Raw genomic sequence first — 57,671 nt, 5'->3', positions numbered from 1 at the left:
AACAGGCGCTCTCAACGGCAATTTATACCGCCTATCAAAACGATCGCTCCGATGAACAGGCTCACCGTTTTCTCCAGCGAATACTTTATCGAATTAATCGGCTAAAGCTGTTTTGGTACGATGATTTGCGGCACTATACCAATGAGCGATCGCTTTACTTGTCCTCATGTCGTGACCAAATTGAAGCTGCTTGGCAACAATGGGAACTGGCACAAATCGATGTGGCTGCACTGCAACAATTAGATGTAAAACAAGCTTTAATTGAGCGTGCATCTGCCGATTTAGATCCGCTTTTATCGGAGAGTAGCCGTTACATTCGTGAGGAGATGAGTGAATCTGGCTATCGTCACCTGTTAGCGATCGGCTCCTTTGATGGCTTAGTTGAAGGTAGTCGCCTTTGCTACGTATTGGGTGGTGCTGCTAATGAAATGCAGTGTACGCTGGTGCGAGTATTATTAGAAGAATACGGCAATGGTCGTTTATCCCGCAAGCACTCTACATTTTTTGCTCAAATGCTGGCTGAGTTTGGGATGAACACTGAACCAGAAGGATACTTCGATTTAGTACCCTGGGAAGTTTTAGCTTGCGCTAATCATAACTTTCTGACCACCGATCGCAAACGCTATTTTCTACGTTATTGTGGTGCGTTGACATATTTTGAGGTGGCTGGCCCTGCGGCTTACAAAAACTATCTGACGGCGGCGCAACGATTGGGACTGTCAGAGGCGGCGATGGGTTATTGGGAACTGCACATCAGGGAAGATGAGCGTCACGGTCGTTGGATGTTGGATGATGTGGCTTTGCCTTTGGCAGAACGATATCCCAATGATGCCTGGGAACTGCTGCTTGGGTATGACCAAGAGAAACTAATGGGCGATCGCGCGGGTAGTGCTGTTGTGCAATCAATACGTGAAGCAGAACAAGCCGCTTTACTCATCTAAGAAATCTCAAAAATTTAGAAATTAAAAATGCAGATTGTTTCTGGCATTTCTAATTTCACATCTCTCAATCATTCTATTGCTAATCCACCTACAACCCAATTTCTTTAGTAAGAACTTCTTTACTAAAGGAACAGTTATTTATTGTCTTGATATCAAGGGAGTAAATAACTTCATATTGCATTGATTATACCTTATACATTGAAGTGCGTCAAATGAAAGACATCTTTTTTTGTCCTGAAGAATCTAATTTTTACTCCAACTGTTTAGATAGTTTTGTTCTCAGAAATTGCCAAAACTACGAATCTATTGTGGAGTTTGGCTCAGGGGATGGTAGCCCTGTAATTAATTCTTTATTGAAAAACAAGTTTAATGGGGTGATACATGGATTTGAATTAAATACCTCTGCATGGAAAGTCGCAAATTCAACTATCGATGAATATAATCTCACTAATAAATACATCATCCATAATTCATCTTTGTTTAATTCTTCTCAACCCGATGCTGAGTATCTTGTAGCGAATCCACCCTATCTACCTGCACCAGATAATGATATATATATGCCACTCTTATTTGGGGGCGTGGATGGAGCTACAGTTACCAACGAGCTTTTGTCTTTAGGTTATGAAAATGTGTTGGTTTTAATCTCTAGTTTTTCTAATCCTACAGCTACGCTGAACTTAGCAAAAGAAAATGGATATTGTGTTCAAAACTTCATGGTGTTACCTTTAAAGTTTGGCTACTATAGCTCTGATCCCAAGGTAAAAAACCACATAGAAGAACTCCGAAAAAACAACATGGCATTTTATTCTGGCGATTATTATTTTTTAGCCGGCGTATTATTTAAAAAATGCCAGGATTCTCTAGTTGATTTATCTAATCAATTGGCTCAGGTGATGACTAGTTTGTGACAATCGAGAACAACTTACCAGCACTGTCTCTAGGAACTAGTAAACTGTTACAAATGTCAAGCGCCTATGTGTATAGCGGTAGCCCTTTCAAGGTGGTGAAATTTGGAACCAAGATTGGTTATTTCAATCTTCAAAAAGCCCAAAATCTGAGCGGATAACTCATGATGATCACACTAAAACAACGTATCTTCGTTTGTCACCTTGAAAGGGCTAGTGTATAGCGGTTCCCATTCAGATGCGTTACAACATTACATCACGAGGTGTAGGGGCAATTCATGAATTGCCCCTACAGGGTCTAATTTTCCGTAAGTCATAATAATTCTAAATTAGTAAATACAGATTAACTCAATCGGTATTTTCAAGAAATCGCTTTGTTTACCTGAAGTTTTTGTTGTATGGCTGCACTGCGAGAGTGAGGTTTGCCCTTGAAGGCTGCAAATAAAATTACAACAGCACCGAACGACAAAATAGGAACGCCTGAAGTTGGTTCAGCTACAGAGGCAGATAAGATTGGTGTCAATAGAAAGGCGTGTAATTCACCATTAACGGCACCACGACCGACAATTTGTCCATTATTATTAATGGCAGATGCTGCTGTCAAAGTAAAACCAGGTTCTGAACCAGGAGCAATCAGGTTATTCAGATCGTACAGAGTGTTATCACTATAAAGAAAAGCCCGCAAACCATTGCCATCTGGTGCAAAATAGTTATTGTTAGTGCCAGAAAACCCGACTACTTGACCCAAATTATTGATCCCGAGAGCAAGACTAAAGACATCTGTAGGACGTAACTTACCGAGGTTTTGGAGTCCCGTGCTGGAGCTGTAGAGAAAAGCATTTGGTCCTGAATACCCAACTACTTGTCCTAAGTCATTAATATCGTTTGCTTGACTGAACACATCACCTGATAAAGTTCCCAAGTTAGTAGTTTGACCGTTTTGGTACAGAAAAGCTGTGTTTGTACTGAGAACGCCTACTACTTGTCCCAAGTTATTTAAACTGTAGGCAACATTACCAGGAGTTCCTATGCTGGTTGCTATACCATCGCTGTACAAAAAAGGCCCAAGTTTGATGGCTCCCCCTACTACTTGGGTGCGATCGTTAATGGCATAAGGAATAGCGTCTTGGAGCGGCAGGGGTTGGGTGATGCCATTGCTGTACAGAAAAGGGTTATTTGCAGTATATTGATTCCTATTGACCGAATTACCAACTACTTGCCCCAAATTATTGATACTAGTCACTGCAAGTTGATTATCCCCAGGCAAGGGATTAATTGTTTTCAGCGAACCGTTGCTGTAAAAAAAAGAACCATATTGAGAATTAATAGTTACCTCACCTAAGTCATTGATGCCTGAAGCGAGACTGTAGGGTTGTCCTGTAAGACTGCCTAAGTCTGTCAGTGAGTATAAAGATACCGCCAATGCCGACTTCCATGCAGTCACACTGATTGCGGTCAAGGTGATTGCTGTTATACAGGATTTCCACTTAAGTAAAACCATATTACTTTTTGGTGATTTTCTATTACTCTATAAAACTACCACTGAACAGTAGCGTGAGAACCTGCCGTATCTGGGTAATCGCTAAATAGGTTCTAATCCTAAATCTTCTAAAGGTATTAATCCCAATAACGGATCTGAACCTTCTGGTAATTCAATACAATTGAATGTCCCTTCTCTTCCCTCAACTGAAAGATTTAACATTTTAAAACCCGAGCTTTTTGTACTCCTGTAGCTATTTTTACATCTACTTCTCCTTGCAGAGGCAATCCCAAATTAAGAATAATATTTTTAGGCAAGCACAGCCTTGTTGCACCTGTGTCAACTAAAACATCATGTAAAGTAATTGAGCGTATTTGTTCTGTGGGAATAAATCCTCTTTCTGCGAGAGTTTGGTCAATTTGGTTAGTAATAGTGATTGTGGTAGTTACTTTGCCCATTTTTTCACTTTTGCTATATGACAAATAGCAGTTATCATTTACGTGAGTTACACCCGTAGGGGCACGGCAATGCCGTGCCCCTGCACCTCGTGATTTAACCTTGTACTGCATCTGAATGGGAACCGCTATATCATTTTCCTATTATTACCCCCTTAATCCCCCCGATATATTGGGGGAAAACAGGAAATCCAGTTCCCTCCCCAATCCATCGGGGAGGGTTAGGGTGGGGTAAAACCCAGATTTATCAAGCAGCAGCCTCTTGCTTAGGCTTTCGCACCGGACGCTTGCGATCGCTTCGACGAACGCCCCCTGCCATTTTGTACTCATCGCTATTCTTGCCATACTTTGCAGCTACACTGAGTAACATATGTTCAGTTAGTTCCATCAGCGACTTTTCGGCAAATTCTAAGGCTCCCTGAGTCAGATCCACGGTGGAGAGGCTTGAGTTATAAGCTTCCAACTTGTCTTGCGTTGTTTTGATGACGGTTGCAAAGGAGTCAATAGTTACCCCATTGCCTAAGTCTAAAGTGGGACTAATCGATTTTAAAGCCGCAATCCGACGCTGTGCTCTATCAAGTACTTTAGACCCGCGTTTTGGACGTGACATAAATCACTTTCCTATTATTAATTATGCGCCAGGATGAAAACTGACTTTTACCCTGAACTGTACAGCACTACGATAGACAGAATTAGGGTTACTTGACACCCGCATTATTCAGGATAAATTGATTTATTTATCATAAATATCGTGAATGGCTTTATGTAAATTCTTGGGGGTTGCCCGAATTCAATCAACAACTGCCCAAATTCAATTAACAACTGCCCAAATTCAGTAAACGACTGCCCAAATTCAATCAACGACTGCCCAAATTCAATCAACGACTGCCCGAATTCAATCAACAACTGCCCGAATTCAATCAACAACTGCCCGAATTCAATACACCTCTTGCACAAATGCAAAATTCGCCCTCATCTCACTTTAGGACTTACGCAAAATATCTCTCAAACGCTGATTTCTCAGTGCCCTCTGTGCCTCTGCGGTTCGTTATTCCGTAACTCATGCGTAAGTCCTATCACTTGTTGCAAGTTCTCGGCTATGCAACGTTGGTGATTGGAGTGTCCTACCTACTACCAACAGGTAATTTATAGCGGTTCCCATTCAGATGCGGTACAAAATTATATCGCAAGGTGTAGGGGCACGGCATGCCGTGCCCCTACGGGTGTACCTCACGTAAGCGAGAAACGCTATACCTGTACAATTTTTAACCATGATTGTGTGCCATTGGGAATTTTATAAGTTAAAAATTAAATATTAATTTAGGTGAGCGGATGACAAGTAATAACATTGAGGTTGTTTTTAGCTTCGATACAACTGGAAGTATGTATCCTTGCCTTACCCAGGTGCGGCGAAAAATCAAAAATACCGTTACCAGATTGATCAACGAAATTTCCTTGATTCGGATTGGGATTATTGCTCATGGTGACTACTGTGATGAAGGCTCAACTTATGTCACTAAAACATTTAACCTATCTGGTGATGTTGATGCTATTTGTGATTTTGTCCAAAATGTCGCACCTACTGGCGGTGGAGATGCACCGGAATGTTACGAATTAGTATTACATGAATCCCAATCTTTATCTTGGTCAAAGTCAGCAACAAAATCACTGGTTTTGATTGGCGATGATATTCCCCATCCTCCAGCACACAATCCGAAAAAACTGAATTGGCGCAAAGAGTTAGATAAATTAGCTGAGGCGGAAATTACAGTTTACGGGGTTCAAGCACTCAATCGCGCTCATGCGACTCCTTTTTATCAAGAACTTGCACAAAAGTCTGGCGGTTTTCATATCAATTTAGACCAGTTTTCCTATATTAGTGATTTGTTTTTGGCGGTTTGCTATCAACAATCTTCTAATGAACAGCTACAAGCTTATGAACAAGAAGTAATTGACCAAGGACGGATGAGCCGTGGGTTAAATAAAATATTTAACACCATGATGAACCGGGAAGCAACATCCTATTACGAATCGGCGGATTTACGTGCAGTTTCTCCAGGACGTTTCCAGATTTTAGAGGTTGAACAAGATATTTCAATTAAGGCGTTTGTATTAGAAAATGGTTTAAGTTTTAAAGTTGGGCGGGGTTTCTACGAATTTACCAAAACAGAAACTATCCAGGCTCAAAAAGAAATTATCTTGATGGATCGGGCAACTGGTGATTTATTTGAAGGAGGTGCTGCACGAGAAATGTTAAGTCTACCGATGGATGCAACGATTCGGATTAAACCGAGTAACCTAGAAAAGTATGTTGTGTTTGTCCAAAGTACCTCTGCTAATCGTAAACTGATTGGTAAAACTCGATTTTTATATGAAGTCGAAGACTGGGATCGCTAAGTTCGCGGCTACAAGAACAAAGCCTGTTTATACAGGCTTCATCGTCTGATTATTTTATAAGTCTAATGACCCAGATTAAGCCGGAAGTAAAACGTACAGAAGAATTACGCCAGTTATTGCAACAAGCTAGCTATGCTTATTACGTGCTAGATAATCCAATCATGGAGGATGCAGTTTATGATCAGCTATATCGAGAATTACAACAACTAGAAATTCAATATCCAGAGTTGACAGCACCCGATAGTCCGACTCAGCGCGTGGGTGAGAGGCCAGCAGCGCAGTTTAACTCGGTGCGGCATAATATCCCCTTGTACAGTCTGGAGAATGCATTCAATATTGATGAGTTGCAAGGATGGGATCAGCGTTGGCGGCGACAAGTACCGAAAATAGATTCAGTGGAATATGTCACTGAACTGAAAATTGATGGTTCTGCTTTGGCTCTTACCTACGAAGATGGCATTCTAGTTAGGGGGACAACTAGGGGTGATGGGGTGACGGGTGAAGATATCACCCAAAATGTGCGGACAATTCGCTCAATTCCCTTGCGTTTGAATTTTGAAGGGTTAGAAATTCTGGAAAGGGTGGAAGTACGCGGCGAGGCGTTTTTGCCGTTGGAAGTATTTAAACAAATTAACGAGGAAAGGCAAAAAGCAGGTGAGCAATTATTTGCCAATCCCCGCAATGCCGCAGCTGGTACACTCAGGCAACTAGACTCGCGCATTGTGGCTAAACGGCGGTTAGATTTCTTTGGCTACACTCTACACATTGCTGGTAGAGATGACACTAGTATTGCTAATACTCAATGGGAAGCGTTGGAGTTGTTAGAAAAGCTCGGTTTTCGAGTCAACCCCAACCACAAACTGTGTGCTTCGATCGCAGAAGTGGCAAAATATTATGAATACTGGGATACGGAACGCCTGAATTTACCCTACATGACTGATGGGGTGGTAGTAAAGCTGAGTTCTTTTAAACTTCAGGAACAACTTGGGTTTACGCAGAAATTCCCCCGTTGGGCAGTAGCTTTAAAGTACCCAGCCGAAGAAGCGCCTACCCGTGTGGAAAATATTGCTGTGAATGTGGGACGAACGGGGGCGTTAACACCATTAGCCGAGATGCGCCCGGTGCAACTGGCGGGAACAACAGTTTCTCGTGCTACTTTACATAATAGCGATCGCATTGCTCAATTAGATATTCGCATCGGCGATACTGTCATTGTCCGTAAAGCTGGGGAAATTATTCCAGAAGTGGTGAGGGTACTTAAAGAACTCCGTCCCGCCAACACCGAACCTTTCGTTATGCCCACCCATTGCCCAGTCTGCGATCAACCTGTGGTGCGAGAATCAGGTGAGGCGGTGATTAGGTGCGTCAATGCTTCCTGTGCAGCTATTCTCAAAGGTTCCATTGAACATTGGGTAAGTCGTGATGCCTTAGATATTAAAGGTATGGGCGAAAAACTGGTGTATCAACTTGTTGATAAAGGTTTGGTGCATTCCGTTGCCGATTTATATGAGTTGACAGCAGAGAAGTTATCTGCATTGGAAAGAATGGGGAAAAAGTTGGCAGAGAAATTAATCGATGCGATCGCTCAATCAAAAAATCAACCTTGGTCAAGGGTACTGTATGGTTTAGGTATCCGTCACGTTGGCAGTGTAAATGCCCAATTGTTGACTCAGAAGTATTTCACTGTAGACCAGTTAGCCACAGCAAAGCAATCAGATATTGAAGGGATTTACGGTATTGGTGCTGAAATTGCCCAATCTGTGTACCAGTGGTTTCGGATTGATGCCAACCAAAGGTTAATAGAACGCTTGCAAGCAGAAGGATTGCAATTAACTACCACAGAGGAAACAAAAACAGTTGGTGATGGTAATCAAAAGTTCGCAGGGAAAACCTTTGTTATTACGGGAACCTTGCCAACTTTAAAGCGAGATGAAGCAAAGGCTTTGATTCAAAAAGCTGGTGGAAAAGTGACTGATTCAGTGAGTAAAAAAACAGATTATTTAGTGTTAGGAGAAGATGCCGGTTCTAAGTTAGAAAAGGCGGTTTCCTTGGGAATTACGCAGTTAAGCGAGGCGCAATTGTTGGAGATGATTGAAGAAACAGAGTAGAGGCTTGACTTCTCACGTTATCTGGAAAAGAAGAGGCGAAACCTAACCCCCCAGCCCCCTTCCCTACAAGGGAAGGGGGAGAATTCTATTTCTCTCTCCTTAAAGGAAGAGAGAAATAGAAGTGAGGTTTTCCAGATCCAGTGAAAAGTCAGAGTAGGGCAAATTATTTGGATCAATATCCTGAGATTGCAAATAAGCAATTAGTCTTTCTTTTTGCTGGCGTTCTTGTTCAGCGCGTTGGCGTTCTTGTTCAATCTGTTCTACAGCCCAGGGTAACAAATTCCCAGCTTGATCCCACCAGCGTAACCAATAACCACTTCGCGCTTCTTTTGTTCCTTGCCAAGTTCCCAAAAATAAGCCCATTACCTCAATCCAATGACGGCCATTTTCATCGGGTAGCTTTAACTCATAGCGTTGATTTTCGAGTTGATAATATTCTAATAAACCGCCATTAGGTTCAAAAATTATGTAGATAGGAATCTGCAAAATCTGCTCGTAGAAAAACCATTTTCCTGGTGGATAAGTTCGTTTTACCGAATATTCTCCACCCTCAGTATCGGAGAGAAATTCCATAGCGATCGCTGGGATATTTCCTTCTAAATTGGGTGTATAACTTTTGCGATTACCCACAATTTCATTAACTGATGGCACATAAAGCCAGTCAGGTGCTTTGGTAACAAATTGCCCGTTGACTGTCGCACAAAGACCAAAGTTGGAAGCAATCAACATCTGGGGTTGAATGAATCCAATGATTTCTAGGCTTTCACGCAAAGCACCAGCCAAAAGCGGCATTTCTAGGCTTTCGTGCAAAGCAGCATGACCTATATTATTTACTGGTTCATCCTCTAGTTTAAAATCCTTGGGTAAGGCTTCCCAGGTGATTACCAGTTCTGTTGGTGATTTGGCTTGGCTGGGTTGGGTTGTCATAAACACAGCATAAATTTATTTTTGATCTTATCGCTTCCAGGACGGCTATGGAGGCGATGCCAGTATCTAAAAAAGGCATTGGAAACCCACCGCTTTATCATTAAGTTTTAAGCTTTGGAAACTTCTCGATAAAACCTTGGTTTTAATGCTCTAGCATAAGGGGAGCGGTAAAACCAGAGAGTTTTGTAATGCAGTTGAATCGAAGTAATTTCCTTAAGTTTCTGATCCAGTCAGAGCCAGGAAAACCAGCAATATCCAACGGCTTGCGAGCTGCTTTAGGATTAGGGGTTCCCATGCTAATTGGGCAACTGATCAACCAAAGAGAAAGCGGATTATTAGTTGGTTTAATGGCTTACTTTGTCAACTTAGCGAATGTTGGTGGCCCTTACCAAATCAAAGCTAAGGCGATGGCATCGGCTACTTTGGGAATAGCTGTTTCACTATTTGTGGCTACTTTGATCGCTAAAGTTCCAGTGCTAACTGTGGTGCTGACATTTCTCTGGGGACTTGCTTCCGGTTTTGCGTCGCTGTATGGTAATGCTGGGGCAAATGTCGGTCTGGTGGTAGGGATATCATTTATTACCACGATCGCCCAACCAGGAGACTTGGAAACTGCACTGGTGCGATCGCTGCTATGTCTAATTGCAGGTGGATGGGCAATGCTAGTTTCCTTGGTAATGTGGCCTTTTAGACCTTATGACCCACTACGGATAGCTTTGGCTGAGTGCTTCAGTCTAATTGCCAACTACATTCAAACATTTCTCGGTAAAGTAGCAACCAGTGAAAATATTCTCGAAATTAGAAAGGCGTTAGAAACAGCACGCACTACTTTAGGTACATTACGGATTGGGCAGTCGGCTCGGAGTTGGATGAATGAGCAGTTATTGGTACTAATTCAGGATGGCGATCGCTTGCTTGGCTCAGTAATTGCCTTAACAGAATTACTAGAAACTCACTTCCAACACCAGCAATATCACGCAGTCCAGCAATTAGTAGACGATGCCCTCGCAGAAATATCAGTTATTCTTCAAGCTATAGCGAAAGTCATATCTCGCAAGTCTGCTAGCATCAATCTCGGAAATCTCAACCGCATCTATGAGGCGCTGAAGGAACAAGAAAGTCTGCAAAGAAAAGCAATTGCTGGGAGTGAGACAGACTACACAACTCTTGTTGCTCTCAGCAACCTAGTGCTGATGATCGAAAAGCTGATGAAGCAGTTGCAATACACGGCTCAGACAGCTAAATCTCTGGCAGATCGTCGCAAAATCAGTCAACGTGATGTAGATAGACTTCTTTTAGTTGAAGATGAACAGCGATCGCTCTTAAATTTACTCAAAGAAAACCTCACCTTAGACTCAGCAATCTTTCGTCATGCTCTCCGCATTGGTGTAAGTCTAACTATAGGCGTAATATTTTACACTATTACGAATTTACCAATGGGGTATTGGGTAACGCTGACAATTATGCTAGTCCTCAAACCGAACTTGGGTGCAACTTTCCAGAGGTTTTTCCAGCGAGTTGGCGGGACTATTTTGGGAGCCGTGTTAGCAGCTGTCCTAATTGCAACCATCACGAGTAAGCCTGTATTAGACATAATCATTCTGCTGACAGTATTTTTTGGCATTTCACTGATCGGTTTCAACTATGGGTATTCAGTGGTTTTCTTATCAATATTTGTCTTACTAATTATTGATATTGGTAATCCCATCGGTTGGCAATTTGCCGGTTTTCGGGTATTAAATACATTAATTGGCGCGGGACTGGCTTTTGGTAGTCATTATTTTATCTGGCCAAACTGGGAACGCGATCGCTTACCCAGTCAACTCGCTACGGCGCTACGAGAATGTCACAAATACTTTAGCGATGTGATGGCTGTTTACCAGGGGACAAAGGAGCGTGACTCTACTATTATCAGTCAACGGCGGCAAACTGGACTAGCAATTGGTAATGCCCAAGCCTCCTTTCAAGGATTGCTACGCGAACCGAAAATGCACAAAGAATTAGTAGAACCAGTAATGACGTTGCTGATGTACATGGGACGTTTTACTAACGCCGTGACAGTTTTGGCAGTACATCTCGAACATTTTCAAGCAACGGTGCCACTCCCAGAATTAGAAACCTTTGTCTGCCAAATTTCGCTACTTTTAGAGCAGTTAGCTGATTCAGTACAGCAGGAAATTCCCCCACCGCCCTTACCTGACTTGGAAGAAACGCTGCAAAAAATCCAACCGCACCTGCAAGCACTGCGTACAGCCCGGATAGAAGAGTTAGCAGTCAATCAAGGACATACACCGATTCGTCAAGCAGTCATTGATTACAGCATATTAGATTTGGAGATTGATCAGATTGTTCGGCGCTTGACTGCGATGCACTCAGCAATGGTACGGTTGATATCAGGTAAATAAAGCACATTTAATAATATATATAGCAATCCTAAATGAGTTGTGAAAATGGGCGATGTCCAGATCCCCAACTTCTTCGATAAGTCGGGGATCTAATTTTTGACGACTGATTTAGGATTGCTATATCTGTCATTTATCCTATTCCTATGCCCTCTCCGAGAGCGTCAGGGTTTAGCCAAGTTTCCATAATGTGTATATTATGAATTATTTGGGAATAATAGCTTAGAAAATAACGCTAATATCATTTGCGATCGCCCACTGGATAAACTTCAAAGAAGTATCCGTTAAATATAGCTTTGTTGGCGATGCATTAAATTAGTGATTGATATAAATTTTCTACTTCCTCCAGTTATGAGTATATAATATGCCTAAAATTAGTGTTTGCATTCCTACTTTTAATCGTGTCCATCTCCTTCCTTATGCCATTGACAGTGTACTGGGCCAGTCTGAGCAAGACTTTGAGCTAATTATCTGTGATGACGGTTCTAGCGATCGCACACCTGAGTTAATGTCACAGTATACAGACCAACGGATTAAATATATCCGTCATCTGCAAAATATTGGTAAAAGTAATAATATGCGCTCTGGCTTTGATGCAGCCCGTGGTGAATATTTTATTAAATTTGATGATGATGATCGGCTCACACCTGATTTTCTCGAAAGTACCGCAGCTATTCTTGCTCAAGACTCTAGCATTGATTTTGTTGGTACAGACCATTGGATAATTGATATTAACAATGTGCGGGATGAGGCAAAAACTCAAGAAAATTCTCATCGCTGGGGTAGGAAAAATTTACCAGTAGGTGTTGTAGATAACTTGTTAGAAGTTGTATTTATTCAGCAAAGCTTTCAAGTTGGGGCAACATTATTTCGTCGTAAAACATTGCAAGAATTAGGATATATGCAGCCAAATCTGCAAAATTGTGAAGATAATGATTTATTTGTGCGTCTGGCTTTGGCTGGAAAAAAGGGCTATTACTTACCAGAATTATTGATGGAATATCGCTACCATGCAGAGCAGCAAGGTATCAATCGAGCGATTCCTTATTTATTTGATAAAATCCGGTATTTAGAAAATTATAAATTTGAGTCTGAAAAAATAGAGACAATCAGGAAAAATCGTCTAACTGAAACGCAATTATTATTAGGTTTGCGTTTAATTGAGAAGGGTGAAACACAGAAAGGCAGAGAGTTGGTTTTGGCAGGAAAGTCTTTTTCAACTCCTAAAGCTTGGACTGGTTTAGGGTTATCGCTGTTACCAGTTGGGTTGCGAGGTAAGGCGTTTAATGCACTGCGACAGGTGCGAGGTTAGACATTGACATTAACATATTGTGCAACTTACTTTTGACGTTATTTAGAAAAGCTGTGTAGGTTGGGTTGAGGAATGAAACCCAACATTAAGCGTTAATTTTTGGGTTTCACTTCGTTCAACCAAACCTACTAGCTAACTACTAACTTCTTAACCACTCATCAATAATAGTCAACATTGTTTTATCACCCAAGTTTTTAACAGATTTTACTACATCACGATAATCTTCAAACTCTTGCTTTGGCTTCTTATGTCGGGCATCTTCTATAGCTTTGGCAAGTTTTTCAGCCCCAGAAATTCTAGCGCGTTGTAACTTTTTAGATAACTCATCTTTATCCAAAGAGTTCAACAAACTAAGTGGATTACTCTGTTCACCCTTTTGAGGAATAAGGTTTTCAAGTTGCTTGAACTGACTATCTATTCTCTGTCTTTCTTGTATAAATTCTGACTTAAACTCATTAAATTGCTTCTCAAGACGTAATTCTAAATTTGCCAGACGTGGTTCTAATTTTGTTGTTTCAGGCTGTGATGTTACTTGTTTAGTAGAAGAATCAATTTTTTTGAGAGATGCAACTTGCTTTACTACTAAATTCTCTAATTTTGGGGCAATGACAAAGGCATTAACCATTTCACCTTGCCGAGGATTTTTTTCTCGTGCCCTGACAGCAGCATAATATTCAAAATGCCCATCAACTACTGTATAGCTCTCTACTCCTGTCATTTTCACAACTAATGGTCTGATAATTCCTCCAGTTTCTATAATTATGTCTGCGAGGTTTTCCAAATCAGCCTCTGAAAAATTCGATCGAAGTTCAGTAGAAGTAATACTTTTTACATCTACCAAAGAAAAATTCATCATTGATTTAAACCTATTCCTATTAATACTTCATCTGCTAAAATTTCAAATTCCATAGCAGATTTTTGAGCATCTGATTTTACTTCTTCTACATATTTAACAACAGATTTGGGATCAGGATATTCTAAATCTCCAACTGTTATAGTCTTATTCATGCAGTCGGATAGTACGGTTCTATCATAAATTACTGCTTCCATCAAAGGCAGATCGTAACGTTCTGAAATCACGCTCCTTTGTTTAGGAAAAGTATATTGTAAAAATTTAGAATTAGTAGAGATTTTTGAAGCCAGGATACCCATTAATATAATGTGTGGTTTTCCGATCATTTCTCTAAATTCATTAACTTCTATAATAAAGTTTTTGACACTTAACAATCCTTGGTTTGCAAATGGCTTTAAATCTGAAGGAATTATTAGGTAATCAGCAGCAACAAGTGCAACTTTAGCATATAAATCTCTGGATGGAGGTGTATCAATAATAACAACATCATATTCTTGCTCTACTTTTTTTAATTTCGTAACTAACCTAGTCTTACTAGCATCAATTTGATTAAGTTTATACTGTCCTTCTATTAAATTAATATGTGCAGGAATAACATCTAATTCAGGATTGTTGAAATAATGTGATTTTCGGGTAACATCGGGTATTAAGTAAAAGTCACCTGATTCTAACAAATGATAGATATTAGAATCTCGTAAATCATCATCTTCATCGAATTGAAATTTGATTAATCCTGTAGCAAAAGTAGTATTTGCCTGGGAATCTATATCAATTAACAGTACTCTTTTACCTTTTTTACTCAATGCTGCTGCAAGGTTGACTGCAACAGTAGTCTTACCAACGCCGCCTTTATTATGGTAGATTGCAATTGTCTTCATTGAATGTTGCCTCTTTGTTTCAAAATTTGAATTATTTTCAGTTATTGTAACTACTGGTTTATCTAGTAACTGTCCTTCTTTTAGACTATCTCTACCAATTAAACGTTTAATATTCTCTAATTTCGTTTCAACTTCTTTGCCGGAACATTGAAATAATAGCTTAATATCGCCTTGTACTTTTTCAAAAATTCTGATTTCTTTGCCATTAGTCAGCAATCCATATCTGACATTCAAGCTGGTTAAATAATGCCTGAGCCGGGGGACATGATTATTTAAGTTTTGCTTGGGATGCTTTGCCTCCATAACGACACTCAACGGCGAATTGGCATCTAAGACAAAGGGAATCACTTGTGCGGCAAATGCTAAGAAATCCAAGCGGATGCTACCAACAGCAACCTCTTGATGCCAGGTGTCAGGAGTATAACCTAGCTGCGGTAGCAAATATTGCACTATGAGTTTGCTTTCAACTTCACTTTCGTTACGGCACAGCTCAGGATTAAAAGGCAATATTTTCTACCTCTCAATAATTATTGGACTTAAGACAAAACCTCATGTTTGCTAGATTATGCCATAGCCTTAATTATTCTGAGTGATATAAATCACTTATAAAAATATAAAGAATCATCATAAGATTAGTACTTTTGCTGATATAGTCACCACTTCTGAGAGCTATTTTCCCATTACCCTTGTAAATGGCTAGAATCAAAGTGTTTACCTATTTGCGCTAAAGGTTTTGGCTACTGTATCTTGTCCCCACTGCCATCAACTCGTTGATAGTCAAGCTATTAATTGTCCTTATTGTCGGACAACACTCAAAGCTTACGGTCATCCCGGTATTCCATTGCACCGCGCTATTGGGGACGGGTATCTATGCGACACCTGCACATATCACGCTGATGATACTTGCAATTTTCCCCAGCGTCCCTACGCCAAAGACTGTACCCTCTACCAAAATATTGAAGAGGCAAAGTTAGAGTTGCAACAGCAGCGTTACACTAACAGTTTTGCAGTAAGTGTGAAAATTTGGGTAAAACGCAATCAGGCTTTGCTGTTAATTTTGGGTTTATTATTGGTCTGTTTGTTCTTCAGTCTGGTAACTTAGGAACGTGGAATAAATTGTATGTTATTTAATTCTTGTTCCTTAGTACAGAATTTCATAAGAGGTAGGTTGGGTGGAGCGGAGCGCAACCCAACATATATCAGGATGTTGGCTTTGGCAAAGCCTCCACCCAACCTACAATTTTTTTGCAACTCAGCGCTCCTCTGCTGCCTTTTTAAGGGGGATATTATCCGAACCCTATTGCGTAGCCGTAGCCCGTCGTAGACATCACATTCACAAAAGTTTAGTTAATTTTACTTAGATTATTTGAAAATTTCCGGTAGCAAATTAGGTTATAAATTCGTTAGAACAATTGTTGCAATCACTTAAACGTTTCTTATATATAGAGGAGTATTTGTTGCAAAGCATTAAACGTTTGTGGCAACTGGTTATATATTTGCAGGAAATACTTAAACCTTTCTTATAGATGGAGGAGTATTTGTTGCAAAGCATTAAGCGTTTGTGGCAACTGGTTATATATTTGCAGGAAATACTTAAACCTTTCTTATATATGGAGGAGTATTTGTTGCAAAGCATTAAACATTTGCTGCAACTGGTTATATATTTGCAAGAAATATTTAAGCGTTTCTGATGAATCAAGCAACGTTAGCTGCAAACGTTTAAATTTGAAATATAGATATAGAGTGGATTACGGCTTTAGCCTAACGCACCATGTTATCTAGTGATACGTTAGGCGCTCCTATCAAATTTGTCGTAACAAATCATCTCAAAATTAGATCGCAACGAGATATGCCCGATCGCTAACCTTCAAGTTGTGGTGATTTTGGATGCTTCTGCAATCGGTTCAACTTGTATCGGTGGCGCTTTTTCTTCAAAGGCAGCTAAATCGAACCAAAAAGTGGTGCCAATGCCAACTTCACTCACTAGATAAACTTTACTATGATGTCTGTCGATGATATTTCTGACAATCGATAAACCTAAACCCGTCCCTTCTAGGGTGTGAACTCGGTTTTCTACGCGGAAGAAGCGTTCAAAAATTGAGTGTTGATCTTCTGTGGCGATGCCAATTCCAGTATCGGAAATTTCAATCCGCACTGGAGAAGATTGGGTGTGACTAGGTTTAAAATCTAGTTGATAGGCGCGGATTGCAACTTTACCACCGGCTTTTGTGAATTTAAGGGCATTACCAATCAGGTTGCCAAAGACTTGTACTAACAGATCATAATTACCCAATACCAGGGGCAAATTAAGAGCAAGTTCTTGAACAAGTTCAACACCTTTATCTTTAGCATTGAGTTGGTAAGTACGCAGGGTTTGTTCGATCGCTTGGGCTAAATCTACCCCATCAAAGTTGTACTGGCGACCAGACTCAAGTTTTGACAAATCCAAAACATCATTAACTAGACGGGTTAGGCGATCGGTTTCATGGTTGACTGTTTGCAGAAACTCTTGCCGTTCTTGTAAAGCTAAGTCTTCGCCGTAGTCGTGCAGGGTTTCAATATAGGTTTTGATGTTGAATAGAGGCGTTCGCAGTTCGTGAGAAACGTTGCTGATAAATTGACTTTTTGCATCGTTTAATTCGACTTCACGGCTAATATCTTGGACAGTAATGGCAATACCTTTGATGCTTTCTCTTTGCACGTTGAGTACTGTAGTCAAGAGAATGCGGATCGTCCGTGGGATAGGTTGGTTAATAAAAATTCGGAATTCGGCGCTTTCACATTCGCCTGCTGCCATTTGGTACAAGGGACGGGTGATTTCCATTTGTACCGATGAGGGCAAGTGATGTAATACATTGCAGCCTACTACATCAGTAGTTTCCCAGCCAAAAATTCGCCGCGCTGTCGGGTTGACTAAAATCACCTGCATGTTGTTATCAATCAACACAGCCCCATCTGCGATGGTGGAAACTAAAGTTTCTAGCTTGGCTTTTTCTGCGGTCAATTCCTCAATATTCTGTTCTTCGTAGCGCTCTAATCGCTCTGCCATTTCATTAAAGCTTAAAATTAACTCCCCTAGTTCGCCCCCTAAAGGTAAATTAATGCGCTGCTTGAAATTCCCAGTAGCAATTTGCTTTACCCCCACCAGCAGTTCTTTAATGGGCTTAGTGATGGTCAAGGCGTTAATCACTCCTGCTAAAATCACCATTACCCAAATCGTGATGAAAACGGCAATGGTGACATCGCGGGTAAAATTGGTGGAAATGATCGCAGTCTGATTGGGGTTGATACCGATCGCTAATACACCTAAGTATTTCTTATTGACGATCAGGGGAATAAATACATCGGTGACTATGCCATCTGGGGTTAGATGTTGCCGCACCATCGGCTTTTCACCATCACCAGGATAATCTTCTGGTAGTTGTATCCGCCGTTTAATGGTGAGGGAATTTTCTACCTCGGCTTCCCAAAAAGGAATGCCAAAAAATATTTCCCCGGTTTCATCAGCATAGAGCATGTAACGCACACTAGAGGTGCTGTTATAGAAGCGTTGAGAAAATTGGGCAACCTCAGTCAGATTATTGTCAGCCACTAGGGGGGCAACGTTGGCAGCAAGCAGCAGCCCTAAATCACGCCCAAAGCGGGTGTCATTCATCCGCGCGTCCTGCTGAATTGTATTCACAGCCCAAAAGGTCAGACCACTCATCACCAATGAGACTACCATTGTAGCCACAGCCAGCAGTTTAGTCTGGAGTGTGAACTCCGACCACCAACTAGCGATCGCATCTCGAATTGTTTTTAACAGACTTAGCATCTTAATATAAAGTTGTTAGTAGTCTTTGTTATAAAGCCCAACAACTTAAAAATTAACAGTTAATTCGACAAATATGTTAGGGAATAGGGAATAGGGAATAGGGCATAACTCCAAACTCCAAACTCCTAACTCCTAACTCCTAACTCCAAACTCCTAACTCCTAACTCCTAACTCCTAACTCTATGACCGATATCTCTTCGGTAATATATCCCATCAAACTGAATATATTTGATACCTGCATAAGCTTGGGCGATCGCTTGCTCAAAATTTTCTCCGATTCCAGTCACATTTAATACTCGACCCCCATCTGTTACTACTTCTTGTTGCTGGTTTAATTTCGTACCTGCATGAAATACAGTTGCTCCTGTGGCCTCTGCCTCGCCAATACCAGTAATAATCTGGCCTTTCTTATATTCTCCGGGATAACCACCGGAAGCTGCAACCACAGTGGCAGATGCTCCCTCTTTCCAAGCAATGGGCGGCAATTCACTTAAGCGCTGTTGTACACAGGCTAAAAGCAACTCTTCTAGGGGTGTTTCTAACAGTGGTAAAATAACCTGGGTTTCGGGATCGCCAAAGCGACAGTTAAATTCTAAAACCTTAAAGTCGCCATTGGGTGCAATCATTAACCCAGCATACAGTACGCCTCGGTAATCAATGCCTTTAGCTCGTAAGGTGGCGATCGCTCTTTCTAACACTTCTGTTTGAATGCGTGCCATTAACTGCGGCGTAGCGATGGGTGCTGGGCTGTATGCTCCCATCCCGCCAGTATTTTCCCCCGTATCGCCGTCACCAATCCGCTTGTGGTCTTGAGCTGGCAGCAAGGGTCTAATTGTTAACCCATCCGTCAATGCTAAAACTGACACCTCCTGCCCAATCAAACATTCTTCAATGACGACAAATTCACCAGCACTGCCAAATTGTCCCTGAAAAATCGCATCAACGGCACTTTCTGCCTGTTCAAGTGTTTCAGCCACCGTTACACCCTTACCAGCCGCCAAGCCATCAGCTTTAATGACTATTGGCGCTCCCTGAGATTTGACGTAAGATTTTGCTGCTACTGCCTCCGTAAATACCGCAGCCCGTGCCGTCGGAATCCCGGCTTCTTGCATTAGGGCTTTTGCCCAAGCTTTACTCGCTTCAATTTGCGCTCCGGCTCTAACTGGGCCAAATACCATCAATCCTTTATCTTGGAGGTAGTCTGTAATTCCCTTCGCCAAGGGGACTTCTGGCCCAACTATTACTAGAGTTATGCCATTTAAGAGAGCATATCGGCTCATACCCTCAAAATCATCTACTGCTAGGGGCAAATTCTGGCAACGTTCCATAGTTGCTGTGCCCCCATTGCCTGGTACACAGATAACTTGCTCAACTTGCTTAGATTGCAACAGTTTCCATGCTAGAGCGTGTTCCCGCCCGCCATTACCTACAACTAAAACTTTCACTGATTTCCTTGTGCGTCCCTTGCGAAACGAGAATTCCCTATTTGGCTCTCGCGGATCAATTTTTTCATCAATTCTCACACTTATGCAAGCCCCCTCATCACTGAAAAGGCCGATACCAATTCTCTGTGAAGCTGCACGTTATTGAATTTTTACTGTATTTATTCTTAAAATCTAATTTGGTGAATTACTACAATTATTAATAGCAATATTCAATATATATACTGAGATGCTGGCAATACAATCACAATGTTTAAGTATTTATAATGATTTTCTGAACCATTGAAATAATTGAGCAATAAAATCATCTTCAGGTAATGACGATCATTGATTACAAGTATTAACCTGTGAATATGGGGATTAATGAAAATATCAAACAATAGGCAACATGGCTAAAATTATTGTTACTGGAGCCGCCGGCTTTATTGGCTCTCATCTTGTAGAAACATTGCTGCAACAAGGCAAAGAAGTCATCGGGATTGATGAATTCAATGATTACTACGATCCGATGTTAAAGTTTAAGAATATTGCACACTTACATCAGTCACCTGGTTTTACCTTAATTGAAGGAGATATGCAGTTTTTAGATTGGCAGCAACTCCTAAAAGATGTTGATGTAGTTTACCATCAAGCTGCCCAAGCAGGTGTTAGAGCAAGTTGGGGTAAAGCTTTTCGAGGTTATACAGAACGAAATATTAACGCTACACAAGTTTTACTAGAAGCAGCTAAGGATGCTAAAGACCTGAAAAGGTTAGTGTTTGCCTCTTCATCAAGTATATATGGTGATGCGGAAACATTACCTACTCACGAGGGAATTTGTCCTCAACCAGTTTCTCCTTACGGCATTACGAAGCTAGCAGCAGAGTTTTTGTGTGAACTGTATCACAAAAACTTTGGCGTACCCTCTGTGACATTGCGCTATTTCACAGTTTATGGCCCTAAACAGCGCCCAGATATGGCATTTAATAAGTTCTTTAGATCCATTTTACAGGATGAGGCGATTCCTATTTACGGCGATGGTCAGCAAACGCGGGAGTTTACCTTTGTTAGTGATATCGTCGCCGCTAATTTAGCCGCCGCCAACGCACCCCAAGCAGTGGGAGAAATCTTTAATATCGGTGGCGGTAGCAGGGTAGTTTTAGCAGAAGTCTTGGATACAATTGAAGAAATTGTCGGGAAATCAATCAAAAGAAACCACATAGAAAAGGCAATGGGAGACGCCCGTCACACGGCGGCTGATGTATCTAAAGCGCAGAAAATTCTGGGATATCAACCGCAAGTTTCCCTGAGAGAGGGTTTGACGCAGGAATGGGAGTGGATTAAGTCTTTGTATTCACTCTAGACAAGTAGGGAGTGGGAAGTGGGTTTTGTTTAACAAGAGTGACATTTCACCGAAACAATCCCCTTTCTTCAAATGTAGTTTACGTATACTACTAATTGAAGCGCGGAAGGGGGATTTTTTGATTTATGCAAGAAGTATATTCTGGTGATAATTCATCAGCTTGAGAAGTTAGGCTGAATATAAAAGCTTGAGGTAAAAATTAGATGTATTTATCTGGTAACTGTTAAAGGAGGTCTAATTTGCAACAAATACCCTATTGTATTATAGATAGAATAAGAGTCTTATCCCAATATCTTTTCCAAATCACACTAAACCTTCTATCTAATTTTGGCATCCTACTTAAGGATCAATTTATAAACTGTCCTAAGAAACATTTAAAAATAAAAACTAGTAATTAGAATAGATATAACAATCTATTTAATGTAGGTTATGTTGCTATTGGATATCTAAGCCGGGAAAACTTAGGTATCCTTATATAAAATTTCGGTAAAGTAGGGTTAATTGCTCAGTTTTCTGCACTGGAGAAAACTCATCCTGCTTTACTTTGCTAATTATACAAATAGGTCGAAAGCGCTACAGTCCAGTTAAAGGATGTTTGAAAAGTCTAGGCTTGTATCCAGATCCCCCGGAGCAAGCCTTAAAAACTGACTTTTCACGTGTTATCTGGAAAAGGTTTTTAAGCCTTGATTTAATGATAAAGTTTTGGATACCTCAGCCATCACTTTTCAAACATCCTCTTAGAGGGTGTTTGAAAAGTAGTTAGCTGTGATTTTAGGCACTTGTTGATCCCCCTAACCCCCCTTCAAAAGGGGGAAGAATCAAAGTCCCCCTTTTGAAGGGGGATTTAGGGGGATCTCCAAGGGTTAGGCGTATACAAAAAAACTTTTCAAACAACCTCTTAGGGGCTGAAAAACACTTACGCTGATTTTTACCGATAGGTATTGCGATCGCAGATTGATAATTGTGGTGATTTCACTACTCGAATCGGAATTGCAATTACAAACTCTGCACCCTGTCCCAGTGATGAAATGCATTGCAAAGATCCACCATGCTTTTCAGTAATTATCTGGTAACTGATCGATAATCCCATACCAGTGCCCTTACCAACTGGTTTCGTTGTGAAAAAAGGGTCAAATAAACGCGACTGGATTTCTTCTGGAATTCCTGCTCCATTATCAGCAATCCGAATGATGGCATTGTCATTTACCTGTTCAGAAGAAATGCGAATCAAGGGATTTGGACAAAGTTCTTTTTCAAAAGCATCTTCTAAAGCATCAATTGCATTTGCCAAGAGGTTCATAAATACCTGATTTAGTTGCCCTGCAAAACACTGTATTTGAGGTATTTCACCATATTCTTTGATCACTTTAATCTCAGGGCGATTATTTTGTACCTTAATTCGGTGTTGCAAAATTAACAGGGTACTGTCGATTCCTTCATGGAGATCAGCCGTTTTAAACTCAGCTTCATCCAACCGAGAGAAGATTCGGAGACTGAGAACAATTTCACGGATGCGTTTAGCCCCCATCTTCATTGAGGTTAACATCTTAGGCAAATCTTCTATTAGGTATTCAATATCCGCTTCTTCGTTAGCATTTTTAATTTCTGGCTCTGGATTAGGATAATGATTTTGATAAAGCTTAATTAACAGCAGCAGTTGTTGAGTGTAATCATCAGTGTGTTGGAGGTTGCCGTAGATAAAATTAACCGGATTGTTAATTTCATGGGCAACTCCCGCCACTAGTTGACCCAGACTCGACATTTTTTCCGATTGAATTAATTGGATTTGGGCTTTTTTCAGGTCTTTCAGAGCTTCCTGAAGTTCTGCTTCTGCCAGTTGGCGCTCGGCAATTTCGTCTCGTAATTGTTCGTTAATAGTGACTAAGCCATTTCGGGAATATTGCAGATCGTCCGCCATTTTGTTGAAGGAGGTAGCTAACTCGCCAATCTCATCCTGGGAGCGAATACTAACTCTGGTTTCCAGCTTACCTTCAGCTAGATTTACCACAGCTTGCTGGAGTTTTTTAATCGGTTTGGAGATGCTTAGGGAGAGCAGATAACCTGCTGTTAATACAAATATCCCACATCCTAAACTAATAACCGACGTGACAAAAATATTTTTATGGGCTTTTGCTAGCGCTGCTTTATAAAGTGGTGTATATTCCAAAATTACCGCACCAATTGTTTCACCTTTGCTAGTCTTAAAAGCAACAGCAATCAATTGAATCCCATTTGGGTACTCAAGACTGGACTCAATATATGTTCTTGGTATACCATCGTGAATAGTTTTACCAACTTCATTATTGCGATCGTGATCTAATCGCGTACCGATATCTTCGGGAACTACATCTGCCAGAATGATTTTATCGCGGTCTACAATCTCTAGATCACGCTGACGTTGTTTGTGTAGCGATTCAACATGCTCTTGCAAATGCGATCGCATTTGGTGGTTTTCAAGCTCATGACTGACGAAATATCCCAGTAGTCCAGCAACTTCTTCAGCCTCTTTTTGAGCAAGATACTTAGCTATATTCAACTGTTGATGGGCACTAATCGCACCAATACTTGCTGAGAGAGTAGCCATTCCGAGAATACCCGAAATTAATTTTTGACTAATTTTCATTCCTTGCTCGAAACCTCAAGTGGTGGCTATTATGCTGAATAGACCTGTCCAGAAATTAAATATGCGTTACCCAGAACCCTTGTTTTGACGTAGCAGTGCTACGTCTCTACAATTCTTTTTCACTCCTATGTCTATTCGGTTTTGGGGAGTTTGCCCTTTTCCTAAAATTCCCACTTGTCAGCCTGAAAACTACAAAATCAACAGCCATTAGCAAAATCTTTAATCTAGGTTTATTTTGGCGATGTGCGTCACTGATAGCGAGTCTTCTCATTTTGGGAGATAGCCAGCAAAGATAAAGATATTATCAGCAAAGCTCTCCTCTATCCTGAGAGGATGTTTGAAAGTAGCAAAACTTTAAATCCCCCTAAATCCACGCAACGCGATCGCAAAACTACATAATTCGGTAAAATTGTGTAAAGCAATTTTTGCGCTTGTTAAACAAAGGCATCAGCAAACCCATGCAACTGAAACTCAGTGCATCTCAACTTCCCTTCGCCCCTATGCTGTTAATTGCCCCCTTTTTCCTATGGGGGACAGCAATGGTAGCTATGAAAGGAGTGATACCCCATACCACACCGCTATTCATGGCGGGTGTGCGTTTGATACCAGCAGGGGTGTTAATTCTGATTGCAGCAGCATTCATGGGTAAACCTCAGCCCAAGGGTTGGGCTGCATGGCTGTGGATTGCCTTATTTGCTCTAATAGATGGAACGCTGTTTCAAGGCTTTTTGGCAGAGGGATTAGTCAAAACCAGTGCGGGGTTAGGGTCTGTGATGATTGACTCACAACCCTTGGCTGTGGCCTTGCTGTCGTTGTGGCTATTCCAAGAACACATTGGTTTTTGGGGATGGCTGGGGCTAGGCTTGGGTGTCACAGGTATTAGTTTAATTGGCTTACCTGATGAGTGGATTTTTCAAATTCTTGATTCAGGCGCAAATATCACAATTGGCAACTGGCAAGATTTGTTTGCTAGTGGAGAATGGTTGATGCTGTTAGCCGCGCTATCAATGGCAGTGGGAACAGTGTTGATTCGGTTTGTGTGCCGACATGCTGACCCAGTAACAGCTACAGGATGGCACATGATTTTGGGCGGATTGCCACTATGGGGAATTTCGTCAGTTGTCGAATCCCAGCAGTGGGAGAATCTGGGAGGATCTGATTTAGTGGCTTTGGGTTATGCTACCGTATTTGGCAGTGCGATCGCCTACGGATTATTTTTCTACTTTGCCTCTAGTGGCAGTCTCACGAGTCTTAGTTCCCTCACCTTCCTCACACCCGTATTTGCCCTACTATTCGGCAATCTCTTCCTCTCAGAAGTCCTTAATCCGTTGCAGTGGGTAGGAGTATTTCTGACTTTAATCAGCATTTATCTCATTAACCAACGTGATACTTTAGCAGGAGAAAACGACACAATTACTGTCGGCGAAATAGCTAATATACAGCAACCAGTTTTAGAAGTATCTGCTAAAAAATTCAACTCCATCAGCATAGCGGTCAGAGAATCTGAACCAGAAATTTTACCCTAATTTAGTTAAACGGGAGAAATCAATTCAAAATTGATTGAAGAAGAATTTAGAAGTCAGAATCAATCATCCGCTTTTTTGGCCAGAATTCATTCTGAATTCTGGCTCACTTCGACTACGCCCTTCGGCTACGCTCAGGCTAAACTCAGTGACCACCTGACTCCTGAATTCTGTTCGATAAAAAGACTGGGGAGATGAGAGAGAACACCCAATGCCCAATACTTCGGCTTCTCTACGAGACGCTACGCGTAGCTTGCTTCCCCGTTCGCGTAGCGTCCCGTAGGGAAGGGGTACGCTCAGTACAAGTGCCCAATTGAAAAATGACAGTTAACATTTGGTAGTCTAGAAGTTATTGTGGTATTGAAGACTTTAAAAGAACGTTCAGGCTGAAAGTTGCAATATGAGGCTATGCCGTTCCTCAATTCTGATATTTACCTGTTTTTATTGCGTGGGTTTTTACCCAAATCGCTCAAGCGTAGCCACACCTAAGCTAGCACCTGAAATTTTAGAACTTGCACAAGCTAGTTCGAGAGTTAATACTAGTCCGGCTGTTTTGAGATATGGTAGTCGAAAATCAGATGTGCAAAAGCTACAAACCCAATTAAAGCAGTTGGGATACTACAGTGGCGTGATAGATGGACAGTACAACGTCAGTACGGAAGTTGCTGTAGCTAAATTCCAGAAAGCAAAAGGTTTAAAAGTAGATGGCCTTGCAGGTCTGACCACTAGGCAGAGACTGCAAGCAGCTGTGGCTGCCAAAAATAAAAATCAGATTGTCACCTCTCCAATAGTCACCTCTCCAATAGTCAGACATCCGGCTCCGACTTCTAAACCAACTGCAAAACCCAAGCCAACCGAGAAAAGTTTTGTCTGGTGGTTAATATTTACCATTGGAGTTCTAGGAAGTATTGGCGCACTTTTGTACCTGTTGAGGTGGTTTCGTCAGGTCAAACAAGTTAAAAAGTCCGAAATATTAGATAATGAAACTTTGATTGAAGCTAACAAAGAGCCGATTAGACTAGCCTTGCCAGAGGCAGCAACTAATCCACAAACAGCTACGCCACCACTCGCCACACAATTGCTGCTACCAGAAAAAACTTCCCGTCTTGCTAAACTCAATATCGTTGAAGAACTAATTCAAGACTTACACAGTTCTGACCCCATAAAGCGGCGCAAGGCTATTTGGGATTTGGGTCAGCAGGGAGATTCGCGGGCAATTCAGCATCTGGTTGAGCTGATGATTGATGCTGATTCTCAAGAAAGCAGTTTAATTTTGGCAGCTTTGGCAGAAATTGGCACCCGCACACTCAAACCGATGCACCGTGCTTTAGCAATTTCAATCCAAGATGAAAGTCCACAAGTGCGGCAAAATGCAATCCGCGACCTGACGCGTGTTTATGATATGATGGGTCAAATGAGTCAAATGTTACTCCACGCACTAGAAGACCCAGATGCCGAAGTTCAAGCAACAGCACGATATGCTTTAACTCAGATGAATCGAATGCGTGGGTTGCCGGAACAACAAACTCTACCAGAAGATCCACACGACGATTCGCAAATAGAGCAGAATTGATTCCATTTGGGATTTTAGATTTTTGATTCAATCTAAAATCCCAAATCTAAAATTGTCAGAGTTATGAGTAAAGTCACATTTATATCTGGCTTTGATGTCTAGTTGTGTATTTCACCAAGTTTGAGTCTGCTGTCAGCCTAAAAATATTTCAACTGGATTTGGATATCCGTGTCTGGGCCTGCGACCAAAAAAGCTGCTTCGCCAAATTTGGGCGCTCTGGTGCGGACTTCTGGGTTTCTGGAAAATCCAAAGCCTTCCTTTGGGATACCCAAAATATTGGTATTGAGAATGCGGTCATTATTTCGATCGTGGAACACAGCAACGGCGTAACTACCTGCTTTCAAGTTCTCAAAGGTGATGGTTAAGGGAATGTCAGTAATCTTGGTACACTGCTTTTGTAAGACGCGATCGCGATCGCCAGGAAATCCTTCACTGCTACCAAATATACTGGCACACACTTGTCCTTGTTTATTCTTCAAGCCATCAATTTCCACGGTGAGTTTGCCGTTAAAATTTGCCTTGGCACTAAATGACCAGGCCAGATTTCCTAGAACTGCCAATAGCAGGATACTAACTCTCAAGCCTTTAACCATAAAATTTTCACACGATAAGAGAAGTTTTGCTGAAACTAAGTTTTTATTCAGATCACGCGGACTCATCGTGACATTATTCGGTCAATACTCGCAAGCATTCTGCCGATTTATCACATCCAAAAACCAGCGTTCATGAAGAACACTAAAAAGGCTGCGATGGCGTACCCGCTCGCCGGAGGCGATCGCCACCACCTAACAGATAAATTTGACTGATTTTCTATTTACTCAAGCTAAAAAAGTGTATTAATGAACACATTTTGTTGAATTCTCCTATGAAGCATAGATATTACAGCTATTTTCAGGTAAATAGACCACGGGGTAGGGGCACAGCATGCTGTGCCCCTACGACATCTGTGGTTCAAATACATGAAAACTGCTGTAATGCAATATATCAAACAACTATATTCCTTATAGCTAAGTATTTTCCGATATCAGGATCGGGCAATTATGAATATTATTAAATTTTTATACGAAAAGTTAATTGCTTGTTACTTTAAAGGTGCGTTAATTCATCTCTGCTAGAAAAAATTAGATCAAAAGCAACGCAGATTTCCAAGAGCTATCCGAAGATAGAGCATTACTCGACTTATTTATAGATGAGTTATCACGCAGGTAAGTGTATACTCAGAGGCGATCGCTATCTTAAAGGCTAAGAAAGCTAATTTCCTTAAATAAACTGGGTTTAGAGTACCTGTAATATGGGAGACTTGGTAATATTCCTTATAAATCAGATTTAAGATGAATAACACAATTTTGGATATTGCAGTCAAAACTATCAACGGTGAAGATAAGCAATTAAACGACTATATCGGGAAGGTACTTTTAATTGTGAATGTGGCTTCCTACTGCGGTTATACTTCTCAATATGAGGGGTTAGAAAAGTTGAACCAGAAGTATGGGGAAGCAGGATTACGTATTTTGGGGTTTCCTTGTAACGATTTTGGAGCGCAGGAACCAGGAAGCAATGAAGAAATTGTCCAATTCTGCACGAGTAAATATAGTGTTACCTTTGAACTATTCGATAAAGTTCATGCCAAAGGCTCACAACAACACCCACTTTATGAGCGACTTACCAAAGCCGTTGAGCCAACGGGAACTGTTGCTTGGAACTTTGAAAAATTTTTAGTTAATAAACAAGGTGAAGTGGTAGCTAGATTCAATAGTAGTGTCCAGCCAAATTCACCAGAGATAATTGACACAATTGAGAAAGAATTGGCAAAATAGTTATTGGTCATTAGTCATTAGGTAAAATTTTCTGTACTATTAACTATTGGCTGTTAGCTTGCTTGGGGCTGTTAAATTTATTTACCTCCAGTTTCTTAATTGAGAACATTGTCTCAATGAGTAGTTTAATTTATTTGTATCTAATTTGTCATGAACGTTGCAATTATTGGTTGTGGTTATGTTGGTTATAAAGTCGCTCAATATTGGCACCAAAAGATGAATTTTGCTGTCAGTGTAACCACAACTTCCCCTGAGCGTGTCCCTGCACTCGAATCAGTATCCCAACGAGTTTTAGTTACCTGCGGTAATGACCTAGATAGTCTAAAATCAGTTTTACACAATCAAGATGTTGTACTTTTGAGTGTTGGTGCAAAAGGTGGAGAAGTTTATGAAGAAACTTATCTACAAACTGCCCAAGCTTTAGTTTCATCGTTGCAGCAGATTAAGAGTGTAAAACAATTAATATACACAGGTAGTTATGCCGTGTATGGTGATAGAAATGGTGTATGGGTAGATGAAGAAACACCCCTTGCACCCGCTAATTTAAATGCACAAATTCTCCGAAAAACAGAGGATGTGTTGCTATCAGCATCTAACGAAAATCTCCGCGTTTGTATCTTCCGCTTAGGAGGGATTTATGGAACTGGCAGGGAACTGGTGAAAATATTTAGTAGATATTCTGGTGAAACCCGTCCGGGGAATGGTGAGGATATCACAAATTGGATTCATCTAGATGATATTGTTGCGGCGATAGAATTTGCCCGTCACCATCGTTTGCAAGGGATTTACAATCTAGTAGATGATGCACATCTCACCAGCCGAGACTTGCTAGATAGCTTATTTGAAAAACATAATTTACCCAAAGTAAAATGGGATACTTCTATCAAGAATACTCGCCCATATAATGCTTGGGTATCCAATGAAAAGCTCAAAGAGGCTGGATACAAGTTGATTCATCCACAGATGATTTTTTAGCACGGATTAAAAACTAGGAATTATGCAACCATCTGCTGTAGCTAACACGAACAATTTGACAGCATCTCCTAGCCAGTTTTACAGTTGGCAGAATTATCGTTGTGCTTACGAAGTTCATCAACCAATTAATGCAACATCTGAGGGCGTTCCCTTACTTTTAATTCACCCCATTGGCGTGGGATTGTCGCGGCAATTTTGGCAACGATTTTGTCGTGAATGGTATAATCAAGGTCAGCGTAACTCCATTTACAACCCTGATTTATTAGGATGTGGCGAGAGTGATATGCCTCATCTGGCTTATACTCCTAATGATTGGGCAGAACAGTTACAGTACTTTTTACAAACAGTAGTACAAAAGCCTGTGATTGTAGTTGTACAAGGTGCTTTATTACCAGTTGCGCTCGCATTAGTTCAAAAGGAATCAAACTTAATTTCTAGACTTGTACTCTCAGGGCCTCCAACGTGGGCTTTGATGACAAAGAAATCACCAGAATGGCAAGAAAAATTCCTTTGGAATGTATTAGATTCGCCTTTTGGCAGTGCTTTTTATCGCTATGCACGCACCCCAAAATTTTTACGTTCTTTCTCGATTCGTCAACTCTTTGCTTCTGAGAATGCTGTGGATGTAGAGTGGTTGAATACATTAGTTGCAGGTGCAGAAAACCCTGCTAGTCGCCATGCGGTGTTTTCTTTTTTAGCAGGGTTTTGGCGAGATGATTATACTAGTTTTATTGCCTCCATTCAGCAACCAACATTAGCGGTTATGGGGGAAACTGCATCAAGTATTAGCCAAGACAATAAAAAAGAAAACCCCGATGAACGTTTGGCTCACTACTTAGCCTGTTTGCCTCAAGGTCGAGGTATAAAAATAAATGGGCGTAATGTTTTACCTTATGAATCAACTGCCAAATTTGTCGCAGCGATCGCGACCTTTATTAATGAAGTTTTTTAGCTGATTGATAGTTACATTGTACCAGTTCTTCCATGATAGGTTATGACTGGAATTGATTACTTCAGGAAGCAAAATTATGTTGCCCAATCGCCAAGGACAAAGAGTTCCCAACGTCACTTTTCATACTCGTAATAACAACGAGTGGGCGGATGTGACAACCGATGAGCTATTTGCTAATAAGACAGTGGTTGTCTTCTCTTTGCCAGGTGCTTATACTCCCACTTGTTCATCAACCCATCTTCCTGGATACAACGAGTTGGCTCCGGTTTTCAAAGAAAATGGTGTCGATGACATTATCTGTATTTCTGTCAATGATACCTTTGTGATGAACGAGTGGGCAAAGGATCAAGAAGCAGAAAATGTTACACTAATTCCCGATGGTAATGGTGAATTTACTGAAGGCATGGGTCTGCTGGTAGATAAATCAGACTTGGGGTTTGGCAAGCGATCGTGGCGCTATTCTATGCTGGTGAAAGATGGTGTAATTAACCAGATGTTTATTGAGCCAGAGGAGCCAGGAGATCCCTTTAAGGTGTCCGATGCTGAGACAATGCTCAGATACATCAACCCCCAAGCAGTGAAGCCCGAACTAGTTTCCCTGTTTGCAAAAGTTGGTTGTCCCTTCTGTGCGCGTGCTAAGGCGATGCTCAAGGAGCATGGCATTAACTACGAAGAAATTACCTTGGGTAAGGATATCACCACACGCTCTTTACGAGCGGTTACAGGTGCGACAACAGTTCCCCAAGTGTTTATCGATGGTAAATTAATTGGTGGTTCTGAGGCACTAGAAGCCTACTTCGCGGCTAAATAGATTTTCAGTAGGGGCGCACAGCTAGCTATGCGCCCTTTGCCACTCTTTTCATAACCCCCAACCCCTTCCCTTGTAGGGGCTACGGTGTACACACATCTTTGTGCTAAGTGCAAAATCTGGCTTGATCCCCCTAAATCCCTCGATAAATTGGGGGACTTTGATTCTTTTCCCCACCTTTTTTAAGGGGGGTTAGGGGGGATCAAAACTTTGTGGGGCTAGGTTATAAGACTTGTGTGTACACCATAGCTTCAAAAAGGGGGGGCAAAAACTTCTCAAAGTCCCCCAATTTATCGGGATCTTCAATGGTTTTGGTTTTCCCTCGTTCCCAGGCGGAGCTTGGGATGGTGAAATTCAGAAATTGAGCCAGCAATAAATTGCTAAAAATTTGGTTGTTTAGGTATCAAGTAAACTTTTAACTTAAAATATGGAAAAAGTGAAAATAGCCAATCAAGAAAGTCAGTCACCTCTTTCTTTTCTGAAAAACCTGTTGATTGCTCGTTGGCGATCGCTATTACTCCTCTTGATCGGAGTATATTTACCTTTGCAGGTCTTTGAAATCCTGACAGTGAAGATATGGGAGAATCAAGCAGGCTTACCGTGGGATGTGCCGATTCTGTTAGCAGTTCATTCTACAGCCAACCCACAGTTAGATGTTTTAGCAGTGACGCTGGCTATAATTGGGTTGCCTTGGACGGCGATACCGATTTTGGGTGCGATCGCACTTATCTTACTACTTCAAAAACGCTGGCGATCGCTAGCTTATTTACTCACCGCCTCAGTGGGAAGCATTATCATCAACCGCGCCGCTAAGGAATTAATGCATCGAGTGCGTCCACAATTGTGGCAGTCTATTGCACCTGAGTCTAGTTTTGCATTTCCCAGCGCTCATGCCATGACCAGTATAACTCTAGTAGCAATTTTGTTATTCTTAACTTGGGCTAGCTCCTGGCGCTGGTTGGTTCTCATATTCGGCAGCTTATATGTAATAGCTATTGCGTGGTGTCGTCTTTATTTGGGGGTTCACTTTCCCAGTGATATTCTCGCGGGTTGGATGGTTGCATTCGGTTGGACAACTGGTGTCAGTCTCATTATCAAACCGTATACAACTAAAACCCAATCTGTAGATGGCGATCGCCCTGAAGATGAAACTACCTTACTTCCTGAAGAAAGAAAGTTGATAACTGAAGATTAACATTATGTATGTAGTACTTTGTCAAGTTAGTTTTAAAGGTTTGTAGTCAGGACTTTAGTCTTTATTTTCTAAGCACTCAAGTCCTGACTACAAAATTGCTTATCCATCAATTTAAACTTAACAGACTAGTACCACAAGGCGGAATTAAAAATGAATACAGTGTCAGCGTTTCATTGATTTTCAATGAGTTTAATTCCTATATATCTCTTCTACGCTTTATTAGTAGGTGCATTGGTAACTTGTGCATCTACAATTTCTTGCGATACGTTTGGGATAAACCAATTCACTTCGCCGGTTTTCAAGATTTTAGTACCAGCTTGATTGAATTCAATCACCCCTGTATCTGGATTTGTCTTTAAAACTAAGTTAGTTCCATTGGGAACCTTAATCACAAAACCACCTGGCGATTCTTGCCCTTGTTCGTCTATTCCCAAAGTAAGGGCTTTAGCGTCATTTGGTAGATAAACTCCCTTGCAATTCCATCTATCTTTAGTTGTCTGACCATTCCCTAGAAAATACAGTGCAGCCCCCTCGGAATATTCGTCATCCTCAATATTTGGTTCTGGACCGTAGATAGCTAGAGTCTTTCCTGTTTGATTACTGCACTGACCCCAGTCGATTCCTGACTCAAAAGCATATTGTTGTAACTCTAATTCGTTGATTTTCCGGTCGATTTGCTCTGGTGTATAACCTTCTAATTGAGTTTGAGTTTTTTCCGCAGTTTTTAAATTATTCAATTCTTGAATCAGCGTTATGTAATCAGGATTTTTGCTATATTGTGGGCGATCGGCTAACGAAGGTTCAGCAAATACTAAACTTGCGAATAATACAACCACCATCAAAATGTATCTCAAACTTTTCATCTTTTTTCCCCATCTGTTAAAAATTGCAGCATCTAGCTCTTTAAACCCTATTATCAACATAATAACTAATGTTAAATATTGATTTTTTAAAAATATGTCTGCGGGAATACTTCCATTTTTTTGATTATTAACTTTAATTCTTACCCTACCATCTCAACGGCATTTTGCAAATATTACCTTTAGCCGATTTAATTTAATACATTAGACCTCTTGCAAAAGTCCCTAATACCCCTCCCCTTATCAAGGCTACGGTGTACACACAAATCCTAAAAACCTAAGTTGATAAGGCTTTACTCGTTCCTGGGCTGCTGCCTGGGAATGCATTCATTGAGTCTCTGGCTCAATGTCTTGACTGGAGGCGGAGCCTCTAGTCAGCCATTCCCATGCAGAGCATGGGAACGAGAGAACAATGGGAAATCGAACTTTTTTCGACTTGTGTGTACACCCTAGCCCCTTATCAAGGGGAGGGGAGAGTTTGCTTTACTCAAATGCGGGGTGGGATTCTTTATTTTTGATTTATGGAAGAGGTCTATTTATCTTTTAAGGAAGAACGTCAAATCCAATTGTCTATATATAGGAATACTATTTGATTTTTGAACAAGACTCGGTGGGATCTATCCCTTGTTTCCTGTTCCCTATTCCCTAGCCACGCAAGTAAATTCAGGAATCAAACCGGATTCTTATATCAGATATATAAGTGAAAATGACGTAGACACAATTTAGAAATTCTTCCTACCAAGGATTTCGGGCAACACATAATTAATTTATCAATAAAACTATTTGCATTCAGATAATTAGTCTGTATTAATTATAGCCAGCTAATACGCACTTACAATGATACCAATTTATAAAAATTGATTTGAAGTAGGCCGATATATTTAATTGATTAATGCAATTTAATCTTTGTGAACAAAAAGAATGATCGTATTTTTGCTAATACTTGATTCTGAGAAATGCATCGGTTAGTATTAAATATACCTTGAGAAATACAATCAAAGATATATTTATTAAGTTAGACATATATCTATATCTCTAAGTAGAAGTTAGAAGCTTTGAGTCTTACTCCCCAACGCTAGTAGGGGAATGGGTTGGGGGTTAGGTCTGTATTGGATTCAACTGCAAACCGCTATATCAAAGTATTTATGCTTCAAAAGCATATAGCCTTTCCATATCTGTAGTCAGTAGCTAACTTGACAATTCAGTTTTCAATAATACAAAAAAATCTTGGCATCTTGATATACGTGTAAAAAAAGAGGAATTAAATTTGACTATTTTAGAATTTTCATTACTAATTTGGATTGGTTCATTTAGTGCTGGTTTGTTAGGGGCGCTAACTGGGTTAGGCGGTGGAGTAGTAATTGTTCCCTTATTAACTTCGGTATTTGGCGTTGATATTCGATATGCCGTTGGTGCTTCACTGGTATCTGTAATCGCTACTTCTTTGGGTGCAGCATCTACCTATATTAAAAAAGGCTATACTAATTTACGATTGGGAATGTTTTTAGAAGTAGCCACAACCATTGGTGCGATCGCAGGCGCAACGATCGCGACTTTTGTCTCCGTGAAAGCTTTAACTATCGTGCTAGCGATCGTCCTGATTTATTCAGCATACATTTCACAAAGACCCAGAATCGAACACTCTGAAGATGAAGTAGCAGATCCCATCGCAAATTATCTCAAACTGAATAGCAGTTATCCAACTCCTGATGGAGTGATGTCTTACCAAGTTCATTCAGTACCAATGGGATTTGGTGTGATGTTAATAGCTGGAGTGCTTTCGGGATTGCTTGGTATTGGTTCCGGGGGATTCAAGGTATTAGCGATGGATCAAGCCATGCGTCTACCCTTCAAAGTTTCTACCACCACTAGCAATTTTATGATCGGCGTGACAGCAGCAGCATCAACTGGAGTTTACCTCGCACGAGGCTACATTGATCCGGGACTATCCATGCCGGTGATGTTGGGGGTATTACCTGGTGCTTTCTTGGGCGCACGAATCCTTACAGGCGCTAAGACAGAGATTTTGAGAATTATCTTCAGTGTTGTGCTGGTGGTAATGGCTTTGAAAATAGTCTACAACAGTTTAATAGGGGGGCTGTAAAATGTATAAATTTAATCCTAGTTTTCGCTGGCCATTACTAGCACAGCCAGATAGGGAAGTGGTGACACTAACCTTACCACAGGAAGATTCAGACTCTAATATCGAACAATTAAAAGAGCAGCCCACTAGCACAGTAGCGCAATTGCCTAATAGCTGTGAGATTGATGTTAACAATAATGTGACCAAAACATCAAGTGAGCAGCAATTGGAATATTTGCTCAGTAACCTGATGAAATATGGCGTTTTGATAGCTAGTGCTGTTGTTTTAGTGGGGGGTATACTCTACTTGATTCATCACGGTGCTGAACCTGCGGGATATCACTTTTTTCAGGCAGTGCCATTAGAACTTCGCTCACCAGTAGGTGTAGTTAATGCAGTTTTATCAGGTAGCGATGCCTACGGCGGGCTACGCCTACGCGCCATTATTCAACTCGGACTTTTCCTACTAATTGCTACTCCAGTTGTGCGCGTTTTTATTTCCTTATTGGCTTTTTTACTACAGCGAGAATTTATCTATGTGATTGTTACCTTATTAGTACTGTCGAGTCTGATTTACAGTCTTGTAGGAGCGTATTATTAATAACATCTTCAAATTTCAAGGGAAAATTAAACTTTTCCCTTTACAGCAGATTGCGAGTTGGTGAGGTACAAAAATACCCTACCTTAACCCTCCCCGATATATCTGACTTTTCACTCTTATCTGGAAAACCTCACTTCCATTCCTCTCTCCTGCAAGGAGAGAGGCTTTGAATTCTCCCCATTCCCTGGTAGGGAAGGGGGCTGGGGGGTTAGGTTTCGCGTTTGTTTTTCCACATAGCGTGAAAAGTCAGCCCGATATACCCGATATATTGGGGAGGGAACTAGATTTGCTGTTTCCCCCCAATATATCGGGGGGATTAAGGGGGGTAATTCACCGTAGCCCCAACCAAGGGAAGGGTGTACTTCATTTACTTGCTGCTGTAAAACACAAGTATTGAGATGCTCCCAGAAATAATTTTTTCGACCTATTATTAACCTTGCAAAAGCTTATTTATTGAACTTATACCCTGTTTAATTTGTTCCGTCAGAGAAGTTATTAATAAGTCCAGGCTTTGGGTTGAAAGATTAAGTAATCCCAAAGCATATAATAGGCTCGAAATACCAATAAATAGAGCCAATAATCTCCCAAAACAACCGGGATTAATTTCAATAAAACCTAATTTAGATTGCCCGATCACAGCAATCGTTATAAAAACAATTCCTGCTATTAAAAATGTGCTATTTGGAGTTAAATCTGTCATTTTCCGATTTTATCACTTCTGATAGTAGACTTTGCCTTAGTTTATATACTAAACTACACTAAGCCGATATGAATAGTGGGTTTCTATGGAAAGCTTCCAAAACGTCAGTCAAGAGTTGAATGTCACAGGAGATACAGCCCTGGAGCAATTACAACAGTCTACTCCAGAAGAGTTCAAAAAAGACATTTTCAAAAAACTCCGAGGTGGATTTTTTCTGGTACTGGGATATTTATTGTCACCATTATGTTGGTGGAATGACCTACTATTTAATCTGCCAATAGCTTATGGTTTTGGGTATGCTTGTAGTTTACTTTCGCCAAAATTACTTCTACCTTGTTCAATTATAGGGTACTGGCTCTCTAATATTGTGGGAATTCTCTTGATGCAATTCGGTTCTAAGGACATTTTTCAAAAAGAACCTCAAGAGCATAACCTCAAAAAAGAATTACTTACGGGTCTAATTTCTTCAACAGTTTATACCCTGTTGATTATGCTATTGATCCAGTTGAAGATTCTTGATTCTCCCATTTTATTTCCCAAGGGTTAATTTAGTTTATCACCTTTCTACAGAACAAAAAAATCCCCGACTTCTTGAAAAAGTCGGGGATTTTAGCCTCTCCGTGGAGAGCAAATCAGTGAAAAATAAGATCAATTTTCATCAAATTTTAAAAATTCACTTAAATTCAACAATTTTGGAGCCTCCTTACTTACAATTAATGGCAGCTTCCCATTCCATTTTTCGATTGCTTGCCTTTGCAAGATTTCTGGAGTTAAACCATCACGTAATAATCTATGCGCCTCAGCCTCTCCTTTGGCTAAATTAACTTTTGCCTCAGCCTGTTTTGTTGCTTTCAGCGCGATAAACTCTGCTCGTTTTGCTTCTTGTTCAGCAATCTGCTTCGCCTCCACCGCCTCCCCAAATCGTTCGGAAAAATGGACATGAACTAGAGAAATATCATCAACTGCAACGTGATAGCTACTCAGTCGTGTGGACAATGCATCATCTACTCCACCTTTAACTTCTTCTCGCTTCGTAATAATTTCTTCAGCAGTATACTTTGCCATGACTGCTTTTAGTATTTCTTCAACGGCTGGGTTAATAATCCGAATGATTACATTTTGTTCATCTCCAATTTCTTGAAAAATAACATTTGCTTCTTGGGGAATAATATGCCAATTAAGAGCGACATCGGCGAAAACATTTTGTAAATCTTTGGAAGAAGCCTCAGCTGAAATTTCCTGTTTTTGGACTCGAATACTCAACTTTTTCACAGTATTGACTACAGGAATAATTAAGTGAAGTCCTTCTCCTAATATTTGGTTTTGCACTTCGCCAAATTTCATCAATACGCCGCGTTCACCTGCATTTACAATCACACAAGGCGTCAGGAGGAGAGTTATCAGAAATAAAAGAGCAGTCAGTTTACCGGCACTGTTAAAAGTTGTAATGTTTTTCATCTGGATGAAACATATATGCGTCTGGCATAGAGACACATATTTAAGAGTTGTGGGCTTCTTCCTGTCATGCTCTTATAACTTTGGCTCGAAGTCAATTTCTATGTCACTCTAGCCAAGGTAACAAATAGCGCTTCCAGTATTACTCGGTTAAGAATATTCGTAAGTTGGGTTGAGCAACGAAACTCAACAAACACATTTTTATTTTTTAGCCAAAACCTACGCAGTATTGATAACGCTTCTTGTTTGAATGAGAAGCGCTAAATAGGTAGACGTAATTAAATCTAAAATAAGGGTATTAAGGGACTGACAAATAAAAAAATATACAACTATTTATTGTGGGGTGGGCGACACGAGAACCCATAGTCAAAGGCGGGCAAGATGCTCACCCCACAAGATTGAATAATTTATTTCTTGGAAGTCCCTAAACTAAAAACGGACGCGCTAGAAAAAAGCTAGAAACTGATTTAGCATCTACCGGTTCTCCCTCCAGAATAGCTTTCTCTAATTCTTCGGGAGTCAAAAACACAGTTTCAATATCCTCGTCTCCATCTTGTGGCGGTGGTGTCTCCAGCTTTTCTAAATCTCGCGCCAGAAAAGCATAGATGATTTCATCAGAATAGCCGGGAGCTAGGAAAAATTCGCCTAACTTGTCCCATTTTTGCGCGCTATAGCCAGTTTCTTCTTGGATTTCACGCTGTATTGTTTCTAAAGGCTGCTCATTTGCTTCCACAGTTCCCGCCGGAAACTCTAATATCCGTCCCTGAATTGCAAAACGATACTGGCGCACGAGTACAAGTTTACCTTCTGGTGTCACCGGCACAGCTAGGGCACCCCCAGGATGACGAATACATTCCCATTCTCCTTCGGATTTATTCGGCAAACGCAAGCGATTGACTTCAAAATCAAACTTGCGTCCTTTATAAAACAAGCGTTGTCTTAGCAGTTGTGGTAATTCTCTACCTAATGGCATAATAAAATTCTGATTATCTGTGAATGCAGAGGCCAAATCAGCGTTCTTCTGCGTTTAAGGATGGTAATTTTAATTGCCCATCAAATAAATGCACATCTGAACAGTCTACCTCTTTCAGCAGTTCTTTAATAACACACCCAGAAACGGGTTCTACCCAATCTGGGGCAATTTCTGTCAATGGTACTAACACAAAAGCTCGATCCCGCATTTGGGGATGGGGAATCTGGAGATTTGGTGTATCCACAATCAAGTCATCATATAATAACAAATCCAAATCCAGGATTCGTGGCCCCCAACGTTCCTGACGCACACGCCCAAATTGTTGTTCAATTCCTAACAAAATTTCTAATAACTGCTGGGGTAGCATTTCTACCTGCAATGTGACGCAGCCATTGAGGTAATCTGGCTGTGGTGGACCCACAGCTTTGGTTTGATACCAATTGGATCTTGCTTCTAAGAGAATACCTGGCGTTTGGGCTAAAGTCCCTATAGCTGCTTCTAAAACTGCCTGGGAATCGCCGATATTACTACCAAGAGCAACGGCGCTTCGTTTGGGCATCGTACTCTCCTTGAGTATGCCGTTTTCGGGCTGTATTTGCGGATACTTAGCTGCACCTGTTCCAGAAAATGCCAAGAGTTTTTATATTCCCAATATTTATCAAAATTGCAGCATTTTTACAAAAGTAAATTCACTAAATGTAAAAAACATTATTTTCCGGTGAATTTAGTTAATTATTTATGGGATATTATACTAACACAAAGGTAGTGCTATAACCCCAAAGCTGATTGATGGTGGTTATATAGTTACTACTTTGAGCGAGGAACTGACGTGGGGAAGCTTACCTCCTGGTTCAAGCGAAAACCAACCAATTAGAGTGACTCTGGACAAGGAGGAACACATGAGAGCTTACCACCACCATATCTGGCGCAGAAGAGGCAGTTACTGAGCAAAATGAAAATTTTACCATCTAGGATGAAGGCCAATCAGTCCACTGGCCGTAAACCACTCTATCGTCGCTTATGGTTTTGGGCCGGCTTGGGTGTTGTCGGTGGCGGGATAGCTGGCTTGATCTACGGCGTTAATTTAATAGATCGGACTTTGCCAGATCAGGCGGAGTTGAATGCCGTGCTGAGAGAGCAAACACTGACTATTAAAGCTGCTGATGGCACCATATTACAACAACAAGGTGAAGCGACTAGAGAACAGCTAAAGCTGGAACAAATACCAGATAATTTAAAAAAAGCTTTCATCGCCTCAGAAGATAGAAGATTTAAGGAACACAACGGAGTTGATGCTCAAGGGATTGTGAGAGCAAGTTTGAATAATTTGCGATCGCAAGGTGTGGTAGAAGGTGGTAGCACTATCACCCAACAGCTAGCCCGGATTCTCTTTTTGAAACAAGAACAGACAATCTGGCGCAAGCTCAAGGAAGTCCGTTTAGCACAAAAAATGGAGCATGAATTAACCAAAGATCAGATTTTAGAGCGTTACTTGAATCTGGTTTATTTGGGATCTGGAGCTTATGGGGTGGCAGATGCCGCCTGGGTATACTTTAGTAAGTCGCCAGACCAACTTTCTTTAGCGGAAATGGCAACGATCGCGGGATTAGCACCTGCTCCTAGCTTATACGCTCCAGACAAAAATCCCACGGCTGCAATCCGGCGGCGAGACTTAGTATTGCTACGGATGCAAGAAGATAAAGTTATTACACCAGAGCAAAGGCAAGCAGCCCTTCAGGAGCCATTAACCCTCAAAAGCAGTTTACCGAAACGAGTGCAGGTAGAATCACCCTATTTTACCAGCTACATCCAAAAAGAATTGCCGAAGTACGTTTCTGCTGACGTGCTAAAAAGTGGCGGTCTAGTAGTGGAAACTACGCTGAATCCAACTTGGCAGAAAGTGGGAGAAGAGGCGGTTGCCAAAACACTACGAAATCAAGGACGCTGGGAAAACTTTAAGCAAGCAGCAATGGTAGCCATTGACCCGCGTAACGGTGAAATTAAGGCAATGGTTGGGGGAAAAGACTTTGGTAAAAATCAGTTTAATCGCGTTACCCAGGCACAACGGCAACCAGGATCGACATTTAAAGGGTTTGTATATGCCACTGCGATCGCTAGCGGTAAAAGCCCCTACGATAGCTACGAGGATGCACCCTTTGTCGTAGATGGCTATGAACCGAAAAACTACAGTGAAAACTTTCACGGTTCAATGAACATGAGAGATGCCCTTACCCGCTCTGTGAATATTATTGCGGTAAAGGTGTTGATTGATGTGGGATTTACGCCAACGATTAAACTTGCCCATGATATGGGCATAAAATCGGAACTCAAGCCCACCTACTCTTTAGCTCTTGGTTCAAATGAAGTGAATCTGCTGGAATTGACCAGCGCTTATGGCAGTTTTGCTACTCTTGGATTGCATACAGAACCTCATGGTATTACTCGCATCCTCAACCGCCAAGGCAAAGTAATCTGGTCAGCTAATTTCAAGCCTAAACGGGCACTTGACGCTGACAGTGCCGCCATCATGACTTGGATGCTACGCAACGTCGTCGAAGAGGGAACTGGTGCTGCTGCCCAATTAGATAATAGGCCAGTTGCTGGCAAAACCGGCACCTCCGACGCCGCCCGCGATTTATGGTTTATTGGCTACATTCCCCAGATGGTCACAGGGGTCTGGCTAGGTAACGATGATAACCGCCCCACAGATGGCAGCAGTGGTAGTGCCGCTTACACCTGGCACGAATTTATGGAAAAAGCGGCAGAGGGGATGTCTGTAGAAAAGTTTCCCAAACGACCCAAGTTAGAAGGTCGCAAAGGCACCATTAAACCCCAGTCCATCAAGCCCAAACAAGTGCTGAATCGTTCTATTGACTCTAATGATGACTCTGAAGGGGAAGGTTCTAAAAATTCTAATTCTGAGGAGAGTGGTTCATCTACCAGACGTAGAAGCAGGAGGAGCTATTCTCAAGAAGAACAGCAATCAAGCGATTCTACCCCAAGACGGAGAAGGCGCGATCGCACTGAAGAATCAAGTTCCAGTAAATCTTCTGAAGAATCATCTACTTCACGGCGGCGCTCTAGAACAGTAGAATCTGATTCTTCTTCTCCCACGCCTGGCAGAAATCGGCGAGAGTCTTCTCCCGCAAACAGTTCAGGTTCTTCAGGTTCTTCATCACCACAACCTAGCTGGCGGGATAGACTTAGACCTCATCAGTAATGGGCATTGGGCATGGGGCATGGGGGAGAATCAATAATTACCGAAAAATTGGGTTTAGAGCTACGTCGTTCTACGACGGCTTTTCTTGTAACTAAGAAGTAATAAGTAAGAAGTAATGAGTAAGAAGTTTTACTTCTTACTCATTACTTATTTACCTCATCTCCCTCATCTCCCCCTACGCCCCTACCCTTTGCCATACAATATCAAGTTACTCAAAACTCAACTACGGGAGGATGTTAAGTGATACGCTCATCTTATAGTGTGTTAATTAATGTTATCTAACCGTGGAGAATATACTCATGCATCTATTTTTTATGCAAACAGCAGCACCAGCTGTTGATGCTGCTCCTCATTTTCCCTTGGCTTTTACCTTGGTGTATGTCGTTGGTTTTATTGCTGCTGTCACCATAGGTTCAATAGCTTGGTACAACTCGAAACGCCCCGCAGGTTGGGAAAGCAAAGACCGTCCTGATTTTGTTCCTAAGGTTGAGAAAGAAGAAACTCCGGGTCTGGGTGATCCGAAGTCATAATTTAGTCATTAGTCATTAGTCATTAGTTATTAGACTATAGACTTTTGACTATGATTAGTTTTGCACTTCAACCCAACGGCGGTAAAGTTTTTGAATTTGTTTGAGAAGGGCAGTATGAGCTGGTTGAGTGGAATCATTCTGCTTAGCTATGTCCTGCAATTCTGTCAGGAGTCTAGCTTCTTCGACGGCAACTTCACCATCGCTATAAATTAAGCCACTGATGGCTTCAATCAGATTTTCACAATCTTCAAGGCTGGGGCGATCGCCTAAATACTCCCGCACCCAGTCATAGCATTCATTTGGCTGTACAGGAACTAATTCGTACAACCAAGGCTTAATTTCTGGATCGTTAGCCAAACCTTTGGCTTGAGCTATTTCACGGAGATATTGCCGTTCTTCAGGCTGGATTCTGCCATCGATCCAGGCTGCTCCAATCAGGATTTTTACTAAGTTTTTCACATTGGAAGGGCTAACCATTGCTGCCACCTCTGGTAGATTAAGACCTCCACCAAATAGTACAATCCCAAACAGTATTCACTCGGAATTATTGGTTTTTCTTAAGCGCACCATAAAAAAGCCATCCATGTCCTGTCGGTGAGGCCAGACTTTAAACCAACCTTGAGCCGTACTATAAGCAGAATCAGGGAACTCAAAGCCTCTCGGAGACTCAATTTGCCAATCAAGTGACTTAGCTAAAAATGCCGCGATCGCTTCTTCATTTTCTGCTGGATGCAATGTACAGGTGGCATAAACTAATACACCACCAGGCTTGACAAAAGTAGACGTATGTGTTATTAATTCTTGTTGCAGCAGCGAAAGTTCCCGGACAGATTCTGGTGTTTGTCGCCAACGCGCATCAGCATGACGGTGCATGGTTCCTAAACCAGAACATGGAGCATCAAGTAATACGCGGTCTGCGGTGTTTTGAAATTGGGTAAAGTGGCGGCTGTCACCAGTGTGAATTTGAATAGATTGTAAATTTAGCCGTTGAGAATTTTCTTGCAGTTTGCGAAGACGAGAGGGAGTGCGATCGCAAGCCCAAATTTTCCCTTTATCGCCCATTAATTCCGCAATGTGGGTTGTTTTACCCCCTGGTGCAGCACAGGCATCAATTACTACCTCACCGGGTTTGGGGTCAAGCAAATGACCTACCAATTGGGCACTACTATCTTGTACAGTCCACCAACCTTCTTTGAAACCCGGTAGTTTTTGAATTGATCCAGCACTACCAATCAATCGTAAGGCTTGGGGTAAATAAGGAATGCGTCTTACCAAAACACCAGCAGATTGCAAAGCCGCCTCAACTTCCTCAATGGAAGTGCAAAGTGGATTGATACGTAAGTCAATTGTTGGTGATTGGTTCATCCATTCACACAGTTTTTCTGTCTCAACCAAACCCAATTGTTCTAACCAAACTTGAATCATCCAGTCAGGAAAGCTGTGTAAAATACCCAAGCGTTCCACCTGACTTTTCACATCATTTGGAAAAGTTAGCGCGAAACCTAACCCCCCAGCCCCCTTCCCTACTAGGGAAGGGGGAGAATTCAAAGCCTCTCCCCTAAAAGGGGAGAGGTTTGGAGAGAGGTTTTCCAGATCGGGTGAAAAGTCAGAGGGTTCCACTGGGTTTTCTGGAAGTTGTAACGGATCGCCCTTTATCTTCTCTACAAGGCGGATGTATTGTCGTAATAGACCGTTAACAAAACCCGTTAGTCCAGAAAAACCGTTTTCTTTAGCGAGTTGGACGGTGGTATTAACAGCAGCTGAGGCGGGAATACGTTCTTGATACCGCAGTTGGTAAAAGCCTAGATGTAAGATGGTGCGGAGGTCTTGTGGTTGTTGGTGAGATTTCTTTTTGGCGAATTGATCAATGAGAGTATCGAGGGTACGTTGCCTTCTGACGCTCCCATAAACCAATTCTGTCATCAAGCGGCGATCGCAATCAGGCAAATTAACTTTTTGCAGCACTCTATCTAGGGCAACATCAGCATAAGCCCCCTTATGAACATCTCGTAAGGCGATAAAAGCTAGTTGACGGGGGTTTGTCATGGAAACACGATTCAGGAGTCAGGAGGCTTTTGTATTCTAACTCCCAACTCCCAACTCCTAACTCCTAACTCCTAACTTCCCTATCGAGTCAGATACGGGTCTACACTGGCAATTTCAAACTCACACGCTCTAGAAACCTGTTCTGCGGGTAATTTTCCAAAGCTGATTAATGGTAAATAAGTGGGGTTTGCCATCAGTTCTTTTGCTAATAAGAACCCAGTAATTGTCCAAGTTTGATATTTCCTTGCTTGTTTCCCAATCAGTCGCCCTTTCTTACCATCGTAATATTCTGGCCATTCATCTGTACTGAGGCGTCCTTGGGCAGTTTCAATCGCCTTTTGTGCAAGACTTGTTCTATTAGTTTTCACCGCCGCCGCCGCCAACATCCACATTAAAACTGGCCAACTACCAGCATTATGATACGACCAGGGTATATTTTTGGGGTCACATCCAGTTACAATTCTGTATTCTTCATGTTCCAAAGCTGGGAAACATATTTTCATTGGCATATCTCCCACCAAGTCGTCCCATCGTTCCTCAATGAGAGTCATAATCGCTTGTGACTGTTCTTCGGTGGCTAAATCGGAAATGATTGCCATTAAGTTTCCGAGTGAAAAGAAGCGAGTATCTAACTGTGACGGGCCAACATTACCTGCTAGATAACCACCCTTTTTTGGTAGCCACTTATCTAACTCATAATAGGGAATAGAATCTACATATATGTTGAACAGATTAACGGCAGCCTTGCCATATTCTTCGCTTTTGAAGCGATAAATTGCATTCAGACGATTAATATCTATCCAATAATGCTGGCGAATATGAGCGCATAAAAGAGGCAACCGGTTATCAATAGCTGCAACGATATCAGAATTTCCTTGGCAAATTAGTAGTTCACGAGATGCACGCAATGCCGTGTAGAAAAGAACTTGTAGTTCTAGAGGATGGCCATAAATGCCCATACGACGGTCAATCATACAAGCGCCATCTGGAACCAACAGCGTTGGGTACATATCAAAACGATTAGCCAAGCAGATTTCCATGATTAACCTGATGCCATTTTGGAATTCAGGTTGATAGGCTAGAGAAAAATCCTCTGTGGCGATTACATAAGCACGCAACAAAATAATCCACCATAGGCAAGAATCTACAGGTGTAACTCTAGCGATCGCGTGTTCACCAAAGTCTGCTTCTAAATATTCTTGCCCATTGTCTGATACTACTTTAAAGCTAGCTGGTATTAATCCTCGTCCCGGCTTATAGGCATCTAATGCCTTTTCTTTAGGCTGTAACTTTAAGGTTTCTTCTAAAAAATTACGAACAATATCTGTTCTACCTTTGATCAGAAAAATTAGAGCGGAAGAGACAAAATCTCGGACAAAGCACTGATCGTAATTGAGCGCTTCTACAGATGCATCATAAGCGGCTATCGTCCCAACGGGGCGGCCTTGATAGTAGAGAATTGATTTTTCTAGCGCTTGCCAAGCTTCTTCCAGTTCTTTTAAATTTTCAGTAGTTTCCAATTCGTTTAGTTGCATCGCCAGAATAACTCCATTTCAGTTGTGAATTTGTGGTAGATGCGTCTTCATTTATTATTTTTGCCATTCTCAGCATAACAAAACCGATTCTGGGAATAGCAAATATAATTGAGAGAAAAATTAACTAACTAACAAAGAATAAATCTGCTGACATTTATACAGATTTATTGCTAGTTCATTTGCTTATAATCGATTGCTCTTTTGGTGAATTATACTTGTTTTTATCCACCGCAAGTAGTAACATCACTCCTAAAAACAGTCACACAAGATATATTTTTAGATAATTTATTGTTCTGTTGTATACCTGGAATGTTTGCTTTACCAAACAAAAATATATCTTCAGTACTGTTTAGGGTTTATGTGAAGTTAAAGCTGGTTGCAGTATATTTACTTGAGCAGGATTAGTTTTTTACACTAATAACTGAGACTATTCCCCCATAATCTAACAATCTATAACGTTTTTTCAAAATATGCAATATGAATGCTCGAAAATTTAATATGTCAATATTTCTCAAGGGTTAAATACATTACTCTGCTGACAGATGACATGGAGCGTTTATGGGAGTGATACCTATAGGCAGAGCCTCGCTTATGGGTATTATCACGGGAACGAGATCATGTCACCTTGACACAGCTACTGTTCTCCCAAAGCAGCCTTAAACACTTGTTAGCAGTCAGACTTAGCTCTCTTAAGGTTGGCGATTGAATTCGGTCATTACCACGAAACTGAGTGACTTGGTACTCACCTTCCACTAATCTGTAAACTGATATTGTCGGTTGTTTAGGATTGCCGATAAACCGTTTTCCACCAAGAGCAGCATAGTCAACAATCCAATATTCGGAAATTCCCATTTCCTCATATTCACCGAATTTGAGAAAGTAATCATCTCGCCAATTTGTACTCACAACTTCTACTACCAATGGAATTGATGCTGCTTGAGTAACTGTTGATGATTTTTTCCAAAGTGGTTCATTAATTAAGTTAGGGATATTCAATACCAGCACATCTGGAATATAACCAGATTTTTTATCAACAGATTTGACTAATGCTTGAGCAGGAATCGAATAAGCTAGATTAAACCTGCGAATCTCAAAATTTAGTTCTCTAATCAGAAATGCTCTGACTAACTCATGTTCTCCTGTCGGCTGCATTTCAACTATTACTCCTTTATGTAATTCATATCTGCCGTTCTCCGGTTTCCATTCGACAAATTCTTCAAAATTTATCGTTTCTACTAAATGTTGAAACATAACACTATTTCCTCAAATATTATTCATATTTTGACTCTGACTTTTCACGATATCTGGAAAACCTCTCTCTAAGTCTCTCTCCTAGAAGGAGAGAGACTTTGAATTTCCCCCCTTAGCGACGCGGGAAGGGGGTTAGGCGGTTAGGATTTTCGTGGGCTTTTCCAGATGACGTAAAAAGTCATATTTTGACTAGCATCGATAAACTGCTAACTTCATATTACCTACTGCTGGAATTCTTTATAAGCTCGATTAATTGCTTACATTGAGGCTTTTGCGATGTCTACGACGGGCTACGCCTACGCAGAACTATTGACAAGAACATAGACTTGATAAATTTTTGTGATTTACTGACTTTATGAAATCTTGATAGGATATGTGAGTTTTTAATAAAAATAAACCGCACTCGTCGTAGAGGAAGAGAGATTTTTAAATAGTGAAAGCCCTTCGGTAAGTTCACCGAAGAGCTAAAAATAATATTTGTCCCAGAGGTGCTGTGCAAAGTTTAAATTTAATCTTGCACAACTCTTGTAATCAACTAAATTCAAGGGTTTGGCTCAGTGTGGTTAATAACTGTCCATGCGCTGTATCCAACATAGCCAACTGCTGCTGTTGCGGCTACTGGAAGTAATATCGGAGCTACTACAGCCGATCCAACCGCAGTTAAAGTTCCAATCGCTGCCCCTGCTACTGCTGAACCAACCGCAGCCCCTGCGCCTAGTACTGCTGAACCAACCACAGCCCCAGCCCCTGCTAGAACTGCCGTCTGGCCCGTAGCAATCAGCGTTACCACGCTGCCCGAAGCCACCCCAGCGCCAAATGCCGCAAGATTTCCACAGTTACTGCCTGACTCACAGTTGAAAATTATCACATTTCCTGTTGCTGCCTGAGCCGGAGCAGGTGAAATCGTCAGAGCGCTAGTCACTATCAGCAGTGTAAGTAAGCAAATTGAAATTAGTCTTTTGGCATTCTGAAATATACATTGCATGGCAGTTGTGTCTTAACTTTAATGTTGATAGCTTACTTAAGCTAACTTCCTCATTTTAAGTAATAAAAATTACAGCAACCTCAGTAAAATCCGCCAATGTCTAAAACTATTATTAGGTTAGTTGAGAAAATATACCTAAAAATCCAATAATTATTTCTATCGTGCTTGAGTGATCTGCTGCTGTTGCTGCCACCGAATCAGGAATTGGTAAAATTGTCGAGGCGATGGTAAATATCTGACTTTTCAAGGGATCTGGAAAACCTCGCTTCTATTTCTCTCTCCTACAAGGAGGAGCCACTGCGTTGGGCGGCGAGCCACTCTTGTTGCACGTGACGTTATGATACTTTGAATTTTCCCCCTTCCAGTGTCGGGAAGGGCGCTAGGGGGTTAGGTCTTTCATGGGCTTTTCCACATGATCTGAATTGTCAGCGTGCAATTATATCATAGTCATGGGAACACAATCTGCTGAAATCAGCTTCTAATCTACCTTTCAAGCACCATTTGTACTTTTACTGAAAATATTGAATGAACTTTTCGTAAAGTAGAAAAAGCCAAAATACTCAAATTAACCAAGCTTATTTAGATAAAATTCAAACTGTGATCACAAATCTTCAGGTGTTAAACCTGTCACTTTGGCAATTCTTGCTAACATCCGAAGCCCAATCTCTTGACCATCGTGAAAGGCAAACACAAAATCAGCCCAATCAGGGCGTGTCAGAATTTTATGCGAACCTGATTGGCGTTTAATCTCCCAACCAATACTCAGCAAAGCAGCTAGGACACGCTTTGCCTTTGTGCTAGACCACTCACTCATGCTGCGGCAAATGAAACGCTGACTAGCTTTGGAGTTACTTCCCCATGTTCCAGCTTATCTGCCAACACACGCAGAGCTAATGCTTGAACTCTAGCAACTGCTTCTTCTCGTGTCTGCCCGTAAGTCAGTACACCAGGAAAATCAATCACTTCAGCTAGAAAGCGTCCATCCTCTTCTTGTTCAATCTCTATGGTGAAGTTCATAGCCAAAAAATTTATAAGGCTTCTGTTGATTCTAGCAAGCACAAAAAAAGCCAGAGCTATCAAACCTACCAACCGTCGCCCTGGAAAAGAACTCTGTAGCGATCGCACACTATGCAATCTAACTTTTCACGTTATGTGGAAAAGCTAACGATTAACCTAACCCCCTAACCCCCTTCCCGATGCGGGAAGGGGGAAAAATCAAAGTCTCTCTCCTTTTAGGAGAGAGATTTAGAGAGAGGTTTTTCAGGTACGGTGAAAAGTCCGACTAGACAATACACACTACATACACCATGTCAAGTAAACCTGCGCTTTTATTAATCAGTAAATAGCCTAACTTGAATAAAAAACCCACACCCAATGGCGAAATATTCCACAACCCTGATGAAATCTACCGAAAAGATCGAATAACATTTGTGTGTGCTTCAACAAATTGTGTACAAGAGTTGAAAATGACGATATGGCAACATCTGATATCCTCAAAGAACCACTGCTTTTGCGTCTGAGTCGCTTGTTTGGTGGACTGCGTGGCGATTTGACGGGAGGACTAACAGCAGCAGTGGTAGCATTGCCTTTGGCTTTAGCTTTTGCCGTGGCTAGTGGTGTGGAACCAAAAGCGGGACTTTACACCGCGATTGTGGCGGGAATTGTCGCCGCAATTTTTGGTGGTTCCTCAGTACAGATTACAGGGCCAACAGGTGCAATGGCTGTGGTTTTGGTGGGAATTGTCGCCAAATACGGCCTTGAGAAAGTTTGGATTGCTGGGGTGATGGCTGGGATTATCCAAATTGCCTTGGGGGTTGCCAAACTTGGACAGTTAGTAAAGTTTATTCCCTACCCGGTAACGGCAGGTTTTACTAATGGTATCGCCGTGATTATTTTTTGTGGTCAGTTAAATAATTTCTTTGGTTTAAAATTACCACGTAGTGAACATTTTTTGCCGGGACTGTGGCAAAGTCTAACTCATGTAGAAGCTCTAAATTGGGCAGCAGTTGGTTTAGCTGTAGTGGTGATTGCAACTAATGTTTTGTGGCCGAGGATTAATACGACAATACCAGGTTCTTTAGTGGGGCTGGTGTTAGCAACTGCGATCGCATCTTCTTTTCATCTGAATGTACCAACAATTGGCACCATTCCTCAATCTTTACCGATGCCTCAAGGTATTCCCCACTGGAATGATTTTAGTGTGATTCGAGAACTAATTAACCCGGCTTTGGCTTTAGCTGCACTGGGAAGTATTGAATCGTTGCTATCGGCGGTGGTGGCTGATGGCATGACTGTCAGCGAGAAACATAATAGCGATCGCGAGTTAATTGGTCAAGGTTTGGCTAATATGATTGTGCCATTTTTTGGTGGCATCCCCGCCACAGGTGCGATCGCTCGGACTGCTGTAAATGTCCGTTCTGGCGGCAAAACCCGATTATCTGGGGTAATTCACGGTGTTGCTTTAGCCATCATCGTCTTAACTTTAGCACCCCTAGCAGCACAGATACCTTTAGCTGCACTTGCTGGGATTCTGATGGTGGTTAGTTTGCGGATGATTGAGTGGGAAGCCATTGGTTTATTGATGCGTGCTACCTACTCCGACTTTGCGGTGATGATTCTCACCTGGCTAGTGACAATCTTGTTTGACTTAGTTCTCGCTGTGGAAGTGGGATTGATTGCAGCCGGAGCCTTATTCATCAAACGGATGAGCGATTTAAGCTTAGTTAAAATACCTGAAACTGAAGTATTTCCCCCTGGTACACCTCTGGAATTAGGTAAAGAAATTGCCGTTTATCGGGTAGATGGCCCCGTATTTTTTGGTGCTGCTGAACGGTTTGCTACCTTCCTCCGCGATGAACCGGAAGTAAAGTATTTAATTCTGCGGTTGCGGTTTGTCCCAAATATGGACACAACTGGGTTAGTAGCTTTAGAGGATATTTATCATGACTTGGAACGGCACAATTGCCGCTTAATTCTCACAGGTTTACAACCCGAAGTCAAACAACTACTAGAGCGTACAGGATTGTTAAATACAATTGGGTTATCAAATTGTTTTGAAACAACCACAGATGCGATTTGCTCTATCTCTCCTCAGATTGCGTGTTCTCAACCTGTAGCAGCTAATTTGAAAACAAAAGAATTAATGGAACTAATTGACTGATAATATTTTGCCAATTCAATCCCTCAAGCAAGCCTTTCGTCTAAGAGGATGTTTTAAAAGTGGTTGGTTGTAATTTTAGGCACTTGAAGATCCTCCCTAACCCCCCTTAAAAAAGGGCGAAGAATCAAAGTCCCCCTTTTTAAGGGGGATCTTCAACCAATTAGTGGTTGGCTGTAATTTTAGGTACTTGGAGATCCCCCCTAACCCCCCTTAAAAAAGGGCGAAGAATCAAAGTCCCCCTTTTTAAGGGGGATTTAGGGGGATCTTCAACCAATTAGTTAAAGCCTGTATTCATTGCTGAATCAGGCTTTTGATGTTTGTGATTAAATTTATCCGGTTAACTTCAGTTTAATTACCGAATAGCGAATCCTTCTGGTCTGATTGCATCTTCCAAATCAACGCCCATCAGGTTCGCTCCTTGGATGTTTGCATTTGTGAGATTTGTATTTTCAAAGTCTGCGTCCTGGAGGTTAGCTGTTTGCAGGTTTGCTCCCACCAGGTTGGCTTTCTCTAAGTCTGCATCAAAGAGGTTTGCTCCCACCAGGTTCGCTCCCAAAAGGTTTACCTTGCCTAAATCTGCACCTTGAAAGTTAGCGCCTTGTAAGTTTGTTTGTTGTAAGTTAGCTCTTTCTAAGTCTGCATTTTGTAAGTTAGCACCCTCTAAGTTTGCCGCTTGCAGGTTTGCGTCCTTTAACATTGCTCCAGTCAAGTTACAGCCGACACATTCATTGGTTTGCAATAAATGTCTAACATTTGCTGCTACAGATACTATTGGCGATACAACCGGGGATATTACTGGTGCTGTTACAGACTCCATTGGCGATTCAATTGGAGATATTGATGGTGCTGTTACAGACTCCATTGGTGATTCAATTGGAGATACTACCGGAGCTAGTTCAGATTCCGTGGGTATGGATGGTGTTAGTGTTTGCGCTCTAGCGCTGGGCTGGACAAGCAGAGTAAATCCCGCTACAACTACCAGAAATACGGCAGTTACGAGCCACTGAGTTAATTTTTTAGAATTTGATTGATTCATTAGTTCCTTCATAACCTGATTCTTATTGGTGGGCTTGTTTTTATAAGAGCCATCGATAATGTGCTTTATTCTCACTTTAGATAACTTGATTCATAAGAGCAAATATTATTTTGATTCATATTGATAAATTCAAGTGATTAATAAATCTTTTCGGATGGGAAACGATCGCAGATTTTTAATTACATCAGAAACATCGCATCCCAAACAAGTTTTCAGATCAGGTGCTGATCTACGCCTGTGGTAGACACCACCTCATACCTAATTGCCAAGCATTGCCATACTAGGTAAAAGTCGATATGTTTCACTTTTAATCAAGATAGAGAGTCCCAAGTAAATTAAGACAAAGGGGAAGATTTTCCGACCGTAGCGAGTTAAAACGGGAGTCATGAGAGGATTACGAGTCAGGTTGTAAGAGAGGAAACACCACACGCCAACAGTGAAATAGCAAACGCACAGAATTACACCCAAACTTGGAAGATTACTACTGGCAAACAATGGTACATAAATTCCAATGTTGTTTCCCCCATTGGCAATGGTGACAGTGGAAACGCGGTAGGTTTGAGGATCGCGGATGGTTTCTAATAGTGATTTCTTCTGGCGTCCAGATTTGACGGGAGAAGTTAATTCAACTGATACTGCTTGTACTGTCTCTCCCTCTTCTTCTCGACTGATGAGATTACTGATACCAATGGCGACGGGAAGCAAACCTAGCAAACCAATCCAGGTGGTTGGAATAATCAGACCACCGAAAAAACCAGGGAGACTAGCAAAGACTAAGGCAGTGAATCCGAGAAATTCACCGAGAATAATATGCTTAGGACGAAAGCTGCGATTGACTTTTCCAAAAAAAGCTGTCAAGTATAAATTGTCATCAAAGGTGGTTGCAAAAGCGGCAGAAATTCCAATAATCAATGTACTAATTAGCCAAGTCATAATTGTTGCTCACGATAATTCAATGCTGTTTGCCTTAGTCCTTCTCTGCTTCTGGTAATGAGGGCAGTTCAGGAAATTTTGTGACTGTTTTACCTAACGACAACCGAGCAAGGTTCGTTATTCATCAGCCAGTTTCCCAATTTGTAGAATTTCTGGTGGCGATGTCTACGGCAGTAAACTACGCCTCCAATCAAATTGGTGATTTTTTTCTCAGCAAGGTACCTTGGGAGCTCATGGAGTCAATATTAGGGCTTTCAACGAAATAAGAGCAAATACTCTTGTTTTTCAAAAGGATAAGTAAAAGTGATTGATAACTTGACTATTATGTTGTTTTCGTTTGCATACTCCATATCGGAACGAGAGAATACCTAATATTGAGCTATTGTTTGAGTTATATTCGGTGCGTAGTTTACCAACCTAGGCATCGCTCCGATTTAGGACTTACGCAAAACTACATGCTGTAGGGGCAATTCATGAATTGCCCCTACCTAAAAATCATTCTTTTCAGCTATTGTTTGCGTAAGTCGTGCTATTAAACAGAACTCTTGTCAGATGGTAAAACCTGAGATATCCTTGGCTACTAGCGTTCAACATCGGTTAATATGACTAATTGCGCTCTGGCTTCGGTTTGAAAATTTACAGTAATGTTTGATGTTTAACTTGTAATTATGCTAACCAGTGTTGACCGTTTATTATTTGTCCGGCGAGTCCCGATTTTTAAGGAATTGCGGGATGATTTTATTGTGCGGCTCACTTCAGTAATGAACGAATTGTCATTCCCAGCTAATTACACCATCTTTCGACAAGGAGAAGAAGGGCGATCGCTCTATATTGTGGTGTCAGGTAGAGTTAAAGTTCACATTGGCAATAAACAGTTGGCAGAGGTAGAACAGGGAAAATACTTTGGTGAGATGGCAGTATTTGATACTCAACCTCGTTCCGCCAGCGCCACGACTCTGGAACCTTGTGAATTTTTAGAACTGACCCAAGAGCAACTTTATGATGCCATCGAAGAAACTCCCGAAATTGCCGTAAATATCATTCGGGAGTTATCCCGTCTGATTCGCAGATTGAATGACGATATGAGTGTAACGAGTCCCCCACGGACAAATCCGGGGGTTTTTAGCAGAGAGTGAGAAATTTCAGACATTCTTTTAAAAACTGCTGGGGAATTTCTCTACTTTCTCCCCAATGCAAATGCACATAAGAAGCATGAACATTTGCAGGTAAACCCCATCCTTCGCATCCCATATTTTCTTCACAGTCGTAGCGAGAGGTTGCAAATAGGGGCTGAGTGGGAGTTACGGTTAAATGGGAACGATGAAACTCATGTCCGTAAACAGTTGTACCTGTATTCACTAACAGATTATCTTGCAAAGCGACTGCACGACGATAGCCCAAAGTTAAACGCCCACCCATCACAGCAGATGTGGGTAAAACTCCCGCCATCGTCCAAGATTTACCCTCAAAATCGGTAATTTGCTCACACAAATACATCAATCCACCGCATTCGGCAATTGTGGGCATTCCTTTAAGTATTGCCGTTTTCACTGCATCACGAACGCTGATATTTTCTGCTAATTGCTGGGCAAAAACTTCCGGGAAACCACCGCCAAAATACATTCCCTGGATATCTTTGGGGATATCAGCATCTTCTAAGGGACTCCAGAAAACCAGTTCTGCACCAAGCTGTTGCAGCAAATCGAGATTGTCTTGGTAGTAAAAATTAAAAGCGGGATCGCGGGCTACTGCAATTCTCACAGAGGAGGGGCGATGAGGAGGATGAGAGGGATGAGGCAGAGGTTTTGATTTTAACAAAGGTAATAAGCGTTGCCAATCAAAGCAACTATCTCCTAAATCGGCGAGGCGATCAATTAAAGCGTTGAGTTCGGGAAGTTCGGCTGTGGGTACTAAACCCAAATGGCGATCGGGAATTGTGATGTTATCTTGACGGCGCAGTACGCCGAGAATCGGTAATTGTAAAGGTTGTAGGGAATCTTTGAGGAGAGAGAGATGGCGATCGCTACCCACGCGATTTAAGACTACCCCAGCTATTTTAATTCGCGGATCAAAAGATCGGTAGCCGTGAGCGATCGCCGCTACAGAACCAGATAAACGACTACAATCAATCACCAACACCACAGGCAAATCTAAAAGCCGCGCAATATGTGCAGTACTTGCAAAGTCTGTTGATTTTTGCTTTTCTTGCCCATGCCCAATTCCATCAAATAACCCCATTACCCCTTCCACTAGGGCATATTCACTCAAATGACTATGACGGGCAAAACATTGCTGAACGTAGGCTTCGGAAGTCAGCACTGGGTCTAAATTGCGACAAGCACGACCGGTTACGTGTCGATGAAACATCGGATCAATGTAGTCTGGTCCAACCTTAAAAGATTGCACCAGGCGATCGCGACGGCGTAAAGATGCTAAAAGGGTGAGGGTGACTGTTGTCTTGCCCACTCCACTACGTTCCCCGGCAATGACTAAAGCCATAAATGAAACAAATTAGGTTTTTTATGCAGTAACTATTTTGACTATTGCCTGTGCATATCTGGTCACTTTTGGTAAAAGCAGATGCGGCAGTTTGTGATTTATCTAGAATCAACTAACTCAAACTTATACCAATTAGAAACAAGAAAACCACCCAATTAGGGGAATTCGGCTGGAAAAGTCTGTCTAATAATATAGTTGGAGATTAGGCGAAATCAGATAGTAATACGCAACCAAAAGAGGAACGTTTTATGATAACCGTGCATCATCTTAACAACTCGCGATCGCAGCGTGTGCTGTGGCTGCTGGAGGAATTAGGTATCGAATACGAGATCAAATTTTATGAACGCGATCCAAAGACGATGATGGCACCAGAATCCCTGCGCCAAGTCCATCCCCTCGGCAAGTCACCAGTAATCACAGATGGAGATGTCACAATCGCTGAGTCGGGCGCGATCATTGAATACCTAGTTGAGCGCTACGGTAATGGTCAGCTAGTCCCAGCATCCGGTACGCCGGAGCATCTGCGCTATACATATTGGCTACATTACGCTGAAGGCTCGGCAATGCCCCTGCTGGTGATGCGGCTGGTCTTGGATAATTTCGGTGCAGGAGACAGCAGCGTAGTTAGAGGATTTGTCGCCCCTCAGATTAAACTTCACTTTGACTATATAGAAGGTGAACTTCGTAAAAGTACGTGGTTTGTAGGAGAAGAATTTACCGCCGCCGATATCCAAATGAGCTTTCCCCTGGAAGTAGTCGCCATGCAAAAAGAAGAAGTTCAGAACTGGCCAAAGCTGAAAGAATTTGTCGATCGCATTCAGACGCGACCTGCTTACAAACGCGCCCTTGACCGTGGAGGTAAGTATGACTTTTCGGCTAACCCCTAATCCTTTCAAGAACTTCTAACAAAAATGAGGGTGAGCAACTATAGCGGTTCCCATTCAGATGCGGTACAACATTACATCACGAAATGTAGGGGCACGGCAATGCCCATTGGTGTCAACTTAAGCAAAAAGTAAGCAAAAGATGTAATCTAAGAACATCAATAATGATGTTCTTAGAGATACATCATGGCAAGAAAA

Annotated in this window: 49 protein-coding genes (1 of these 49 running past the window's edge); 23 read left to right on the top strand and 26 right to left on the bottom strand. The window is 41.5% G+C overall.

Features of this window, described 5'->3' with window-relative positions:
- Positions 1–941: the 3' portion of an iron-containing redox enzyme family protein gene (locus V7K50_RS11540; RefSeq protein WP_334960093.1), read on the top strand. The gene continues 175 nt to the left of window position 1, outside the view; only the last 941 of its 1,116 coding nucleotides appear in the window; its start codon lies beyond the left edge, outside the window; the stop codon is at positions 939–941.
- A gap of 212 nt (positions 942–1,153) precedes the next feature.
- A complete protein-coding gene (locus V7K50_RS11535; protein ID WP_334960091.1) occupies positions 1,154–1,849 on the top strand; it encodes a class I SAM-dependent methyltransferase in 696 nt (231 codons plus the stop codon).
- Positions 1,850–2,207: 358 nt separating this feature from the next.
- On the opposite strand, the gene V7K50_RS11530 is transcribed toward V7K50_RS11535, so the two are convergent.
- The 3 genes from V7K50_RS11530 to V7K50_RS11520 form a co-directional block, all read right to left on the bottom strand.
- Entirely contained in the window at positions 2,208–3,347 is a 1,140-nt protein-coding gene (locus V7K50_RS11530) for a hypothetical protein (protein ID WP_334960089.1), read from the bottom strand.
- A gap of 194 nt (positions 3,348–3,541) precedes the next feature.
- A complete protein-coding gene (locus tag V7K50_RS11525; protein WP_334960087.1) occupies positions 3,542–3,895 on the bottom strand; it encodes a hypothetical protein in 354 nt (117 codons plus the stop codon).
- 133 nt (positions 3,896–4,028) lie between these two features.
- Positions 4,029–4,391 carry a hypothetical protein gene (locus tag V7K50_RS11520; protein ID WP_334960086.1) on the bottom strand — a complete coding sequence of 121 codons (363 nt, stop codon included), beginning with the start codon at positions 4,389–4,391 and terminating at the stop codon, positions 4,029–4,031.
- A 722-nt stretch (positions 4,392–5,113) separates the two neighbouring features.
- Here V7K50_RS11520 and V7K50_RS11515 point away from each other — a divergent pair.
- Together V7K50_RS11515 and ligA are read left to right on the top strand one after the other, a co-directional pair.
- Entirely contained in the window at positions 5,114–6,178 is a 1,065-nt protein-coding gene (locus tag V7K50_RS11515) for a vWA domain-containing protein (RefSeq protein ID WP_334960084.1), read from the top strand.
- Positions 6,179–6,243: 65 nt separating this feature from the next.
- Positions 6,244–8,286: an NAD-dependent DNA ligase LigA gene (gene ligA / locus V7K50_RS11510; RefSeq protein ID WP_334960082.1), complete on the top strand. Its 2,043-nt coding sequence runs from the start codon at positions 6,244–6,246 to the stop codon at positions 8,284–8,286.
- A 99-nt stretch (positions 8,287–8,385) separates the two neighbouring features.
- On the opposite strand, the gene V7K50_RS11505 is transcribed toward ligA, so the two are convergent.
- Entirely contained in the window at positions 8,386–9,213 is an 828-nt protein-coding gene (locus V7K50_RS11505; protein WP_334960081.1) for a hypothetical protein, read from the bottom strand.
- A gap of 188 nt (positions 9,214–9,401) precedes the next feature.
- Between V7K50_RS11505 and V7K50_RS11500 the strand changes: the two genes are divergently transcribed.
- Entirely contained in the window at positions 9,402–11,618 is a 2,217-nt protein-coding gene (locus tag V7K50_RS11500) for an FUSC family protein (RefSeq protein ID WP_334960079.1), read from the top strand.
- Between the two features lie 361 nt (positions 11,619–11,979).
- Positions 11,980–12,927 (top strand): glycosyltransferase family 2 protein, encoded by a 948-nt coding sequence (locus tag V7K50_RS11495; protein ID WP_334960077.1) that lies wholly within the window; start codon positions 11,980–11,982, stop codon positions 12,925–12,927.
- Positions 12,928–13,066: 139 nt separating this feature from the next.
- Here the strand turns inward: V7K50_RS11495 and V7K50_RS11490 are convergent, their stop codons facing one another.
- Both V7K50_RS11490 and V7K50_RS11485 read right to left on the bottom strand, forming a co-directional pair.
- Positions 13,067–13,783 carry a ParB/Srx family N-terminal domain-containing protein gene (locus tag V7K50_RS11490; RefSeq protein ID WP_334960075.1) on the bottom strand — a complete coding sequence of 239 codons (717 nt, stop codon included), beginning with the start codon at positions 13,781–13,783 and terminating at the stop codon, positions 13,067–13,069.
- On the bottom strand, positions 13,780–15,165 hold the full coding sequence (locus V7K50_RS11485) for a ParA family protein (protein ID WP_334960073.1): 1,386 nt from the start codon (positions 15,163–15,165) through the stop codon (positions 13,780–13,782). Before V7K50_RS11485 ends, V7K50_RS11490 begins: the two co-directional genes overlap by 4 nt.
- A 226-nt stretch (positions 15,166–15,391) precedes the next feature.
- Between V7K50_RS11485 and V7K50_RS11480 the strand changes: the two genes are divergently transcribed.
- The gene (locus V7K50_RS11480; protein WP_334960071.1) at positions 15,392–15,760 is read left to right on the top strand and encodes a zinc ribbon domain-containing protein; all 369 of its coding nucleotides are present in this window, start codon (positions 15,392–15,394) and stop codon (positions 15,758–15,760) included.
- A gap of 765 nt (positions 15,761–16,525) precedes the next feature.
- Here the strand turns inward: V7K50_RS11480 and nblS are convergent.
- The gene (gene nblS / locus V7K50_RS11475) at positions 16,526–18,472 is read right to left on the bottom strand and encodes a two-component system sensor histidine kinase NblS (protein ID WP_334960069.1); all 1,947 of its coding nucleotides are present in this window, start codon (positions 18,470–18,472) and stop codon (positions 16,526–16,528) included.
- A 167-nt stretch (positions 18,473–18,639) separates the two neighbouring features.
- Positions 18,640–19,917, bottom strand: a complete 1,278-nt coding sequence (gene purD / locus V7K50_RS11470; protein WP_334960135.1) for a phosphoribosylamine--glycine ligase — start codon at positions 19,915–19,917, stop codon at positions 18,640–18,642.
- A gap of 385 nt (positions 19,918–20,302) precedes the next feature.
- On the opposite strand from purD, the gene V7K50_RS11465 reads away from it, so the two are divergent.
- Complete coding sequence (locus tag V7K50_RS11465; protein ID WP_334960067.1) at positions 20,303–21,256, top strand: NAD-dependent epimerase/dehydratase family protein; 954 nt, start codon at positions 20,303–20,305, stop codon at positions 21,254–21,256.
- A gap of 928 nt (positions 21,257–22,184) precedes the next feature.
- Here V7K50_RS11465 and V7K50_RS11460 read toward each other — a convergent pair.
- Positions 22,185–23,879 (bottom strand): ATP-binding protein, encoded by a 1,695-nt coding sequence (locus V7K50_RS11460; protein WP_334960065.1) that lies wholly within the window; start codon positions 23,877–23,879, stop codon positions 22,185–22,187.
- A gap of 458 nt (positions 23,880–24,337) precedes the next feature.
- On the opposite strand from V7K50_RS11460, the gene V7K50_RS11455 reads away from it, so the two are divergent.
- Both V7K50_RS11455 and V7K50_RS11450 read left to right on the top strand, forming a co-directional pair.
- Positions 24,338–25,405 (top strand): DMT family transporter, encoded by a 1,068-nt coding sequence (locus V7K50_RS11455; protein WP_334960063.1) that lies wholly within the window; start codon positions 24,338–24,340, stop codon positions 25,403–25,405.
- 397 nt (positions 25,406–25,802) lie between these two features.
- Positions 25,803–26,975: a peptidoglycan-binding protein gene (locus V7K50_RS11450; RefSeq protein ID WP_334960061.1), complete on the top strand. Its 1,173-nt coding sequence runs from the start codon at positions 25,803–25,805 to the stop codon at positions 26,973–26,975.
- 137 nt (positions 26,976–27,112) lie between these two features.
- Here the strand turns inward: V7K50_RS11450 and V7K50_RS11445 are convergent, their stop codons facing one another.
- Positions 27,113–27,568: a DUF2141 domain-containing protein gene (locus tag V7K50_RS11445; protein WP_334960059.1), complete on the bottom strand. Its 456-nt coding sequence runs from the start codon at positions 27,566–27,568 to the stop codon at positions 27,113–27,115.
- Between the two features lie 738 nt (positions 27,569–28,306).
- Between V7K50_RS11445 and V7K50_RS11440 the strand changes: the two genes are divergently transcribed.
- The 5 genes from V7K50_RS11440 (at position 28,307) to V7K50_RS11420 (ending at position 32,722) form a co-directional block, all read left to right on the top strand.
- The gene (locus V7K50_RS11440) at positions 28,307–28,792 is read left to right on the top strand and encodes a glutathione peroxidase (protein WP_334960057.1); all 486 of its coding nucleotides are present in this window, start codon (positions 28,307–28,309) and stop codon (positions 28,790–28,792) included.
- 150 nt (positions 28,793–28,942) lie between these two features.
- Positions 28,943–29,767 (top strand): SDR family oxidoreductase, encoded by an 825-nt coding sequence (locus V7K50_RS11435; RefSeq protein WP_334960055.1) that lies wholly within the window; start codon positions 28,943–28,945, stop codon positions 29,765–29,767.
- 22 nt (positions 29,768–29,789) lie between these two features.
- Positions 29,790–30,719 carry an alpha/beta fold hydrolase gene (locus V7K50_RS11430; protein WP_334960053.1) on the top strand — a complete coding sequence of 310 codons (930 nt, stop codon included), beginning with the start codon at positions 29,790–29,792 and terminating at the stop codon, positions 30,717–30,719.
- A gap of 76 nt (positions 30,720–30,795) precedes the next feature.
- The gene (locus V7K50_RS11425) at positions 30,796–31,530 is read left to right on the top strand and encodes a redoxin family protein (RefSeq protein ID WP_334960051.1); all 735 of its coding nucleotides are present in this window, start codon (positions 30,796–30,798) and stop codon (positions 31,528–31,530) included.
- 424 nt (positions 31,531–31,954) lie between these two features.
- The gene (locus V7K50_RS11420; protein WP_334960050.1) at positions 31,955–32,722 is read left to right on the top strand and encodes a phosphatase PAP2 family protein; all 768 of its coding nucleotides are present in this window, start codon (positions 31,955–31,957) and stop codon (positions 32,720–32,722) included.
- 209 nt (positions 32,723–32,931) lie between these two features.
- Here V7K50_RS11420 and V7K50_RS11415 read toward each other — a convergent pair whose 3' ends face one another.
- The gene (locus V7K50_RS11415; RefSeq protein WP_334960048.1) at positions 32,932–33,585 is read right to left on the bottom strand and encodes a hypothetical protein; all 654 of its coding nucleotides are present in this window, start codon (positions 33,583–33,585) and stop codon (positions 32,932–32,934) included.
- Positions 33,586–34,849: 1,264 nt separating this feature from the next.
- Here V7K50_RS11415 and V7K50_RS11410 point away from each other — a divergent pair.
- Positions 34,850–35,686: a sulfite exporter TauE/SafE family protein gene (locus V7K50_RS11410; RefSeq protein WP_334960046.1), complete on the top strand. Its 837-nt coding sequence runs from the start codon at positions 34,850–34,852 to the stop codon at positions 35,684–35,686.
- 1 nt (position 35,687) lies between these two features.
- On the top strand, positions 35,688–36,266 hold the full coding sequence (locus tag V7K50_RS11405) for a DUF1634 domain-containing protein (protein ID WP_334960044.1): 579 nt from the start codon (positions 35,688–35,690) through the stop codon (positions 36,264–36,266).
- Positions 36,267–36,696: 430 nt separating this feature from the next.
- On the opposite strand, the gene V7K50_RS11400 is transcribed toward V7K50_RS11405, so the two are convergent.
- Positions 36,697–36,966: a hypothetical protein gene (locus tag V7K50_RS11400; protein ID WP_334801950.1), complete on the bottom strand. Its 270-nt coding sequence runs from the start codon at positions 36,964–36,966 to the stop codon at positions 36,697–36,699.
- Positions 36,967–37,051: 85 nt separating this feature from the next.
- On the opposite strand from V7K50_RS11400, the gene V7K50_RS11395 reads away from it, so the two are divergent.
- Complete coding sequence (locus tag V7K50_RS11395) at positions 37,052–37,513, top strand: hypothetical protein (RefSeq protein ID WP_334960043.1); 462 nt, start codon at positions 37,052–37,054, stop codon at positions 37,511–37,513.
- A gap of 101 nt (positions 37,514–37,614) precedes the next feature.
- Here the strand turns inward: V7K50_RS11395 and V7K50_RS11390 are convergent, their stop codons facing one another.
- The 3 genes from V7K50_RS11390 to folK form a co-directional block, all read right to left on the bottom strand.
- Positions 37,615–38,424 carry a prohibitin family protein gene (locus V7K50_RS11390; RefSeq protein WP_334960041.1) on the bottom strand — a complete coding sequence of 270 codons (810 nt, stop codon included), beginning with the start codon at positions 38,422–38,424 and terminating at the stop codon, positions 37,615–37,617.
- A gap of 421 nt (positions 38,425–38,845) precedes the next feature.
- Positions 38,846–39,394 (bottom strand): NUDIX hydrolase, encoded by a 549-nt coding sequence (locus tag V7K50_RS11385; RefSeq protein ID WP_334960039.1) that lies wholly within the window; start codon positions 39,392–39,394, stop codon positions 38,846–38,848.
- A gap of 37 nt (positions 39,395–39,431) precedes the next feature.
- Entirely contained in the window at positions 39,432–39,953 is a 522-nt protein-coding gene (gene folK, locus V7K50_RS11380) for a 2-amino-4-hydroxy-6-hydroxymethyldihydropteridine diphosphokinase (protein ID WP_334960037.1), read from the bottom strand.
- A gap of 393 nt (positions 39,954–40,346) precedes the next feature.
- Between folK and V7K50_RS11375 the strand changes: the two genes are divergently transcribed.
- Both V7K50_RS11375 and psb35 read left to right on the top strand, forming a co-directional pair.
- A complete protein-coding gene (locus V7K50_RS11375) occupies positions 40,347–42,614 on the top strand; it encodes a transglycosylase domain-containing protein (RefSeq protein ID WP_334960035.1) in 2,268 nt (755 codons plus the stop codon).
- Between the two features lie 299 nt (positions 42,615–42,913).
- Positions 42,914–43,144 (top strand): photosystem II assembly protein Psb35, encoded by a 231-nt coding sequence (gene psb35 / locus V7K50_RS11370; RefSeq protein WP_334960033.1) that lies wholly within the window; start codon positions 42,914–42,916, stop codon positions 43,142–43,144.
- Positions 43,145–43,198: 54 nt separating this feature from the next.
- Here psb35 and V7K50_RS11365 read toward each other — a convergent pair whose 3' ends face one another.
- The 8 genes from V7K50_RS11365 to V7K50_RS11330 all read right to left on the bottom strand — a co-directional run bounded on the left by V7K50_RS11365 (position 43,199) and on the right by V7K50_RS11330 (position 49,978).
- A complete protein-coding gene (locus V7K50_RS11365) occupies positions 43,199–43,621 on the bottom strand; it encodes a tellurite resistance TerB family protein (RefSeq protein WP_334960031.1) in 423 nt (140 codons plus the stop codon).
- Between the two features lie 57 nt (positions 43,622–43,678).
- Complete coding sequence (rsmB, locus tag V7K50_RS11360) at positions 43,679–45,190, bottom strand: 16S rRNA (cytosine(967)-C(5))-methyltransferase RsmB (RefSeq protein ID WP_334960029.1); 1,512 nt, start codon at positions 45,188–45,190, stop codon at positions 43,679–43,681.
- 80 nt (positions 45,191–45,270) lie between these two features.
- A complete protein-coding gene (locus V7K50_RS11355; protein WP_334801925.1) occupies positions 45,271–46,725 on the bottom strand; it encodes a glycoside hydrolase 100 family protein in 1,455 nt (484 codons plus the stop codon).
- A 615-nt stretch (positions 46,726–47,340) separates the two neighbouring features.
- On the bottom strand, positions 47,341–47,976 hold the full coding sequence (locus V7K50_RS11350; RefSeq protein WP_334960027.1) for a Uma2 family endonuclease: 636 nt from the start codon (positions 47,974–47,976) through the stop codon (positions 47,341–47,343).
- Positions 47,977–48,517: 541 nt separating this feature from the next.
- Positions 48,518–48,898, bottom strand: a complete 381-nt coding sequence (locus V7K50_RS11345; RefSeq protein WP_334960025.1) for a hypothetical protein — start codon at positions 48,896–48,898, stop codon at positions 48,518–48,520.
- A gap of 175 nt (positions 48,899–49,073) precedes the next feature.
- A complete protein-coding gene (locus tag V7K50_RS11340; protein WP_334960023.1) occupies positions 49,074–49,208 on the bottom strand; it encodes a hypothetical protein in 135 nt (44 codons plus the stop codon).
- Between the two features lie 354 nt (positions 49,209–49,562).
- Positions 49,563–49,775, bottom strand: a complete 213-nt coding sequence (locus V7K50_RS11335; RefSeq protein ID WP_334960021.1) for a type II toxin-antitoxin system HicA family toxin — start codon at positions 49,773–49,775, stop codon at positions 49,563–49,565.
- Positions 49,772–49,978, bottom strand: coding sequence for a type II toxin-antitoxin system HicB family antitoxin (locus V7K50_RS11330; protein ID WP_334801918.1), 207 nt, complete (start codon positions 49,976–49,978; stop codon positions 49,772–49,774). Before V7K50_RS11330 ends, V7K50_RS11335 begins: the two co-directional genes overlap by 4 nt.
- 457 nt (positions 49,979–50,435) lie before the next feature.
- On the opposite strand from V7K50_RS11330, the gene V7K50_RS11325 reads away from it, so the two are divergent.
- Positions 50,436–52,121: a SulP family inorganic anion transporter gene (locus V7K50_RS11325; protein WP_334960019.1), complete on the top strand. Its 1,686-nt coding sequence runs from the start codon at positions 50,436–50,438 to the stop codon at positions 52,119–52,121.
- Positions 52,122–52,473: 352 nt separating this feature from the next.
- Here the strand turns inward: V7K50_RS11325 and V7K50_RS11320 are convergent, their stop codons facing one another.
- Together V7K50_RS11320 and V7K50_RS11315 are read right to left on the bottom strand one after the other, a co-directional pair.
- The gene (locus V7K50_RS11320) at positions 52,474–53,157 is read right to left on the bottom strand and encodes a pentapeptide repeat-containing protein (protein WP_334960017.1); all 684 of its coding nucleotides are present in this window, start codon (positions 53,155–53,157) and stop codon (positions 52,474–52,476) included.
- A gap of 258 nt (positions 53,158–53,415) precedes the next feature.
- Positions 53,416–54,090, bottom strand: a complete 675-nt coding sequence (locus V7K50_RS11315; RefSeq protein WP_334960015.1) for a cadmium resistance transporter — start codon at positions 54,088–54,090, stop codon at positions 53,416–53,418.
- A gap of 668 nt (positions 54,091–54,758) precedes the next feature.
- Here V7K50_RS11315 and V7K50_RS11310 point away from each other — a divergent pair.
- Entirely contained in the window at positions 54,759–55,226 is a 468-nt protein-coding gene (locus V7K50_RS11310) for a Crp/Fnr family transcriptional regulator (protein WP_334960013.1), read from the top strand.
- Here the strand turns inward: V7K50_RS11310 and V7K50_RS11305 are convergent.
- Entirely contained in the window at positions 55,213–56,589 is a 1,377-nt protein-coding gene (locus tag V7K50_RS11305) for a cobyrinate a,c-diamide synthase (RefSeq protein ID WP_334960012.1), read from the bottom strand. The genes V7K50_RS11310 and V7K50_RS11305 overlap by 14 nt on opposite strands.
- 248 nt (positions 56,590–56,837) lie before the next feature.
- Between V7K50_RS11305 and V7K50_RS11300 the strand changes: the two genes are divergently transcribed.
- Positions 56,838–57,476, top strand: a complete 639-nt coding sequence (locus tag V7K50_RS11300; protein ID WP_334960010.1) for a glutathione S-transferase family protein — start codon at positions 56,838–56,840, stop codon at positions 57,474–57,476.
- Positions 57,477–57,671: the final 195 nt, after the last annotated feature.

It is taken from the genome of Nostoc sp. (assembly GCF_036917135.1).
GTDB lineage: Bacteria > Cyanobacteriota > Cyanobacteriia > Cyanobacteriales > Nostocaceae > Nostoc.
Note: the sequence above shows the minus strand (reverse complement) of the source record. Positions and strands in the feature narration are given on the sequence as shown.

Coding starts and splice junctions, on each gene's coding strand:
- V7K50_RS11535 (WP_334960091.1), top strand. CDS start 1,154: ATGAAAGACATCTTTTTTTGTCCTGAAGAATCTAATTTTTACTCCAAC.
- V7K50_RS11530 (WP_334960089.1), bottom strand. CDS start 3,347: ATGGTTTTACTTAAGTGGAAATCCTGTATAACAGCAATCACCTTGACC.
- V7K50_RS11525 (WP_334960087.1), bottom strand. CDS start 3,895: ATGCAGTACAAGGTTAAATCACGAGGTGCAGGGGCACGGCATTGCCGT.
- V7K50_RS11520 (WP_334960086.1), bottom strand. CDS start 4,391: ATGTCACGTCCAAAACGCGGGTCTAAAGTACTTGATAGAGCACAGCGT.
- V7K50_RS11515 (WP_334960084.1), top strand. CDS start 5,114: ATGACAAGTAATAACATTGAGGTTGTTTTTAGCTTCGATACAACTGGA.
- ligA (WP_334960082.1), top strand. CDS start 6,244: ATGACCCAGATTAAGCCGGAAGTAAAACGTACAGAAGAATTACGCCAG.
- V7K50_RS11505 (WP_334960081.1), bottom strand. CDS start 9,213: ATGACAACCCAACCCAGCCAAGCCAAATCACCAACAGAACTGGTAATC.
- V7K50_RS11500 (WP_334960079.1), top strand. CDS start 9,402: ATGCAGTTGAATCGAAGTAATTTCCTTAAGTTTCTGATCCAGTCAGAG.
- V7K50_RS11495 (WP_334960077.1), top strand. CDS start 11,980: ATGCCTAAAATTAGTGTTTGCATTCCTACTTTTAATCGTGTCCATCTC.
- V7K50_RS11490 (WP_334960075.1), bottom strand. CDS start 13,783: ATGATGAATTTTTCTTTGGTAGATGTAAAAAGTATTACTTCTACTGAA.
- nblS (WP_334960069.1), bottom strand. CDS start 18,472: ATGCTAAGTCTGTTAAAAACAATTCGAGATGCGATCGCTAGTTGGTGG.
- V7K50_RS11465 (WP_334960067.1), top strand. CDS start 20,303: ATGGCTAAAATTATTGTTACTGGAGCCGCCGGCTTTATTGGCTCTCAT.
- V7K50_RS11460 (WP_334960065.1), bottom strand. CDS start 23,879: ATGAAAATTAGTCAAAAATTAATTTCGGGTATTCTCGGAATGGCTACT.
- V7K50_RS11455 (WP_334960063.1), top strand. CDS start 24,338: ATGCAACTGAAACTCAGTGCATCTCAACTTCCCTTCGCCCCTATGCTG.
- V7K50_RS11450 (WP_334960061.1), top strand. CDS start 25,803: ATGAGGCTATGCCGTTCCTCAATTCTGATATTTACCTGTTTTTATTGC.
- V7K50_RS11445 (WP_334960059.1), bottom strand. CDS start 27,568: ATGGTTAAAGGCTTGAGAGTTAGTATCCTGCTATTGGCAGTTCTAGGA.
- V7K50_RS11440 (WP_334960057.1), top strand. CDS start 28,307: ATGAATAACACAATTTTGGATATTGCAGTCAAAACTATCAACGGTGAA.
- V7K50_RS11435 (WP_334960055.1), top strand. CDS start 28,943: ATGAACGTTGCAATTATTGGTTGTGGTTATGTTGGTTATAAAGTCGCT.
- V7K50_RS11430 (WP_334960053.1), top strand. CDS start 29,790: ATGCAACCATCTGCTGTAGCTAACACGAACAATTTGACAGCATCTCCT.
- V7K50_RS11425 (WP_334960051.1), top strand. CDS start 30,796: ATGTTGCCCAATCGCCAAGGACAAAGAGTTCCCAACGTCACTTTTCAT.
- V7K50_RS11420 (WP_334960050.1), top strand. CDS start 31,955: ATGGAAAAAGTGAAAATAGCCAATCAAGAAAGTCAGTCACCTCTTTCT.
- V7K50_RS11415 (WP_334960048.1), bottom strand. CDS start 33,585: ATGAAAAGTTTGAGATACATTTTGATGGTGGTTGTATTATTCGCAAGT.
- V7K50_RS11405 (WP_334960044.1), top strand. CDS start 35,688: ATGTATAAATTTAATCCTAGTTTTCGCTGGCCATTACTAGCACAGCCA.
- V7K50_RS11400 (WP_334801950.1), bottom strand. CDS start 36,966: ATGACAGATTTAACTCCAAATAGCACATTTTTAATAGCAGGAATTGTT.
- V7K50_RS11395 (WP_334960043.1), top strand. CDS start 37,052: ATGGAAAGCTTCCAAAACGTCAGTCAAGAGTTGAATGTCACAGGAGAT.
- V7K50_RS11390 (WP_334960041.1), bottom strand. CDS start 38,424: ATGAAAAACATTACAACTTTTAACAGTGCCGGTAAACTGACTGCTCTT.
- V7K50_RS11385 (WP_334960039.1), bottom strand. CDS start 39,394: ATGCCATTAGGTAGAGAATTACCACAACTGCTAAGACAACGCTTGTTT.
- folK (WP_334960037.1), bottom strand. CDS start 39,953: ATGCCCAAACGAAGCGCCGTTGCTCTTGGTAGTAATATCGGCGATTCC.
- V7K50_RS11375 (WP_334960035.1), top strand. CDS start 40,347: ATGAAAATTTTACCATCTAGGATGAAGGCCAATCAGTCCACTGGCCGT.
- psb35 (WP_334960033.1), top strand. CDS start 42,914: ATGCATCTATTTTTTATGCAAACAGCAGCACCAGCTGTTGATGCTGCT.
- V7K50_RS11365 (WP_334960031.1), bottom strand. CDS start 43,621: ATGGTTAGCCCTTCCAATGTGAAAAACTTAGTAAAAATCCTGATTGGA.
- rsmB (WP_334960029.1), bottom strand. CDS start 45,190: ATGACAAACCCCCGTCAACTAGCTTTTATCGCCTTACGAGATGTTCAT.
- V7K50_RS11355 (WP_334801925.1), bottom strand. CDS start 46,725: ATGCAACTAAACGAATTGGAAACTACTGAAAATTTAAAAGAACTGGAA.
- V7K50_RS11350 (WP_334960027.1), bottom strand. CDS start 47,976: ATGTTTCAACATTTAGTAGAAACGATAAATTTTGAAGAATTTGTCGAA.
- V7K50_RS11335 (WP_334960021.1), bottom strand. CDS start 49,775: ATGAGTGAGTGGTCTAGCACAAAGGCAAAGCGTGTCCTAGCTGCTTTG.
- V7K50_RS11330 (WP_334801918.1), bottom strand. CDS start 49,978: ATGAACTTCACCATAGAGATTGAACAAGAAGAGGATGGACGCTTTCTA.
- V7K50_RS11325 (WP_334960019.1), top strand. CDS start 50,436: ATGGCAACATCTGATATCCTCAAAGAACCACTGCTTTTGCGTCTGAGT.
- V7K50_RS11320 (WP_334960017.1), bottom strand. CDS start 53,157: ATGAATCAATCAAATTCTAAAAAATTAACTCAGTGGCTCGTAACTGCC.
- V7K50_RS11315 (WP_334960015.1), bottom strand. CDS start 54,090: ATGACTTGGCTAATTAGTACATTGATTATTGGAATTTCTGCCGCTTTT.
- V7K50_RS11310 (WP_334960013.1), top strand. CDS start 54,759: ATGCTAACCAGTGTTGACCGTTTATTATTTGTCCGGCGAGTCCCGATT.
- V7K50_RS11305 (WP_334960012.1), bottom strand. CDS start 56,589: ATGGCTTTAGTCATTGCCGGGGAACGTAGTGGAGTGGGCAAGACAACA.
- V7K50_RS11300 (WP_334960010.1), top strand. CDS start 56,838: ATGATAACCGTGCATCATCTTAACAACTCGCGATCGCAGCGTGTGCTG.